This is a genomic window from Limnohabitans sp. 2KL-3 (assembly GCF_001269405.1).
GTDB lineage: Bacteria > Pseudomonadota > Gammaproteobacteria > Burkholderiales > Burkholderiaceae_C > Limnohabitans_A.
Window position 1 is genome coordinate 1 of record NZ_CXON01000024.1, and the last position, 55,088, is coordinate 55,088.

The 55,088-nt window shown below is 58.3% G+C and carries 36 protein-coding genes; 21 read left to right on the top strand and 15 right to left on the bottom strand.

The annotated features are described in order from the left end of the window. Positions 1-319: 319 nt before the first annotated feature. From AMM41_RS19290 to AMM41_RS19300, 3 genes are all read right to left on the bottom strand, one after another. Positions 320-1,684, bottom strand: a complete 1,365-nt coding sequence (locus tag AMM41_RS19290; protein ID WP_089963235.1) for a mechanosensitive ion channel family protein — start codon at positions 1,682-1,684, stop codon at positions 320-322. Positions 1,685-1,701: 17 nt separating this feature from the next. Beyond that, entirely contained in the window at positions 1,702-3,978 is a 2,277-nt protein-coding gene (locus AMM41_RS19295) for a patatin-like phospholipase family protein (RefSeq protein WP_194944880.1), read from the bottom strand. A gap of 142 nt (positions 3,979-4,120) precedes the next feature. After that, a complete protein-coding gene (locus AMM41_RS19300; protein ID WP_089963239.1) occupies positions 4,121-4,705 on the bottom strand; it encodes a porin family protein in 585 nt (194 codons plus the stop codon). A 273-nt stretch (positions 4,706-4,978) separates the two neighbouring features. Here AMM41_RS19300 and rpsU point away from each other — a divergent pair, with 273 nt between their 5' ends. Both rpsU and AMM41_RS19310 read left to right on the top strand, forming a co-directional pair. Beyond that, positions 4,979-5,191 carry a 30S ribosomal protein S21 gene (gene rpsU / locus AMM41_RS19305; protein ID WP_019428257.1) on the top strand — a complete coding sequence of 71 codons (213 nt, stop codon included), beginning with the start codon at positions 4,979-4,981 and terminating at the stop codon, positions 5,189-5,191. 117 nt (positions 5,192-5,308) lie between these two features. Then, the gene (locus AMM41_RS19310) at positions 5,309-5,755 is read left to right on the top strand and encodes a GatB/YqeY domain-containing protein (protein WP_089963241.1); all 447 of its coding nucleotides are present in this window, start codon (positions 5,309-5,311) and stop codon (positions 5,753-5,755) included. A gap of 7 nt (positions 5,756-5,762) precedes the next feature. On the opposite strand, the gene AMM41_RS19315 is transcribed toward AMM41_RS19310, so the two are convergent. After that, on the bottom strand, positions 5,763-6,728 hold the full coding sequence (locus AMM41_RS19315) for a LysR family transcriptional regulator (protein WP_089963243.1): 966 nt from the start codon (positions 6,726-6,728) through the stop codon (positions 5,763-5,765). Between the two features lie 111 nt (positions 6,729-6,839). Between AMM41_RS19315 and AMM41_RS19320 the strand changes: the two genes are divergently transcribed. Then, a complete protein-coding gene (locus AMM41_RS19320; protein ID WP_194944881.1) occupies positions 6,840-7,817 on the top strand; it encodes a Bug family tripartite tricarboxylate transporter substrate binding protein in 978 nt (325 codons plus the stop codon). Next, positions 7,818-9,434 carry a GMC family oxidoreductase gene (locus AMM41_RS19325; RefSeq protein ID WP_089963248.1) on the top strand — a complete coding sequence of 539 codons (1,617 nt, stop codon included), beginning with the start codon at positions 7,818-7,820 and terminating at the stop codon, positions 9,432-9,434. Here the strand turns inward: AMM41_RS19325 and AMM41_RS19330 are convergent. Beyond that, positions 9,431-10,003 carry a MarR family winged helix-turn-helix transcriptional regulator gene (locus tag AMM41_RS19330; protein WP_194944882.1) on the bottom strand — a complete coding sequence of 191 codons (573 nt, stop codon included), beginning with the start codon at positions 10,001-10,003 and terminating at the stop codon, positions 9,431-9,433. The genes AMM41_RS19325 and AMM41_RS19330 overlap by 4 nt on opposite strands. Before the next feature lie 80 nt (positions 10,004-10,083). On the opposite strand from AMM41_RS19330, the gene AMM41_RS19335 reads away from it, so the two are divergent. From AMM41_RS19335 to AMM41_RS19355, 5 genes are read left to right on the top strand one after another with little or no spacing between them, the layout of a single operon-like run. Further along, positions 10,084-11,469, top strand: a complete 1,386-nt coding sequence (locus AMM41_RS19335; RefSeq protein WP_089963295.1) for an aminotransferase class III-fold pyridoxal phosphate-dependent enzyme — start codon at positions 10,084-10,086, stop codon at positions 11,467-11,469. 31 nt (positions 11,470-11,500) lie between these two features. Continuing rightward, complete coding sequence (locus AMM41_RS19340; protein ID WP_089963251.1) at positions 11,501-12,457, top strand: Bug family tripartite tricarboxylate transporter substrate binding protein; 957 nt, start codon at positions 11,501-11,503, stop codon at positions 12,455-12,457. Beyond that, positions 12,454-12,942 (top strand): tripartite tricarboxylate transporter TctB family protein, encoded by a 489-nt coding sequence (locus tag AMM41_RS19345; RefSeq protein WP_089963253.1) that lies wholly within the window; start codon positions 12,454-12,456, stop codon positions 12,940-12,942. Before AMM41_RS19340 ends, AMM41_RS19345 begins: the two co-directional genes overlap by 4 nt. Before the next feature lie 2 nt (positions 12,943-12,944). After that, complete coding sequence (locus AMM41_RS19350; RefSeq protein ID WP_194944883.1) at positions 12,945-14,438, top strand: tripartite tricarboxylate transporter permease; 1,494 nt, start codon at positions 12,945-12,947, stop codon at positions 14,436-14,438. Between the two features lie 6 nt (positions 14,439-14,444). Further along, positions 14,445-15,569, top strand: a complete 1,125-nt coding sequence (locus tag AMM41_RS19355) for a class II histone deacetylase (protein WP_089963258.1) — start codon at positions 14,445-14,447, stop codon at positions 15,567-15,569. A 51-nt stretch (positions 15,570-15,620) separates the two neighbouring features. Here the strand turns inward: AMM41_RS19355 and AMM41_RS19360 are convergent, their stop codons facing one another. Together AMM41_RS19360 and pmbA are read right to left on the bottom strand one after the other, a co-directional pair. Beyond that, a complete protein-coding gene (locus tag AMM41_RS19360; RefSeq protein WP_089963260.1) occupies positions 15,621-16,511 on the bottom strand; it encodes a DMT family transporter in 891 nt (296 codons plus the stop codon). A gap of 13 nt (positions 16,512-16,524) precedes the next feature. After that, entirely contained in the window at positions 16,525-18,015 is a 1,491-nt protein-coding gene (pmbA, locus tag AMM41_RS19365; protein ID WP_089963262.1) for a metalloprotease PmbA, read from the bottom strand. 22 nt (positions 18,016-18,037) lie between these two features. On the opposite strand from pmbA, the gene yjgA reads away from it, so the two are divergent. The 6 genes from yjgA to AMM41_RS19395 all read left to right on the top strand — a co-directional run bounded on the left by yjgA (position 18,038) and on the right by AMM41_RS19395 (position 26,902). Then, a complete protein-coding gene (gene yjgA, locus AMM41_RS19370; RefSeq protein ID WP_089963264.1) occupies positions 18,038-18,697 on the top strand; it encodes a ribosome biogenesis factor YjgA in 660 nt (219 codons plus the stop codon). Then, complete coding sequence (gene mog, locus AMM41_RS19375; protein ID WP_089963267.1) at positions 18,690-19,298, top strand: molybdopterin adenylyltransferase; 609 nt, start codon at positions 18,690-18,692, stop codon at positions 19,296-19,298. Before yjgA ends, mog begins: the two co-directional genes overlap by 8 nt. 331 nt (positions 19,299-19,629) lie before the next feature. Further along, positions 19,630-22,116: an RNA polymerase sigma factor RpoD gene (rpoD, locus tag AMM41_RS19380; RefSeq protein ID WP_194944884.1), complete on the top strand. Its 2,487-nt coding sequence runs from the start codon at positions 19,630-19,632 to the stop codon at positions 22,114-22,116. A gap of 254 nt (positions 22,117-22,370) precedes the next feature. After that, complete coding sequence (locus tag AMM41_RS19385; RefSeq protein WP_089963269.1) at positions 22,371-23,030, top strand: Crp/Fnr family transcriptional regulator; 660 nt, start codon at positions 22,371-22,373, stop codon at positions 23,028-23,030. Between the two features lie 28 nt (positions 23,031-23,058). Next, positions 23,059-24,285, top strand: a complete 1,227-nt coding sequence (locus tag AMM41_RS19390; protein WP_228769366.1) for an ABC transporter substrate-binding protein — start codon at positions 23,059-23,061, stop codon at positions 24,283-24,285. A gap of 1 nt (position 24,286) precedes the next feature. Further along, positions 24,287-26,902 carry a putative bifunctional diguanylate cyclase/phosphodiesterase gene (locus tag AMM41_RS19395; RefSeq protein ID WP_089963272.1) on the top strand — a complete coding sequence of 872 codons (2,616 nt, stop codon included), beginning with the start codon at positions 24,287-24,289 and terminating at the stop codon, positions 26,900-26,902. Between the two features lie 9 nt (positions 26,903-26,911). Here AMM41_RS19395 and AMM41_RS19400 read toward each other — a convergent pair whose 3' ends face one another. From AMM41_RS19400 to AMM41_RS19425, 6 genes are all read right to left on the bottom strand, one after another. Then, the gene (locus AMM41_RS19400; RefSeq protein WP_019430691.1) at positions 26,912-27,316 is read right to left on the bottom strand and encodes a YkgJ family cysteine cluster protein; all 405 of its coding nucleotides are present in this window, start codon (positions 27,314-27,316) and stop codon (positions 26,912-26,914) included. A 27-nt stretch (positions 27,317-27,343) separates the two neighbouring features. Continuing rightward, on the bottom strand, positions 27,344-27,958 hold the full coding sequence (locus AMM41_RS19405; RefSeq protein ID WP_089963274.1) for a class I SAM-dependent methyltransferase: 615 nt from the start codon (positions 27,956-27,958) through the stop codon (positions 27,344-27,346). Positions 27,959-28,541: 583 nt separating this feature from the next. Beyond that, complete coding sequence (gene paaZ / locus AMM41_RS19410) at positions 28,542-30,587, bottom strand: phenylacetic acid degradation bifunctional protein PaaZ (RefSeq protein WP_089963277.1); 2,046 nt, start codon at positions 30,585-30,587, stop codon at positions 28,542-28,544. Positions 30,588-30,675: 88 nt separating this feature from the next. Beyond that, positions 30,676-31,983 (bottom strand): Y-family DNA polymerase, encoded by a 1,308-nt coding sequence (locus tag AMM41_RS19415; protein WP_089963279.1) that lies wholly within the window; start codon positions 31,981-31,983, stop codon positions 30,676-30,678. A gap of 57 nt (positions 31,984-32,040) precedes the next feature. Beyond that, the gene (locus tag AMM41_RS19420; protein WP_194944885.1) at positions 32,041-32,190 is read right to left on the bottom strand and encodes a hypothetical protein; all 150 of its coding nucleotides are present in this window, start codon (positions 32,188-32,190) and stop codon (positions 32,041-32,043) included. A gap of 52 nt (positions 32,191-32,242) precedes the next feature. Further along, the gene (locus AMM41_RS19425) at positions 32,243-32,545 is read right to left on the bottom strand and encodes a hypothetical protein (protein ID WP_089963283.1); all 303 of its coding nucleotides are present in this window, start codon (positions 32,543-32,545) and stop codon (positions 32,243-32,245) included. A 134-nt stretch (positions 32,546-32,679) separates the two neighbouring features. On the opposite strand from AMM41_RS19425, the gene AMM41_RS19430 reads away from it, so the two are divergent. The 6 genes from AMM41_RS19430 to AMM41_RS19455 all read left to right on the top strand — a co-directional run bounded on the left by AMM41_RS19430 (position 32,680) and on the right by AMM41_RS19455 (position 36,307). Further along, the gene (locus AMM41_RS19430; protein ID WP_089963285.1) at positions 32,680-33,126 is read left to right on the top strand and encodes a type II toxin-antitoxin system RelB family antitoxin; all 447 of its coding nucleotides are present in this window, start codon (positions 32,680-32,682) and stop codon (positions 33,124-33,126) included. Further along, a complete protein-coding gene (locus tag AMM41_RS19435; protein ID WP_089963287.1) occupies positions 33,123-33,425 on the top strand; it encodes a type II toxin-antitoxin system RelE/ParE family toxin in 303 nt (100 codons plus the stop codon). The genes AMM41_RS19430 and AMM41_RS19435 overlap by 4 nt, the downstream gene beginning before the upstream one ends. 186 nt (positions 33,426-33,611) lie before the next feature. Next, positions 33,612-34,676, top strand: a complete 1,065-nt coding sequence (locus AMM41_RS19440; protein WP_194944886.1) for a DUF533 domain-containing protein — start codon at positions 33,612-33,614, stop codon at positions 34,674-34,676. 167 nt (positions 34,677-34,843) lie between these two features. Continuing rightward, complete coding sequence (locus AMM41_RS19445) at positions 34,844-35,371, top strand: SOUL family heme-binding protein (RefSeq protein ID WP_158273319.1); 528 nt, start codon at positions 34,844-34,846, stop codon at positions 35,369-35,371. An 87-nt stretch (positions 35,372-35,458) separates the two neighbouring features. Next, a complete protein-coding gene (locus AMM41_RS19450) occupies positions 35,459-35,809 on the top strand; it encodes an HNH endonuclease signature motif containing protein (RefSeq protein WP_228769367.1) in 351 nt (116 codons plus the stop codon). Positions 35,810-35,824: 15 nt separating this feature from the next. Next, positions 35,825-36,307 (top strand): dihydroneopterin aldolase, encoded by a 483-nt coding sequence (locus AMM41_RS19455; RefSeq protein ID WP_089963304.1) that lies wholly within the window; start codon positions 35,825-35,827, stop codon positions 36,305-36,307. Here AMM41_RS19455 and AMM41_RS19460 read toward each other — a convergent pair. Together AMM41_RS19460 and AMM41_RS22315 are read right to left on the bottom strand one after the other, a co-directional pair. Then, on the bottom strand, positions 36,267-38,702 hold the full coding sequence (locus tag AMM41_RS19460) for an Ig-like domain-containing protein (protein ID WP_089963291.1): 2,436 nt from the start codon (positions 38,700-38,702) through the stop codon (positions 36,267-36,269). The two genes, AMM41_RS19455 and AMM41_RS19460, sit on opposite strands and share 41 nt — an antisense overlap. Before the next feature lie 1,472 nt (positions 38,703-40,174). Continuing rightward, entirely contained in the window at positions 40,175-55,051 is a 14,877-nt protein-coding gene (locus AMM41_RS22315; RefSeq protein ID WP_228769368.1) for a S8 family serine peptidase, read from the bottom strand. Positions 55,052-55,088: the final 37 nt, after the last annotated feature.

Sequence of the window (55,088 nt, forward strand, 5' to 3'; positions counted from 1 at the left end):
ATTCAAGGMAAACCGGCAGGGATTGTGATGAATTTGAGAATTTGAAACAGGCGCAGCTGGGCGCGTGATGAATCGGATTGGGTTTAATGAATTTGGTGATTTGAGGGGTGGGGGCCGTTCCCTGTCCCCTGTGGGAGCACCGCCCTCGGTGCGATGGGGGGTGGTGGTGTGCGGGGCTTGATCGCGGCGGGGGCGCCGCTCCTACAGGGGGGAGAGCAACGCGGCCTGGGCGATGGGGGGGGTGGTGTGCGGGGCTTTATCGCGGCGGGAGTGTTGGTCTTACGGGAATGACATCTGTGACAACTTCATTGGGTCACATTCATCGAAGCAGCCATTCAGTGCCAAGGGCCTTTGGGGTGAGGACTTTGGCAGACGCAAACGGCTCAGCCCCTTCGGAGGCCAGCAGCACACCTTCGCTGCGAAAGCGCATGCAAATGTCAAACATCAAATCAGAAATCAGGCCCTTGTGGCCGTTGTACAGGTCGTTGATCCAGAAGCTGGTCTCCAGCGTCACCTCACCAGCGGCGACTAAAGCGATGAGCACATCCCCAGCCGGATCGGGCAGTACGCGGGGCGCGTTTTTGAGCGATTGCAAAATCAATTCACGCGCCCGGGGATAGTCGGCCACATCGGCGATTTTCAGCAAAAAAGACACCCGAAAATCGTCGTTGCTCAGGGTGTGGTTTTGCAACACGCCCTTGATCACGCTGCTGTTGGGGATCAGGCTTTCGGTGCCCACCGCATCGCGCACCACCAGGGCGCGGCTGCTCATTTGCACCACACGCCCAGTGATCTTGTCGATGGTCACGTAATCGCCCACCTTGAGCGCCCGCTCCAGCAGCACGTACAGGCCACTGACATAGTTGACCACGAACTCCTGCAAACCAAAACCCAAGCCAATGCCCATGGCACCGGCAAAAGCGGCCAGGGTGGTCAGGTCAATGCCCGAGCTGACCAGTACACCCACCAAAGTCAACACAAAGATGCCCATGCTGAACAGGCGCGTCAAAATCAGGGCGTCGTTGCCCTGAATGGTTTCTTGCCGCGCATAGCGCTGCAGCAAGCGGTCCACCACGTCGGCAATTTGCCCGGCCACCGTCAGCGCCACCACGCCCATGAGCACCCCAGTGACGATGTTGGCGCCTTTGAACACCTGCTCGCCGATGGAAAACTCGATGGCCTGAATGTAGGCCGTGATGGGTTGGAACAGACCCAAAAACGTCAGCACCACAACGGCCACGGCTGCCCATTCAAACAGGTGCAAAAAAATCCGCAGAACCTCGTGAGGATGCAGCACATGCCTGAAAAACCAACCACCCGCCCGAATGGCCAAAACCCAGAGGGTCAAGGCCAGAACCTTCCACAGCACCATCAAGTCGTGAGCACTCAAGCCCAGTACCCGTCCTCCCCAAAACAGGGTGGACAAAAACAAGACGGTCACCACAGCCGCCCCCATGGTTTGGATGCCCGAACGAACATGCCGCAGCCAAGGGCCCTGCCAACGCAGACGGACAAGGGCCCAATGGCGCACCCCATAAGCAAGTGCAATGGAGGCCAGGCACAGTGCGCACTGCAACACAAAACTGCTGAGCGACAGTTGGCCATAGGCGTGGTAGGCCATGGATTGGTAAAAACCATCGCCGCTCATCACGACTTGATCGATGCGCATGAAGCTCAGACCCATGATTCGGACCTTTCCACTCAGAAACTGAAGCGCCGACCCAACTGAAGGAACAGGTTGTACGCCCGACCGGACCCTCTGGCCGCACCCAAATAAATGTCACCGATCTTGCTGTCCACAGCCACAAACAAAGTGCCGCTGTAACGGGCATGCAGGGTATCGCCAGCGTTCCAGACATCCCCGGCTTCAAGCACAGTGCCCACAAAGGTTTTTTGGTTCAACAAACCACCATCGGTCAATCGGTACATGTAGGTGGCATGCAAGTGAGCCAACTGGTCCCCCACCAACTGCCCCATGCGATACGCCCCCATGGACTGAAACCCTCCCAAGATCAACTGGGAAGGGCTTTTGCACTTGACACAATTCAAGGACACCTTGTCCTGCGCCCAGTTGAAGCCGAAGTTAAAAATATGCGGTCCCAGCGCAGTGGCCCACTTGGCGCTCAAACGCCCACCAAAATAATCCGCCCCTGAAATGCCCTGTTCGTAAATGGCATTCAGGTAAAAGCCCCGAGTGGGAAAGCTCAGCGAATCGAGTTGGTCAATCTGCACCTGTGCTCTCAGACCGTTGAAGCGCAGCGTGTCTGTTCGCGAGCCCGTGTCGGCCAACTCGGAAGCGGTGTCCAAGGTTTGCTGAATGCTGCTCGAAGTCACCCCCAGTTTGATGTTGGCCTTGCGCTCAAAGTCATAAACCACACGGGCATCCAGGCTTCGGGTGGTCTGGTTGTAATAGGCCAGTTTGATGTTGCTTCGGTCATCTTTGTCGATGACAGACTTGTACAGCGGCAAGTAGTTGCGATCCCATGAAAGCCCGGTTTCGGCACTCCACCCTGCGCCCAGCGGCTGGTAAAGCCGAGCAGCCAACTCAGACTGCGTGCCCACTCGGGCATCGAGTGAAAACTCCAAACCTGAAGGGGTCAACCAGGGTCGGCGGTAACCAAAACCCGCTGTGAATTGGGTCACGCCGCCCGATTCCGTCGAAAAACCCAGCGTGCTTTTCATGAAATGGGGGCTGTAAGGCTTCTCGCGTACATGGACCACCAATTTATATTGATCGCCCTGAACTTGCGCCAAGCTGTAGCTGACCAATTCAAAGTAACCGCTGGTGTAGAGCGCATCGATGTGGCGTTCAGCCTCTTTGGGCTTGAATTCCTGCCCCAACAACCCGGCCAAAGCCTCTTGAATGAACTGGGCTGAGACATCTTGATGGCCTTGCGCCTCAATGGCCACAATGCGTTTTTCCCTTTGGTCAAACGACAGCTCTGTCTTGCTCAGGCTTTCCACCCCGCCTGCATCGGCTTTCAATTGGGTCAAACGTGCCTGCACAGTGCCCAGGGCCATCTGGCCTCGCTGGACAATCTCTCGGGCGCGGTTGAAATCTGCAAAACCAATGTCAGCCAAGGCCGGTGCAACCAACACATCCTGGGGGCGCAGCAAAGCCAGATTTCTTTTCTCATTTTGGCGAATCAAAATGTCCAGCATGCGGTTGGCCACCACCAAGGCATGGTTGGGCGCATCGGATTTCGCTTCGTCGATGCCCCCAGCCAAATACGAAGCGACCACCACATCGGCACCCTCGCGCAAAGCCACCTCAATCGGCAAATTGGCCACCAACCCACCATCGACGTAGGTTTCACCATCGACCTCAACCGGTGCAAAAACAGCAGGTGCGGCCATGCTGGCCCGGATGGCCAAATGCAAGGCCCCCCGGTCAAACACCTTCATCTCGCCATCTCGGTAGCGGGTGGCCACCGCACGAAAAGGAATCTTCAAATCGTTGAAATCGACGTTCGGCGGAACATGGGCAGTCAAATCCTGCAGCAAAGCCAAAAACCGCTGACCATCGCTGACCCCGCGGGCAAAACTGGGACCGCCGTTTTTGATGCCAAACTCCAACTCCACCGGGTACTTTTGTTGGTAAGCCCGGGTGCGCGATGGCAACTCCAAACGGTTGAGTTGGTCCAGCGCCACTTTGGACGGGTCCAAGCCCCCGACCACGCGTTCAATGTCGTCGGTGGACAAGCCGCTGGCATACAAACCACCAATCACGGCCCCCATGCTGGTGCCCACAATCCGGGCAATCGGAATTCGGTCCTGTTCCAACTTGCGCAGCAAGGCCAGATGCGCAAAGCCTTTGGCCCCACCACCGGCCAACACCACCACGACCGAAGGGGCTGGGGCCCGAGCAGAGACAGATGCAGAGGCAGACCGATGGCCCACCTCTTGGGCTTGCAACAAGCCAGGAGCCCACAAATGCCCCGCCAGCATGGACACCAACAGACAATATTGAGCTTGCATTTGAATGGGTTTGGCGTTCAAACCAAGAAGTAAAAATAATTATTTTAACCAGCGCAGCTGTCACCAACACCCACGAAAAAGGCCCGCATCTTGCAATGCGGGCCCCCAGAACAAACAGGCCCCTGCAGGGCCTGCATCATGATCAGAAACGGTATCCAGCTGTCAGGGACACGCCCTGGACCTTGCTCTTGCCTTCGGTGTTGTAACGTGTAACGTCCAGGCCCACATAAGTGGTCTTGTTCAGGTTGTAATTCATGCCCAAACCATAAGAGAACGAATTGTCAATGGAACTGGTTTTTTCGCTCAAATTGCCCGCCGCCACGGTGGCACTCAACTTCATGCGGGCAAATCCGGCACGACCAAACACTTCGAGCTCGGGTGTCAGGAGGGTGTGCGCACGCAAATAAGCGCCCATGAAGTTGTTCACTTTCACCGTTGACTTGGCCGTGATGTTGTTGATGACCACCGACTTGGTGTCATCGCCCAAACCCATGCCCAACATGCCTTCAACCGACAAATTAGGATGGATTTTTTGACCGAGAATCACGCGCATGCCGTTCAGGTTGTAACCGGCTTTCGATTGAGCACCGTCATCCAGGTCCAGCTTGATTGGAGAAATGGCCAACTCGCCGTACAAACCCGAACCCTGGCCCTTTTGTTGAGCCTGAACAGAAGCGGCGGCGGCCAACACCAGGGTCAAACCGACGATTTTTGTGAATTTAGTCATTTTAAATATCTAATGAAGTTAAAAGAGATAATAATGTAAATTATTTGTTTCAAAAAATTGAACAAGTTACAAATTTTTGCAATTTCTCACCCAAGCAAGGCGTGGATGGCCGAAGGACAGAACCCTCCAAACTTAAGGCTATAATCTCAGGCTTTGCTGGCAAACCCCCGTCTGCCAAATACTAGTTCGTGACGGGGAACCGCCGTAACTGGGATTCAAGGGCCCGATCTCCCTTGGTTCTGCAGCCGGCACATTTTTGGAAACTTTGATTCAATGACCACCATCCGCGTGAAAGAAAACGAGCCGTTTGACGTTGCCCTGCGTCGCTTCAAGCGCACCATCGAAAAACTCGGCCTGCTGACCGATCTGCGTGCCCGCGAGTTCTACGAAAAGCCCACCACTGAGCGCAAGCGCAAGAAGTCGGCTGCCGTCAAGCGTCACTACAAACGCGTTCGCAGCATGCAATTGCCCAAGAAGATGTATTGATCTTCCTTTTTGTATGACCTGCAAAGGTCTGCAAAACAAGCCCGCTGGAGGACGCTCAGGCGGGCTTTGTTGTTTCTGACTACCCCCTTTTTTCAACACCTCACCCAGGAGCCTCTCATGAGCCTGAAAGAACAGATCACCGAAGACATGAAAACCGCGATGCGGGCCAAAGACAGTGAACGTCTGGGCACCATCCGCTTGCTGCTGTCCGCCATGAAACAAAAAGAGGTGGATGAGCGCATTGAACTGGATGATGTGGCCGTGGTGGCCATCGTGGACAAACTGATCAAGCAGCGCAAAGACTCCATTGCTGCCTTTGAACAAGCCGCCCGCCAGGATTTGGCCGACAAGGAAAAAGCCGAAATGGCCGTTTTGCTGGCTTACCTGCCCGCACGCATGTCGGCTGAAGAGGTCAGCGCTGCGGTGCAGGCCATCGTGACCGAACTGGGTGCCAAAGGTCCCGGCGACATGGGCAAAGTCATGGGCGCGGTCAAAGCCCAGTTGGCAGGCAAGGCCGACATGGGCCAGGTGTCTGCCGCGGTCAAGGCCGCTTTGGCCGGCTGACAAGGACTCAGGGGCCGTCAGCATTTTGTGGGTACGGCACCCGAAGTTGGCTTGCACTGTCCTTGAGGCAGCCCATGAAGATGCTTTGGGGCGTCTTCATGCGCTCTTGGCGCAGCCTGAAACAACACATGGGGCCTCGCAGCAGCTCCACAGGGGCCGCAATGGCCCGCACTTGGGCGGTGGACTCAAACTGCCTGGCTTGCTGGTGCGCGATGGCCCACAGCATCGGGGTTTGAGAGAGCAAGCGGAGTGCCAACAATGACGAGTCCGTTTGCACATCCGGCCCCAGACCCGAGCGCTGGCCACTGCGGTATACCGACAACATGCGGTCAATTTTGGGACGCAACGGGGTATTGACCGGGGGCAAGATCCAGGCTTCCTGAGCCAAGTCCGACCAGCTGGGTTTCTTTTTCTTGAGCAAACGATGCGAATGGCCCGCCAAAATGGTGCTGTGCTCCTCGTACAAGGGCGTCACCTCCACCAAATTCAGGTCGACCCTGAACTCAGCATGGGCCAGCATCAGGTCAATGCGCCCATCCAGCAATTGCTCATAAAGCACCTCCAGCGGCTGCATCTGTGTCGAGAGCAAGACCTCAGGCAGCAATTGACGCGACCTGGCCAAGGCCCCCGCCAGCACATCGGGTGAAAAAGCGGCCAGCACCCCCAAGCGCATCTCGGCACTGATTCCCGCAGACAGGCCCAACAACTCTTCTTGGGCCACATCGATCTCGGCCAATATTCGATTGGCATGCTGAATCAAGCTCAGGCCCGCCACTGTGGGCAAGATCTGCTTGGTGGTCCTTTGGAACAAGACCCGCTGCAACTGTGTCTCTAAATGGGCCAACGCCCTCGAAGCGGCGGGTTGCGAGGTATGCAACAACTCGGCACAGCGGCTCAGGTTGAGCGTTCGTCCCAGCAAACTGACCAACCGAAGTTGTTTGAGCGTCAGGTCACGTTGCAAATTCAAAGTCATGGTCCATCATATCAATTTGGATATGAATGAATCGAACTTTTTCATTTGTCAGGACCTTCACGGCTTTGAATAATGACCCCACACATTCACCCATTGAGGAGACCCATCACCATGTCCAAGTCATTTTTTTCGCGCCGTCGAACGCTGCCGGTGATGGCCAGTTTGCTGTTGCTGAGCTGGGTGGCAAGCGCACAAAATTACCCGAACAAAGCCATTCGAATGGTGGTGCCATGGCCTCCGGGCACACCCGCAGATGTGACCGGGCGCATCGTGGCAGAAAAGATGAGCGCCAGCCTGGGGCAAGCCATTGTGGTGGACAACAAACCCGGGGCGGCAGGCACGATCGGCATGGCAGACGCCCTGCGCCAACCGGCCGATGGTTACACCCTTTACCTGCTGTCATCGGCATCCTTGGTGGCCCCTTTGCTCTTTCCCGCGCAAACCATCCCCTTCAACCAATTGGAGTCGGTCGGGCACATGGCCTGGAGCTACAACGTGCTGGTCGCCCCCGTCACCAGCACCCTCAAGGGACCTGCCGACATTGTCCAAACGGCCAAGGCAAAACCCGGCAGTTTGAGTTTCGCCTCAGGCGGCAACGGCACACCGGCGCATCTGGCGGGCGAGCTGTTCAAACAACAAACCAACACGGTGACCACGCATGTGCCGTACAACCAATTTGGCTTGGCCATTGGCGACCTGATTGCCGACCGCACCCACTTCATGTTTTTGACCGCCTCGGCCGCCTTGCCGCAAATCAACGGCGGCAAACTCAAAGCCATGGCCGTGACCGGTGCCAAACGCTTGCCCGCCCTGAAAGACGTGCCCACCATGAGTGAGCAAGGTTTTGGTGATTTTGTCCTGCGTTCTTTTGACGGCATGATGGTCAAAACAGGCACCCCCAAAGAGGTCATTGAACGGCTCAACAGCGAACTGAACAAAGCCTTGAACATGCCCGATGTGCGAGAGCGTCTGGCCAACCTGGCCCTGGAGCCTGAGCCCATGGGCAGTGCGCAGTTTGGCTCGGTGATTGCCAGCGAAACCGACAAATGGCAAAAAATTGGCCGCGCAGCACAGATTCGGGCCGATTGAATGTCAGCACACCCCACTGAAACCGATGTCATCGTTGTCGGTGCCGGCTCGGCAGGCTGTACGCTGGCCGCCCGCTTGAGTGAAGACCCCCGGCTGCACGTCACCCTGATCGAAGCGGGCAACCCGCCACGCGACCCTTGGCTGAACATTCCGATCGGTTACTTCAAAACGGTGGGCAACCCGGCGCACGATTGGCAATTTGAAACCCAGCCCGAAGCCGCCATGGCCGACCGGCGTCTGCCATGGCCTCGCGGCAAGGGCCTGGGCGGCTCCAGCCTGATCAACGGAATGCTGTATTTGCGGGGCCACCGCCAGGATTACGAACGCTGGCAAGCACTGGGCAACCCGGGCTGGTCATGGGACGATGTGCTGCCCTACTTCCAAAAGGCCATGGGCAGCCAAAGCACGCAAGCCAACGACGGGCTTGATGGGCCTTTGTGGGTGTCTGACTTGCCACATGACCCTTTGTCAGATGCCTTCATTGCCGCTGCCGGGCAATGTGGCATTGCACCCACCAATGACTTCAATGGCGGAAACAACGCTGGCGCGGCTTACTTTCGCATGAACACCCGCCATGGCCAGCGCATGAGCACTGAGCGGGCCTACCTGCAACGCGCACTCACGCGCCCCAACCTCAAGGTCATCAGCGGTGCACAGGTCACCCGCGTGCTGATGAACAAGCAAAGGGCACATGGCGTGAGCTGGGTCCAAAATGGGCAACACCACAGCCTGCACGCACGGCATGAAGTGGTGCTGTGTGCCGGTGCCATCCAGTCGCCTCAACTGTTGCAGCTGTCAGGCATTGGGCCTGCCGATCTCCTGAAACAGCACCACATTGACCCGCTGATCGATTTGCCTGGCGTGGGAGAAAACCTGCAAGACCATTTGCAAGTGCGCCCCTCCTTTCGCTGCCAGGGCATAGAAACGCTCAACGATGTGGCCAACAGCCGTTGGCGCGGTGCGCGAGATTTTTTGCGCTACCAACTCACCCGAACAGGACCTTTGGCCACCGGGGTCTACCGAGCAGGCGCTTTTTTGTCACTCGACAATGAGGCGCAGCCTGATTGGCCCAATGTGCAGATCCACTTTGGGCTGGTCAGTTTTGACAGACCCCATCAGCCTCCACACCCTTTTCCGGGCATCACGCTGTCGGCCTGCATGCTGCGCCCTGAAAGCCGTGGCCGCGTGCACATTCAAAGCGCCGATCCCTTGACGCCCCCCCAAATTCAGGCGAACTACCTGAGCTGCGACAACGACCAACAACTGGCCGTCAAAATGGTGCGAAAAATGCGTGACATTGCCCGCCAAGCACCGCTGTCGAACTTCGTGGCGCAAGAGCACGAACCCAGCACACACATTCAAAGCGATGCCGACATCCTCGACTGGGTGCGCCGCCGGGCGGGCAGCATCTTTCACCCGGTCGGCACATGCGCCATGGGCCCAGCATCAAACGGCTTGGCGGTGGTCGATGCCAGGCTGCGTGTGCATGGTGCACAAGGCCTCAGGGTGGTGGATGGTTCGGTCATGCCTTTCATCGTGTCGGGCAACACCAACGCGCCCATCATCATGATGGCCGAAAAAGCCGCTGACCTGATCCGGGAAGACCTGGTGACTTAAGCACCCAAGGACGAGGCTTTCCAGATGGCACGACTGCCGCCTTGCCTGCGTCCCGCAGCGCCTTCGGGCTTGTGCTCTTGCGCCACGGCCAAGGCCCGTGCCTGTATGGCGCTCAAACTGTGCGCCAAGGCGTGCCGCTGGGCAGGCTCCAAATCCTGCAACACCTCATGGTGCACCTGCACGACACGCGGAAACAACTGCGCAAACAAGTTCGATCCGGCCTGAGACAACAACACCAAGGCCCGGCGGCCATCGCCGGGCACACGCTGACGCTCCACCAGCCCTTTACTCATCAGCCCACGCAAAGTCTTGGAGGCTTGTGAGCGGTCCACCGTGGTGCGCGCGGCCAAGTCCGAAGGCGACATGGCCTTCAGCTCGGCCAGCATGGCCACAAACTGCCACTCTTCGCGGGTGATGCCGTATTCGTTTTCGCAAATGCGGGTGACCAGCGAACCGCTGATGCCCAAAAGCTCTGACAAGCGGAAATTGAGCAGATCGAAAATCGATTGCGGCTTGTCAAACTGGGGCTGTTGGCTTTGCGCGGCCAGCGATGCTTTGGGAAAACCCATGGTGAAAGTGGCCTGTCTACGGGAAAGACCTGAGGATAATGGATTTTTTCCATCACATGCTTGCTGCCTATGCTTGGGGCATGAGCACAACAACCCTCGACATCTCAGCCAATACATCCATCGACATTCGCAGCGCCAACGCGCAGCACATGTACCACCCCATGATCGACCCCAAGGCTGTGCAAGCTGCGCCGCCCCTGATCATTGACCGGGGCGAAGGCGTTCACGTTTATGACATTGACGGCAAGCGCTACCTGGACACGGTCGCCTCCTTGTGGAACGTGAACGTCGGTCACAACCGGCCCGAGGTCATCAACGCCATCAAGGCGCAGCTGGACAAGCTGGCTTACTACTCCACCTTTCAAAACACCTCCAACCCGCCCGCCATCGAGCTGTCGGCACGGCTGATGCGCATGTTTGCGCCTGAGAAGATGAACAAGGTGTTCTTTTCTTCGGGCGGCTCGGACGCAGTAGAGACCGCGCTCAAGCTGGCGCGCCAATACTGGAAGCTCAATGGTCAGCCCGATCGCCACCAGTTCATCTCGCTCAAATGGGGCTACCACGGCGTGCATTTTGGTGGCGCATCCATCAACGGCAACCCGATGTTTCGCAGCGCCTACGAACCTCTGCTGCCCGGCTGCCACCTGGCCGAAACGCCCTACACCTACCGCAACCCCTGGAACGAAACCGACCCAGCCCAACTCGCGCAGCTGTGCCTGGACCAGTTGGCCCAGCTGATCGAGCAAGTCGGGGCGCACCACATCGCCGCATTGGTGGCCGAGCCGGTGCAAGGCGCAGGCGGCGTGATCGTGCCGCACGACAGCTACTGGCCGGGCCTGCGCCAACTGCTGGACCAGCACGGCATCTTGCTCATCAGCGACGAGATCGTGACCGGCTTTGGCCGCATCGGCGCCATGTGCGGTGCCCGCGCCTGGGGCGTGGCCCCCGACATCATGGCCATGGCCAAGGGCATCAATTCGGGCTATGTGCCTTTGGGGGCCACGCTCATCAACGAACGCGTGGCCAGCGCCTGGAACCAGCCCGGCGTGCCCGCTGCGCTGATGCACGGCTACACCTATTCGGGCCATGCGCTGGCCTGCGCTGCGGCCAACGCCAACCTGGACATCGTGGCCAGCGAAGACCTGCCGGGCAATGCCAGCCGCGTGGGGGCCTACATGCAGGGCAAGTTGCAAGAGCTGATGGCCTACGCCCATGTGGGTGAAGTGCGCGGCAAAGGCATGATGGCCGCCGTGGAACTGGTGACTGACAAAGCCAGCAAAGCCATGCTGCTGCCGCCTTCGGCCTACATCCAAACGCTGGTGGGCACGGCCCGAGACGCAGGGGCCATCATCCGCGTGCAAGGCAACCGACTGATACTGTCGCCACCCTTGGTCTTCACCCGTGAGAACGTGGACGAAGCGCTCAGGGTTTTGCACCTTGCGTTCACAGCCGCCGAAAAAGTTTAATCCCCCATCCCTGACTGACCTGGAGACAACCATGACCCCTCGCATCCGACTGATCACCCTCGCAGCTCTGGCCGCTGCTGCTGCCCTGCCCGCCATGGCGCAAGACAAGTGGCCCAGCAAGCCCATCGAAATCATCTACCCCTACCCACCGGGCAACGACATGGACGTGGTGACCCGCTTGCTGGCCGAAGGTATGAGCAAGCGCCTGGGCGTGCCGGTGCAGGTGATCAACAAGCCCGGCGGCGGCGGCGTGGTGGGCTTTGCCGAAATGACCCGCGCCAAACCCGATGGCTACACCATCGGCACCTGGACGCCTGGCCCTGGCATCTCGCAGATCGTGGCGGGCAACACGCCCTACAAAATCAGCGACTACCAGTCGGTGGGCGGCATGTTGATCAACGATTTCGTGCTGGCTGCGCGTGGCGACATTCCGGCCACCAACCTCAAGGAATTTGCCGCCTGGGCCAAGAAAAGCGGCAAGCCCGTGGTGATTGGCAGCTATGCGCCTGCCGCCGTGCCTGCGCTGATCGCCGCCAAGATTGCCAAAAAAGACGGCTGGGCCTACAAGGTTGTGGCCTTTCCCAACCCCAGCGCCAAAGAACTGGTGGCCGGTGATGCCGATGTGACCACCGCCGGAGCCGAGGGTGCCATGTCCTATGCCAAAGCAGGTCAAATCAAGGTCTTGTCCGCCTGGGGCCCCCAGCGCAATCCCGTGTTTCCCAATGCCGCAACACCTGCCGAAGAAGGCTACGGCGATTTGTACACCTGGGGCGGCATGGCCGCACCTGTGGGCGTGCCCAAGGACATCATCAACAAACTCTCGAGTGTGATGATGGAGTCGCTCAAAGACAAGGCCGTGCAGGACCAGTTCAAAAAAGCCGGCATCCCGGCCTTCCCCATGACCGCTGACCAGATGAGCAAACGCGTGACCGAAGACGCCAAGTGGATTGGCGATCTGATGACCGAACTGGGCATGACCAAGAAGTGAGCGCCAAGCCCAATCCGCGCGGCTGGTCGTGGGACCGGCAACTGCTGCTGGTCTTGGCCTTGATGGCGGGCAACTTGGTGATGGCCAGTCGCCAACTCATCGTGCCCTACCCCGAGGCGGCCCTTTGGTACGAGTCGGCGGCCTTTTTTCCACTGCTGGCACTCGGGCTGATGGCCCTGGCTGGCCTGGTGGAAGTGTTCCATCGCCGCCACGCCATCGAACTCAAAGACTCTGAAGAGCTCGATTCCAGCCAGGCCCGCATGGGTCTGGCCTGGGGCATGTTGGGCCTGTTGGTCCTGTACATGTTGGCCGTGCCCTGGATGGGTTATCTGAGCAGCACTTTGCTCTTTCTGGTGGTCAGCAGCCGTGTGTTGGGCTTTGCCTGGCGCACCACATGGGCGCTGAGCCTGCCGCTGGCCTTGGCCATGTGGTGGGTGTTTTTAAAACTTCTCAAAGTCCACTTCGGACACGGCTGGTTGATCTGAGCATGGAATTTTTTGAAAGCTTGTCGCAGGGTTTTGCGGCGCTGGGAACCTGGCAAATCGTGCTGTCCTTGTTGGTGGGCTCAGCCCTGGGCATTGTGGTGGGCGTGCTGCCCGGCGTGGGGCCGGGGGTGACGATTGCCGTGCTGCTGCCCTTCACGTACGGCATGGCCCCGCTGGCGGGTATTTCTTTGCTGCTGGGGGTGTACTGCGGTGCCTTTTACGGCGGCGCGGTCACGTCGATCCTGATTCGCACGCCGGGCGAGGCCTCGTCCATCATGACCATGTTCGACGGCTACCCCATGGCCCAGAAGGGTCAAGCGCAAAGGGCTTTGTCATTGGCCTTCATGTCGGCCTTCATTGGCGGCATCGTGAGCGCCTTGTTGCTGGGTCTGGCCGCCCGACCACTGGCCGGTTTTGCGGCCAAATTTGGCGCCCCGGAAAGCGTGATGGCCATCTTGCTGGCCAGCCTGTGTGTGGGCAAGGCCTATCAGCGCCAATTTGCCTCGGCCATGATGATGATGTGCCTGGGCTTTTTTCTGGCCACCGTGGGCATCGACCCCAACTCGAATGAACAGCGTTACACCCTGGGCCTGCAAGGCCTGCTCAGCGGCATTCCGCTGGTCCCTGTGGCGGTGGGCATGTTTGGCATGGCGCAGGCTTTGGTCATGGTCAGCTCGCCCGTGCCCACGTTTGACTCGTCCCTGATTGGCCGTGCCGGCGTGTCCTGGCGGGCCTTTTTGGAGCCCTTCAAATATCCCAAAACTTTGGGCAAAGGCTTGTTTCTGGGATCGGCCATCGGTGTCTTGCCCGCTGTGGGTGCGGCCCTGTCCACCTCGCTGGCTTACTTTTGGGCGCAACGCGGTGCCAAAGACCCCACGCCTTTTGGAGAGGGCAACCCCGAAGGCATTGTGGCCGCCGAGAGTGCCAACAACTCCAACTCGGGCGGCGCCATGATCACGGTGCTCACGCTGGGCATACCGGGCGACGCCATCACCGCCATCATCATGGGCGTGTTTGTGGTGCACGGCATCGTGCCCGGCCCCTCGCTGTTCATGGACCGTCCTGAAATCATCAACGGCGTGCTGTCGGCCTTGCTGGTCATCAACGTGCTCATCTTGGTTTTGCTGGTGCTGTGCGTCAAACCCCTGGCCCGCCTGGCCTATGTGAACCCGCGCATCCTGGGCTTGGCGATTTTGGCGCTGTGCTTTGTGGGTGCCTACTCGGCGGCCAATTCGATGTATTACGTGCTGATTGCCACGGTGTTTGGCGTCTTCGGGCTGGTCTGTGCACGGGCCAATATCCCCACCATTCCGCTCATTTTGGGCATGGTCATGGGCGACACGCTGGAGTCGGCCTTGCGGCAGGCGCTGGGCCGCAGCGACGGCTCGTTGATGCCCTTTGTTACCCGTCCCATCTCGGCCACGATCTTGGCCGTCATAGTCCTGATGCTGATCTGGCCTTGGCTGTCCCGACTTGTCTCTTCTCGCAAAGCCTGACCCCTCATGACCTCACCCACCGCCTACATCACCGATGAAATCTGTTTTTGGCACGACCCGGGCAACTACGCCCTGATGCTCAAGCCCGGCGGCTTTATTGAGCCCTACAACCGCCACATCGAAAACGCCGACCCCAAGCGGCGTCTGCACAACCTGATCCAGCAATCGGGCCTGATGCACAGCCTGCAGGTGATCCCGGCACGCGACGCGCAGGTGCACGAACTCACCCGCCTGCACAGCGCCAGCTATGTGGCCAAGGTCGAGCAGATCGCCCTGGCCGGTGGCGGCGACACAGGCATCGGTGCGCCCATCTCGTCCAACGGCTGGGCCGCCGCCCGCCGCTCTGCCGGTTGCGCCCTGACCGCCGTGGACGCCGTCATGCAGGGCCAAGCCCAAACAGCCTATGCCCTGACCCGGCCGCCCGGCCACCATGCCGAACCCGAGCAGGGCATGGGCTTTTGCGTGTTCGCCAATGCCGCACTGGCCGCCGCCCACGCCATTGAGGCGCATGGGCTGGAGCGCGTGGCCATCGTGGACTGGGACGTGCACTTTGGCAACGGCACCCAAAAGTGTTTTGAAGACCGCAGCGATGTGCTGACGATTTCGGTGCACCAGCAAGCGGGCTATCTGTTCGTCAAGGGCGAGGCCGACGAACTGGGCCAAGGCGCGGGTGCGGGTTACAACCTCAACGTGCCGCTGCCGCCCGGCTGCGGCTTTGGGGCTTACCGCGAGTCTTTTGAGAAAGTCATCCTGCCCGCCCTGGACGCCTACAAGCCCCAGCTGATCATCGTGGCTTGCGGCTACGACGCGGGGCGTTTTGACCCCCTGGGCCGCATGATGCTCGACGGCGTGGCCTTTCGCTGGATGACCGATGCGGTGCTGGACATGGCCCGCAAGCACGCCCAAGGCCGCGTGGTCATGACGCACGAAGGCGGCTATTGCCCGGTGTCGGTGCCGTTTTGGGGCATGTCGGTGCTGGAACAGATGAGCGGTTTGAAGACCGAGGTGGTTTGCCCCTTCACCGGGCAACACGACCAGATGCACGCGCAAAAACTGCAAACCGAACAGGCCCGCCTGGTGCAATCCTTGGCCGGGTATTTTGAGGACATCCGGCAAAAGCACTGGACTTGAAGGCAGGCCGGGTGCCGAGCCAATGCACCGCGGCCCCAGGCTGAGTCCTGTTCAGCGCTGCAATATCAAGGCCGCCCCGAGCACCGCCAAGACCGCCCCACCCCAGGCCCCCCAGGCCGGGCGGCGGCGGTACACCCCCCACAGCAGCGGCAGCAGCAAGATGGGGGTGAGCGACGAAAAAATACCCACCAAATTGGCTTGCCCGGTGTGCAGGGCCTGCAAAATCAAGGTCATGCCCAGCGCCATGGCCACGGCCGCACTGGCCCAGGTGTTGAACAGGGTTTTGGCGGTCAATGGGTTTTGCACCCGCGCCACCTGAGCCCCGGCCCACAGCAGCCCCAAATGCGCCAAAAAGCTGGCCGATGTGCGCACAGCAGACGCTGCCACCGCGTCCACGCCCGAAGCCATCAAGGGCTTGATCATCAAGGTGGCCACCGACTGACACACCGCCGCCAACAGGCCCAGCAAAACCCCTGTCATCAAAGTGCCGTGGGTGTTTTCCCAAGCGTGGGTTTCACTTTCGCGGCGGCCCCACACAATGGCCACCATCACACCCGAAACCAACAAACTGCCGCCCACCAAGGTCCAGCCCCAAAGGGTTTCACCCAAAAACAACCAGGCCAGCAAGGTGGAAAAAATGGCGTGTGTGGCAAACAGCACACCACTGCGGCGCGGCCCCAGCCGGTTCATGCAGGCAAACAGCGCGGTGTCGCCGATGAAGATGCCAATGAAGCCTGACAGGGCCAGCAAGGCGACATTTGAGCTGTCCAAGCTGCGCCACTGCCCAGTGAACAAGGCCAACGCCCACAGCAGGGTGAGCGCAAAAAACAAGCGCCAGCGGGTGAAAGCAAAGGCCCCCATCTGGCTGGAAGCCGCCGCCGAGAACAAACTGCCCACCGCCCACGACAAGGCGGCCAGCGCCGCCAAAAGTTCAGCCTGCACAGCGCAGCCGGCCTTAACTGCCCGCCAGTTTCATGCGGTTGACCAAAATCGAGCCGGTCGTTTTGGCCCCCATGTTGTAGGTGTCAGCGCCCACAGCTTCGATGCCCATGAGCATATCTTTGAGGTTGCCCGCGATGGTGATCTCGTGCACCGGGTAGGCGATCTGGCCGTTCTCCACCCAAAAGCCACTGGCCCCGCGTGAATAGTCACCCGTGACGTAGTTCACGCCTTGGCCCATCAACTCGATCACAAACAAGCCTGTGCCCAGCTTTTGCAGCATGGCGTCCAGGTCGTCGGTGGACTGCGTCAGGCGCGAAGTGAGTGTCAGGTTGTGCGAACCACCCGAGTTGCCGGTGGTCTTCATGCCCAGTTTGCGGGCTGAATAGCTGCTCAAAAAGTAACCCTCGACACGGCCGCCCTTGACCACCTTGCGGCGAACGGAGCGCACGCCCTCGTCGTCAAACGGCGAGCTGCCCTTGCCGCGCAGCAGGTGCGGGTCTTCTTCGATGTCGATGTGTTTGGGGAACACCTTCTTGCCCAGCGAATCCAGCAAGAAGCTGCTCTTGCGGTACAGCGCCCCGCCGCTCACGGCCTGCACAAAACCGCCCAGCAAACCAGCCGCCACGGGCGACTCGAACAGCACCGGGCACTCGGTCGTGGCGATTTTGCGGGCTCCCAGGCGCGACAAGGCACGTTCTGCAGCGTAGCGGCCTACCACTTCGGGCGAGGCCATTTCGTCGGCCGAGCGCATCGAGGTGTACCAGGCGTCGCGCTGCATTTCGGCGTTGCGCCCGGGCAGCTTGGCAATGGGGGCCACCGAAATGCTGTGGCGCGAGCTGGCATAACCGCCGCGAAAGCCGTGTGTGTGGGCGCTGAAAAAGTGACTCTGCTGGGCCGACACGGCCGCGCCGTCGCTGTTGGTGATGCGGCGACTGGTTTTGAGCGCAGCAGCCTCGCACTGCAAAGCCAGCTTGGCCGCTTCTTCGCTGTTGATGGCCCAGGGGTGGAACAAATCCAGATCGCGGTGGTTCGTTTCGATATCGGCTTCGTCGGGCAACCCTGCGGTGGGGTCTTCGGCGGTGAAGCGGGCAATGTCATAGGCGGCTTGCACGGTGCGCTCAATCGCCGCTTTGGAAAAGTCGGACGTGCTGGCATTGCCCCGGCGGTGGTCCACGTACACGGTCACGCCCAGTGACTTGTCGCGGTTGCGCTCCACATTTTCCAGCTCGCCCTTACGCACGCTGACCGACAGGCCACAACCTTCAGACGCCTCGGCCCCTGCATTGGTGGCGCCCAGCTTTTTGGCGTGGTGCAAGGCGATGTCGACCAGCTCTTCAAAATGGTCACGCGAGTAGCTAAAGCCGTCGTGGGCATGCGCATGGGAGGCGGTGGCGGGGGTGTTTTTTTTCACGGAACTTTTCACGGAAGTGTTCTCAAAAAAAATGGCGGGCGCTGGGCCCGCAGTGGCCGCTATGATACTTGCCACCCAGCCCCAGCGCTGCATCTGAAAACGAGTTCCCCCAGTCATGTCCCGTAAACCCAAAAAAGGCTATTTCGTCCGCGGTCAGTTTGTTGCCGAAGGCAGCGAGCTCGACCTGGAGTACAAGCGCGAGCTCAAAGGCGGCCTGGATGGCCCCAGCCGCACCGAACTCAAGCGCGAAAGCACCGAATTGCAAGACCTCGGCACAGAGTTGCTGACCCTGCGCCGCGACCTGATGGAGGGCCTGGCCCTGCCCGACAAATTGGTGGACGGCCTGGCCGAAGCCAAGCGCATCACCAACTTCGAAGGCAAGCGCCGCCAGATGCAGTTCATCGGCAAACAAATGCGCCTGCTCAGCCCCGAGACCCTGCAAGCCGTGCGCGAAGCCCTCGACATCCAGCGTCTGGGCAGCGCCAAAGACACCCAAGCCCTGCACCTGGCAGAAGCCTGGCGCGACCGCCTGATCGCCGACGATGCCGCCGTGGGCGAATGGATCGAACACCACCCGCAAACCGACATCCAGCAGCTGCGTGCCCTGGTGCGCCAGGCCCGCAAAGACGCGGTGCCTGTGACCAACGCCGCCGTCTCACAAGGCCTGGCCCCGCGCCAAGGCCGCGCTTACCGCGAGCTGTTCAAGCTGGTGCGCAGCGTGCTCACGGGCGGCCAGAGCGATGAGACCCCCGACGAGGAAGCCGAAGATGAGTGAACCCAACGCCACGATCCCTTTTGACCCGGTCAAGATCGGCATCGTGTCCATCAGCGACCGTGCCAGCACCGGCGTGTACGAAGACAAAGGCCTGCCTGCATTGCAAGACTGGTTGACCCGTGCGCTGCACAACCCCATCACTTTCGAGCCGCGCCTTATTCCCGACGAAAAAGACCGCATCAGCGCCACCCTGATCGAATTGGTCGATGCGGGTTGCAGCTTGGTGCTGACCACCGGCGGCACCGGCCCTGCCCTGCGCGACGTGACCCCCGAAGCCACGCTGGCTGTGGCCGACAAGGAAATGCCTGGCTTTGGCGAGCAAATGCGCCAAATCAGCCTGAAGTTTGTGCCCACCGCCATCCTGTCGCGGCAGGTGGCCGTGATCCGGGGGCAGAGCCTGATCATCAACCTGCCCGGCCAGCCCAAATCGATTGCCGAGACCCTCGAAGGCCTGAAAGACGCCGAGGGCAAAGCCGTCGTGCACGGCATTTTTGCGGCCGTGCCCTACTGCGTGGATTTGATTGGCGGGCCTTATATGGAAACCCGCGATGAAGTCTGCAAAGCTTTCCGACCCAAAACTGCCATACGACCTGCCCGCTGAGGCCTGCCCCTCAGGTCAAGGCTGAAGCCACCGACCTCAGGGGCACCCCAAACATGGCGCTGCCGTGGCATATTTGGGTATAATCCACGTTTTTCGGCAAGCGCGACAGCAGCACCTCCGGCCAGACCACCGCCATCCAAGCGACGCCCCCATGTGGGCAGGTCACCGTTCCGCAAGGACTGCACACCAAATGTTCGCCCACCCCCTTGCCATTGCAGATTTGAATCCCACTTGAGGATTTGATCTGTGCCTTAACCCACGCCCGCGCCGGGATGTATTAGGCGCTGACTGTGTCTGTTTCCTTGTCCCTTTTTGTGTTTCGAGGTTCGCCATGCCCGCTCAAAAGCCGAAGAATCCTGCCCAGGCCCCCGCCCAATCCACGTCCGTTGCCAAGACCTCTGCTGCTGTGAAAACCAAGGCATCAGTCAAAACGCCTGCCCAAGCACCTGACCCGGTGCCCGCCCCATCGTCTGCTCCCCTGCCCGCAAAAACTGCGGTCAAAGCAAGCGCCAAGGCAGCAGGAACACAAGTCCTGGCCGCGAGCGACCCTGCCCCATCTGCCAAGCCCGTCAAGAAAGCCGCATCTGTGCCTGCCAAGAAATCTGAAGTGACCGAAAAAAAATCCACCGCCAAAGCCAGCGAACCCGTGGCCGATGCCCAAGCCAAAAAAACCACCAAAGCGGCCAAAGCTGCTGCGCCCGCAGAAGACAAAAAACCTGCTGCCAAAAAAGTGGTGACCGGTGCCAAACGCGGCCCCAAAAAAAAAGGCAGCATTGCCGAGCCCAGCCTCGAAGACGAATTGGACATCGAAGCCGACCTCGAAGGCGAACCTGTTGTTGAATCCGGCTCTGACACGGCCGAGAAGGTCAAACCCCTTCGCATGAAAATCAGCAAGGCCAAAGAACGGGCCTTGATGAAGGAATTCGGCTTGGACGAAACCGTCCTGACCGAAGCCGAAATGAAGCAGCGCCGCGACCGTCTGAAAGCCCTGATCAAACTGGGCAAGACACGCGGCTACCTCACGAATGGCGAAATCAGCGACCACTTGCCCGACAAGCTGGTCGATGCTGAAACCCTGGAAGTGGTGATCGCCACCCTGAACGACCTGGGTGTGGCGGTGTACGAGCAAACGCCCGACGCCGAGAGCCTGATCATCACCGACAACGCGCCCACCGGTTCAACCGAAGAAGAAGCCGAAGAAGCCGCTGAAGCTGCCTTGTCTACCGTGGACAGCGAATTCGGCCGCACCACCGACCCCGTGCGCATGTACATGCGCGAAATGGGCACCGTGGAACTGCTGACCCGCGAAGGCGAAATCGAAATCGCCAAACGCATCGAAGGCGGCTTGATGGACATGATGGCCGCGATCAGCGCATCGCCCGCCACCATCGCCGAAATCCTGCGCATGGCCAACGAAATCCGTGAAGGCAAGGTCGTCATCTCCACCGTGGTCGACGGTTTTGCCAAGCTCAACGAAGCCGATGACTACGTGGCCGAAGAAGATTTCGACGAATTTGACGAAGCCGATGACGACGATGGCAAAGGCGGCTCCAAGGCCCTGACCAAGAAACTCGAAGAGCTGAAAAACCAGGCCCTGGAACGCTTTGACCGCATCACCGAGTACTTTGAAAAAGTGCACAAGGTGTACGACAAAGAAGGCTGGGGCACGCCCGCTTACAACAAGGTCCAGGCGGCCTTGTCTGAAGAGCTGATGAACATCCGCTTCACGGCCAAAACCATTGAAAAATTGTGCGACATGGTGCGCGGCCAAGTCGACGACGTGCGCAAAAAAGAGCGCGAACTGCGCCGCATCATTGTGGACAAATGCGGCTACCCGCAAGAGCAATTCATCGCCGACTTCAGTGGGCGTGACAAGAACGGCAAGCGTGTCGACTCTCAGCTGCTCAACCTCAAGTGGATTGAAAAGCAGGCGGCAGCGGGCAAGAACTGGAGCGCCGTCATGGGCCGCAACATCCCGCCCGTGCAAGACTTGCAGCAAAAGCTGATTGACCTGCAAACGCAAGTGGTCGTGCCACTCGATGAGCTCAAAGACATCAACAAGCGCATGAACGCAGGCGAACGCGCCAGCCGTGACGCCAAGAAAGAGATGATCGAGGCCAACTTGCGCTTGGTGATCTCGATCGCCAAAAAGTACACCAACCGCGGTCTGCAGTTCCTGGATTTGATCCAGGAAGGCAACATCGGCTTGATGAAGGCGGTGGACAAGTTCGAATACCGCCGGGGCTACAAATTCTCGACCTATGCCACTTGGTGGATCCGTCAGGCCATCACCCGCTCGATTGCGGACCAGGCCCGCACGATCCGCATCCCGGTGCACATGATCGAGACCATCAACAAGATGAACCGCATCTCGCGTCAGCACTTGCAAGAGTTTGGTTTTGAGCCCGACGCTTCCATCCTGGCCGAAAAGATGGAAATCCCGGAAGACAAGATCCGCAAGATCATGAAGATCGCCAAAGAGCCGATCTCCATGGAAACCCCCATCGGTGACGACGACGACAGCCACCTGGGCGACTTCATCGAAGACAGCACTCACACCGCGCCCATCGACGCGGCCTTGCAAGCGGGTCTGCGCGACGTGGTCAAGGACATCCTGGACAGCCTCACGCCCCGCGAAGCCAAAGTGCTGCGCATGCGTTTTGGCATCGAGATGTCCACTGACCACACGCTCGAAGAAGTGGGCAAGCAGTTTGACGTGACGCGCGAACGCATCCGCCAAATCGAAGCCAAGGCGCTGCGCAAGCTCAAGCACCCCAGCCGCAGCGACAAACTGCGCAGTTTCATCGACACGATGTAAACCACTCGGCCCTCAAAAGCGCAAAGCCTCCAGACTGCCCCGTCTGGAGGCTTTTTTTATTGCGCCCAAAAACCGGCGCACATCACCTGAGCTGACCCGACTTCACCCAAACGGGCCTCCATGCCAGCACAGCTTTCATCTGAAGAGCGCCATGCGTCCGGTGCCGCACATATAAACATTGATTTATAAATAAAATAATAAAAACAATCGAAACAATAAATAGTCAATCAATGCTCAATCCATCAAAAAATTTGATGCTCAAACATTTGATCCAGGAAAAATACCTGCGACTCCTGCCCCACTTTCAGCTGGTGTGTCTGGAAACTGACCAACTGATTTTCAGACCGCACGAAAACATCCAATTTGTATTTTTCCCCGTCAGCGCCATCATCGCCATGCAAATTGACATGGCCAACGGTGCCAGTGCAGACATCGTGTTGATTGGCAAAGAAGGCATGGTGGGCAGTGGTGTCATGGGGGGCAACCAAAATTTCAGCCGCGCCAAGGTGCGCTTTGCCGGGTTTGCCTACAAACTTCCCCTGGGCTTGTTCCAGTCAGAGCTGGGACAAAACAACGACTTTCTCAAAATCTGGATGGCCACCACACGGCAAATGATTTTGCAAATTGCCATGCCCACCGTGTGCAGCAGCAAGCACAGCAACGAACAACAAATTGTGCGCTGGATCATGAACACGCTGGACAAAACCGAAGGACAAAGTCTCCAAATCACCCACCAGGAAATCGCAGACATTCTGGGCATACGCCGCGAATCGGTGACATTGGCGGCCGGCAAATTGAGCCAAGAAGGTTTGATCGAAGTCACCCGAGGCCAGTTGCGGGTGCTCGATCGACCGCTGTTGCAATCGCGTGCGTGTGATTGCTACCGATTCATGAATCCGGCCAACGCGCATTGATGGGCAAGCCACCCGCGAGACGTCACTCATGAACCCATGCCCTGGACCTTTGCGCAAGTGGGCTCAAAAATGGCTGCCCCGCCTTGTGACCTTGGCTGCAGGTGCAGGGGCCTTGACAGTCTGGGCACAAAGCGGTGTCAACCCCCATCTCGCCCCCGTGTGGATCGGGTTTGACGATGCCTACAGCCTCAAGACCAACACCTCGGCCATGGCCATTGAATGGGGCATTCAGGCCGCCATGGAAGAAATCAACAGCGGTGGTGGCGTCTTGGGTGGACGCCCCCTGAAACTGATCAGCACCGACAACAAAGGCCTGTCTGCACGCGGCAAGGACAATTTCGTCACCTTGGCCAAAACCCGGAATTTGGTGGCCGTGCTGACCGGTAAATACAGCCCGATCAGCGTCGAAATGTTGCCCGAGGCCCATCGCTTGCAGGTGCCACTGATCAGTGTTTGGGGATCGGCCGACCCCATCACGGACCACGAATTCAAACCGTCCTATTCGTTTCGCGTCTCACTCAAGGACGCCTGGGGCGTCGAGGCCATGGTCAAGCGCTTAGCCACCCGATACGGCGCACAACGCGCCTGCGCCATCTTGCCCAACACCGCCTGGGGAAGATCGGCAGAAAAAGTGATTCAGAAAAAAACGGAGCACGACAAAGTCAGCTTCACCGTGATCCGCTGGTACAACTGGGGAGATCTCTCCCTCAAGACCCACTACCAAAACTGCCTGGATGCACAAACCCAGGGCTTGCTCTTTGTCGGTAACGAAAAAGAAGCTGCCATTTTGATCAAGGAAATGGCCACGCACCCCAGCGCCATGCGATTGCCCGTTGTCTCCCATTGGGGCGCCGTAGGAGGCACCTTGCACGACATGGTCAAAGACGAGCTGAACTTGGTGCAAGTCGATTTCATACAGACCTTCACTTTCCATCAGAACAAACGGCCCCGAGCTGTTTATCTGGCCAACTGGATCTTGAAAAACAAAGGCATCAAAAGCCCACACGACATCCCCAGCGCCGTGGGGGCCGCGCATGCCTACGACACCGTGCACCTGATTGCCAGCGCTGTGCAAATCGCTCAAACCACTTCGCCCCCCAAAATCAGACAAGCCCTGGAAACACTCCCCCCCTTCAGCGGCGCGGTCAAGCACTACGCCCAAGCCTTCACCCCGCAACGGCATGATGCCCTGGACAAATCGCAAGTCCTGTTTGTCAAACTGACCCCCACGGGCCAATTGACAGCGCTGGATTGACATGGGTGAAGCAGCATCCATCAAGGCCCAGATCAGCCGCGATGTTTTTGGCTTGTTTGGCACCTACCTCATTGGCGTCACCAGTCTGAGCATCTTGTTGGCCAGCTACGGCATTTATGCTTTTCAACGAGAGGACTTCAAACACTACAAAGCCTTGATGTCGACCCGGCTGTCGTTTGAATTCAATTCTGCGGTCAAACAATCTGCCGACCTGGCCCAGTCCACCCAAGTCTGGACAGGTTTGACCGACTCCAGCGGACGCGGCCAGTACCTGGTGCCCCTGTTGACCCAGGCCAATCAAAACCCTAACAGCCAATTTGAACTGCTCGATTACCTGGGCAGACCTTTCGTGCAAGGTCAACATGCAACGAGCTTGGCTCTGACATCACAGACCAACATTCAAAAAACCATTCAAGACAGCCAGACCCATCTGCAACTCATCCAGCTGGGGCAACAAGATCATTTGAGCGTCAGCAGGCCGATCACTGCAGATTTTTCGGACAGCCCCATCGGGCTTGTTTTGCTTGATCTGGATCTGGGCAACATCGTGTCGGTATTGAATTTTCCGGAAGACCTGAAAGTGAACTACCAACTCAGGCCTTTTGACAAAGCGCCGGAGCTCACCGAGCACACCGAAGCTTTCGTGTTTGAGTGGCGCGATGGGGCCAGAAATTTTGCCCTGCACATTCAACTGCAACAAACGTATTGGTCTGCCTTCAAGTTTGTCTTGGCTGGTTTGCTGCTCTCTTTGAGCAGTGCAGGTTTGCTGTTGCTCGGGCTCAAACGGTGGACAAGGCTGTTTTCTGAACGCACCACGCTGCGTTTGGAAAACCTGGTTCAACTGGCCTCGGACATTGTGCAAGGCCATGGCATCAAAAGCATTGATGCCCACTCAGGTGATGAAATTTCCAAAGTGTCCGGTGCCTTGCAAAACATGCTGCAAAAGCAACAATTGGCCACCCAAAAATTGCAGGTTTTTTCAAGAATTTTTGAGACCGCTGCCGAGGCGATTTTGATCACCAATCCGCAGGGTTTGATCATGGATGTCAACACCGCCTTGACCGACATGACCGGTTACAGCCGACAAGAGCTGATCAACCAACCTGCAGGACGGCTGTACATCCAGGATCACAAGGACCTGGATGCCAAGATCATTGCCGACACGGTCCGACGCCTGGGCGCCTGGCGAGGAGAAACCTATTTCTTGAGCAAGCAACAATCGCAGTTGCCAGTGCTGCTGTCTGTGTCCGCCTTGCTGGGTGAGCATGGCGAAAGCCAAGGCCATGTGTCTGTGTTTTCGGACATTCGCGCCATTCGTGATGCCGAGAAAAAACTCAAAAATCTGCTGTGCGAGGACGTCCTCACGGGTTTGCCCAACTACAGAGGATTTCTTGAATACATTCATCAAAAAAATGGCGATGATGGGTTTGTCTTGCTGTTCATTGACCTTGATCATTTCAAAAACATCAACGACACATTTGGCCATGAACAAGGCGACGAAGTGCTCAGGCAAACCGCACAACATCTGAAATCAACCCTGCCTGAGGGCAATTTTTTGTGTCGCAGATCCGGCGACGAATTCATCGCCGTCCTGGACGTCAAGACGCCATGGCCCGCGTTTCAAGACACCTTGAAACGGATTTTTGAACCCGCACTCTTGACCCTCAACCACCTTGGCGCAGTGCAAGTCACAGCCACCTTCAGCGCAGGCGCAGCCGTCTATCCTGACCATTCCAGCAGCATCCATGAACTGCTGGTTTTTGCAGACACCGCCCTGCTTTTTGCCAAGGCATCAGGCCGCAATCAAATTCAATGGCTCAACGCCCAAATGATGTCGGTCACCCTGCGCAAAGCCAAAGTGGACAGCAAATTGGCCGGGGCCATTCGCGAAGGCAAAATCACACCGCACTACCAGCCTGAAGTGGACATGCTGACCGGAGAAATCGTGGGATTTGAGGCCTTGGCCCGTTGGTATGATGAGGAGCTGGGCGCCATCAGTCCGGCTGAATTCATTGACCTGGCCGAACAATCGGGCCTGATTGACCCCTTGACCCAAAGCATGTTCCAACAGGTGGTGCATGACAGCCTGGCCATCCGCCTGAAATTTCCCAAAGCCGTGATTTCTTTCAACTCCTCGCCCCAATTGCTGGCAGGAAAACGGCTCTTCACCATCCTCTCAGCGCTGGCGGCGGATTTGGAAAATGGCCTGGACGCCTTTGTGCTTGAAATCACGGAGTCGGATTTTGGTTTAAGTCCCCAAGAGCTGTCCATTCAACTGCAGTCCATCATGGGCTTGGGGCTTCGCATTGCCATCGACGACTTTGGCAAGTCCTATTCATCGCTGTCCCGTCTGTCAACTCTGCCCATTCAGAAACTGAAAATCGACATGTCCTTCACGGCTGGGCTCGATCGAAAAGAAAACGAAAAAATTGTTCTGGGCATTTTGGCTTTGGCCAAGTCCATGGAGCTTGAAGTCACATCGGAAGGGGTTGAAACCCGTTTCCAACGTGACACCTTGCTGCGTTTGGGGTGCAGGCAAGCACAGGGCTTCTTTTACAGCAAACCCATGCCACTGGCTGCGCTATTGTTGTTGCCGAGTCACTTGCTCATCGCTTGAGCAACACCCTCAGCGCGACTGCGCTTTGTTGCCGTAAGGACAATGGTTGGGACGTGGCCCCACCTGCGGGTGCAAGCGGCAAGTGTTGGGCCGTTTGTCGTACACCGTGCAGCGGCGGGTTTTGGCATCCAGAAACTGGCAGTCGCCGCTGGCACGGCGTGCCAAGCTGAAGATGCTGTTCTTGAAGTTGAAATGCTCGATCAAGCCGGCTTTGGAGAGGCGCTTGGCAATTTGTTTGGGGTCTTCGTGCTCGGCCTCAAAGGGGTCCACCAGCTCCAGCCGCACCAGATCGGCCAACTTGACCTCGACCGGCATGGTGCAGCAGTTGGCCGCACAGGTGTCACACAAACCGTTTTTGTAACGGGTCCAGGTTTCGCAACGGTCAACGTCAACGACGGCAATAGGGGATCTCATGGGCGGGATTATCCCGGATGCGCCAACTCACGCCGCTTGCGCTTGGCCCCAGTAGTGAAATGTCATCGGGCGCGGACCCGCCAGGTAGCCCGACTGGATGCTGGATGCAAAGCCTATTTCTTCCAACAAAGCAGGTATGTCACGCCCCAGCTGGCAGCCCCCAGCCAGCGGACCCCACAGCGGTTGCAGGCGGTCCTGCCATCGGCGCACAGCTTCGTCAGGTGCCCGGCCGTGTTCGCAAAACAAGAGCTTGCCGCCCGGCACCAGCACCCTGCGCATCTCGCGCAGGGCTTGTGCCGCATCCGGGATGCTGCACAGGGTGTAGGTGCAGACCACGGTGTCAAAGCTGGCATTGGCCGTGGGCAATTGCTCGGCCGACAAGCCCATCAGTTCCACTTCAATGCCTGCTTCGCGGCTGCGCTTTTGGGCCAAGCGGTGCATCTGCATGGCCGGGTCCACACCCACCAGGCGAGTGATGCGGGTTCGGTCGTAAAACGGCAGGTTACGGCCAGTGCCCATGCCGATCTCCAGCACACGACCCTGCGCTTGGGGCACCAACTGGCGGCGCTGCGCCTGCACCATGGGCAGGCCGCAGGCGATGTCGATCAGGTAGGGCAAGACGTAGCGGTCATAAATAGTCATGGCAATGGCCTCAGGCCCTGTGAAGGTTAAAGTGAAAGGATTGTCGACATGGACATTACCCTGCATTTTGTGGGAGCCTCGGCCTCGGGGCGATTGTGGGTGGTCTGCGGGGGTGATCGCGACGAGGGCGTCGCTCCTACAAGGGCATTACCCTGCATTTTGTGGGAGGCTCGGCCTCGGGGCGATTCTTGGTGGTCTGCGGGGGGATCGCGACGGGCGCGTCGCTCCTACGGGGAGATTGCCCCGCATTTTGTGGGAGCCCCGCCCTCGGGGCGATTGTGGGTGGTCTGCGAGGGTGATCGCGACGGGGGCGTCGCTCCTACAAGGGCATTACCCTGCATTTTGTGGGAGCCTCGGCCTCGGGGCGATTCTTGGTGGTCTGCGGGGGGATCACGACGGGGGCGTCGCTCCTACGGGGAGATTGCCCTGCATTTTGTGGGAGCCCCGCCCTCGGGGCGATTCTTGGTGGTCTGCGGGGGTGATCGCGACGGGGGCGTCGCTCCTACAACAAAAAAACGTTCATGCAGACTTCATCGGGCCTCATCAATTAGACGCCTGAAAGCGCGGCCTGCATGACCCAGTTTCAGCCCTTCTTGGCCACCAGCGTCAAGATGTCGTAGCTGGCCACCAGCTCGCCCAACTGGTTGGTCACTTCCACGTCCCAGGCGACCACGCCTTGGCCCACGCCGTTGGCGTCTTTCTTGTTGCGGTCGATCTTGCGTTTGGCGGTCAAGCGCGCCTGGATGGTGTCGCCAATGCCCACGGGCTTGACGAAGCGCAGCGTGTCCAAGCCGTAGTTGGCCAGCACCGGGCCGGGCGCGGGCGAAACGAACAGGCCGGCGGCTGCAGACAACACGAAGTAGCCGTGCGCGATGCGCTTGCCAAACGGTGAATCCTTGGCAGCGATCTCGTCAAAGTGCATGTAGAAATAGTCGCCCGACAGGCCGCCAAAGGCCACGATGTCGGCTTCGCCCACGGTGCGGCGGTGGGTGAGCAAGCTCTCGCCAATCTGCAGGTCTTCAAAGTGGCGGCGGAAGGGGTGAACCTCGGTCTCGATCAGCTTGGCACCGCGCATGTACTCGCCCGTGACGGCGGCGATCATGGTGGGCGAGCCTTGCAAGGCGGTGCGCTGCATCAGGTGCTTGACAGCGCGGATGCCGCCGAGTTCTTCACCGCCGCCTGCGCGGCCGGGGCCACCGTGTTTGAGCGGAGGCAGCGGCGAGCCGTGGCCGGTGGATTCCACCGCAGATTCGCGGTCCAGGATGTGCAGGCGGCCATGCAAGGCGGCTGCCACCGGGATCACGCGGGCAGCAATTTGCGGGTCTTTGGTGACCAGCGTGCCCACCAGGCTGCCTTGGCCGCGAGCGGCCAGCTGCAGGGCTTCGTCAATGCCGTCGTAAGGCATGAGCGTGCTCACGGGGCCAAAGGCTTCCACGTCGTGCACGCTGTCGGTTTGCAAAGGTTTCTGGCACAGCAGCAACGTAGGCTGGAAGAAAGCACCGCCCTCGACGCCCTGCCCCACTGGGCTGAAACCAGCACCGCCGCCAAACACCAGCTCGGCGCTTTGGCGCAGCAGGGCCACACGCTCGGCCACGTCGGCTTGTTGCGAATGTGAGGCCAGGGCCCCCATCTTCACGCCCTCGACCGATGGGTCACCCACCACCACTTTGGCCAGACGGGCTTTAAGCTTTTCGGCGACAGCATCCAGGTGCTGGCGCGGCACGATGGCGCGGCGGATTGCGGTGCATTTTTGGCCCGCCTTGACGGTCATCTCGCGGGCGACTTCTTTCACGAACAAATCAAACTCTTCGTCGTCGGGCGTCACATCGGGCGCGAGGATGGCGCAGTTGAGCGAATCGGCTTCGGCGTTGAAAGGAATGCTGTGTTTGACCACATTGGGGTGCACACGCAGCATGGCGGCGGTGTCGGCTGAGCCGGTGAAGGTCACCACGTCCTGGCCATTCAGGCGGTCCAGCAGGTCGCCCGTGGAGCCGATCACCAACTGGAGCGAACCGGCAGGCAAGATGCCCGATTGCTCGACCAAGCGCACCATGGCTTCGGTCAGGTAACTGGTGGACGAAGCGGGTTTGCCAATGCAAGGCATGCCGGCCAAAAAGCTGGGCGCGAACTTTTCCAAGAGGCCCCAGATAGGGAAGTTGAAGGCGTTGATGTGCACCGCGATGCCGCCGCGTGGCACCAGAATGTGCGTGCCCGCAAAGCCGCCTTTTTTACCCAAAGGAAAAGCCGGGCCTTCGTGGATCAGGTTGCCGCTGGGCAGTTCGTTGCTGCCCATGCTGGAATAGGCAAACAAAGTGCCCGCGCCGCCTTCGATGTCCACCCAGCTGTCGGCGCGGGTGGCACCCGTGTGGGCCGAGATGGCGTAGAGCTGCTCTTTGTGCTCACCCAAGTACTTGGCCAAGGCCTTCAGGCGCTGGGCGCGCTCTTGAAAGTCCAGCTTGAGCAGGTTGGGCAGGCCCACAGTGCGGGCATGGTGCACCGCGTCGCCAAAGTCAATGGCTTCGGCATGGGTTTGGTAAACCGTCTGGCCATTGAGGGCGCTGCGCAGATTTTGTGCGCCTTGCTGGCCGATCCATTGGCCACCGATGAAACTTTGCAGGACTTGGGACATGGTTGAGAGCTTTCTGTGAGGTTGATGCCCAATTTGCCAAATTAACCAACCGGGCGGTCGGCGAATTCTAATCGCTTTGCTTCTGACCTCAAACGTCCATCTGCACCGTGCACAAGTTGGCCCAATCGGTGGTGTAACCCGGCGTTTTGAAGTTCTGTTTCATGTGCCAGAGTTTGGCGGTGTGCCCTGCCCCCGCACTGGCCAGCTTGAGCGTCCCTCGCCCATAACGCTGGTTCAGCTGGTCCATGGCCAGCATCAGGCGCACGCGGTTTTCGGGCATGGTCTCGTCAAAGTCCAGGGTCAGTTGTTCGCGGGTGGCCGGTTGCAGGTCCATCAGCATCACGCCTGCTTTGGCGTATTTGTAGCCGGGTTTGTACAGGCGTTTGACGATGGCGTTGGCCGCCTGGGTGATGTGGGCGCTGTCGCTTGTGGGGCTGGGCAGGGGGATGCTTGCGCTGCGGCTGTATTGCGGGTCTTGTTGCCGGAAGGGGCTGGTGCGGATGAAGGCCATGATTTGGCCCGTGTGGCTGCCTTGTTTGCGCAGTTTTTCTGCGGCGCGGCAGGCGAATTCGGTGATGGCTTCTTGCAGCTCGATCAGCTCGGTCACCGGGTGGCCAAAGCTGCGGGTGCAGGCGATTTGTTGTTTGGGCGGGGGTTCGTCTTCGAACTCGATGCAGGGGGTGCCGTTCAGTTCGCGCACGGTTTTTTCCAGCACGACCGACCAGCCCGCTTTGGCGGCGGCCGGGTTCATGCGTTGCAGGTCGAGCGCGGTGTGGATGCCGTTCTCGCGCAGTTGCGCCCCGATCTTGCGGCCCACGCCCCACACGTCGCCCACTTCGGTGGCCTGCAGCAGGGCCTGCAGTTCTTCGGGGGTGCACGCGCCAAGGTGGCAGATTTGGGCGTGTTGGGCCGGGTAGCTGCCGGGTTTGCGTTCGGCGCTTTTGGCGATGGCGTTGGCCAGTTTGGCCAGGGTTTTGGTGGGGCCGATGCCGATGCAGGTGGGGATGCCGATCCATTGGTGGATGCGTTTGCGGATGGTGCGGGCGCGGCGCACCAGGTCGCCACGGATGCCGCTGAGGTCGACAAAGCTTTCGTCGATGGAATAGACCTCTTGCTTGTGGCCCAGGCCTGCGGCCAGGCTCATCATGCGGTGGCTCATGTCGCCATAGAGGGCGAAGTTGGCCGAGAGGGCGATCAGGCCGGCGTCGCGCTCGAGCTCGCGCAGCTGGAAGTAAGGCGCGCCCATTTTGATGCCCAGGGCCTTGGCCTCGTCACTGCGGGCAATGGCGCAGCCGTCGTTGTTGGACAGCACAACCACCGGCCGGCCTTGCAGCCAGGGCTGGAAGACGCGTTCGCAGGAGACGTAGAAGTTGTTGCCGTCGATGAGGGCGAGCATGGGGGGTGCCGAATACTGTATGGATGAACAGTATAACGAGACCTTGAGCGGTGGGGATCAGGTGATCAGCAGCGCGACCGTGATCCCGACCGCGATCAATTCGAGCACCAGATACACGGCGGTGAAGTGTCCAGCCTTGGCGTCTTGGATGAGTTTGCGGATGAAGGGCATGTTGAAAAAAGGAGCCCCCGGCACGACGATGGACACTGGCGGGTATTCATGACGGGTGACACGGCTCGCCGTCACGGCGCTTCAAATTTTATGATTGTTCCGCATGGGCAGGATGATCGTTCGTCCGTCCATCCCCGCTACCGTACCCCGCCACGCCACAAACTCCCCCGCCCAACTTCCAAGCCGCCCGCCCCAGGTACGCCATCCCGAGCGCGCCCATCGACAGCGTCAGACACCACACCGCCCAAAGCACCGCGCCCACCAGCTGGGCGTCGTTCTCGTTCGCGCCTTGGCCAAGTGCCTGCGGTACCTGGTCAAACATCAGTCCGCCGCCCGTGACGATGACGTGAAAAGTGAGAAAGGCCAGCAAGGCTTTGGCGTGGAAGTTCATCGGTGTCCCTTGGCTGATTTGTCCCGGGGACTGCCCCCCGCATCACATGGTGACAGACCTCGCCAGATTGCACGGCTCCTTGAATACCTGCACAATCAACCTTGTTTTCAAACGCAACGGACAAGGAGCCCATCATGCAAAGCATCACCCTGGAGCAGCTGCGTGCTGCAAACGACGCCGGCGGTGTGTCGGGCGTGACCCTGAAGGGGCAAGGCGGGGCGTTTCTGGTTCAGATCGACACCCGCAGCGGCTCCGGCGCCCTGCTGTCAAAGGCCCGCAGCACCGAGCCGCGCCGCTTTGGCAATCCTCTGGCGGCGTTCAATGTGTTGCGAGAAATTGGCATCACAGTGGGCCAGTTCGACGCGACCGACTACGACCCGGCCGACAAAGAACCGACTGCGGGTAACCGAGGCAGGGCCAACGCCATGCGCGGTGCACACGAAGCCGCCGCCTATAACCAGTGGCTGGCCAGCGAAATCCAGGCATCGCTGGATGACCCGCGACCAAGCATTGCGCACGATGACGTCATGGCCGACATGGCCGCCGAGCTGGATGCCTTGAGTCAGAAAATACGAGCATGACGCAGCCGCTTTTTCGCGTCGCATGGCGTCCGATGGCCCGCGAAGACTTGCGCGCCATCGTGCGCTACATCGGCAAGGACAACCCCACGCGAGCCCAGAGCTTTGGCCAAGAATTGCGAGACAAGACGGGGAGGCTGGCACAGCACCCACAGCTTGGTCGGCAGGGCCGGCCAGGTTTGCCCGAATGGTTGCGCGAACTGGTGGTGCACCCGAACGACATCGTGTTTTACCGCGTGCTGACCGAGAGCCGAACCGTCGAAATCTTGCGTGTGAAACACGCAGCGCAACAAATACCTTGAGGGGCATACCCTCTTCTTTTTCACCGATCCCCATGAGGCGCGTCGTTGTCAAAAGCGCAGCGCCTGCGCAAAGCGTGTCAATTCCCTTTAGCCACAGGTCATTGCCCCTCGCCAACAGGTACCCTTTTGGCCCCATGTGCTTGAATCGGTTTTTGTCTTCAACCCCATTCAATTCCTGCAAGTCACATGATCAACGCCCCCACCCAGCAAGCGCTTTTGGCCATCATGGTTCACGCCGCCATGGCCGATGGAGAGAAGTCCCAAGCCGAGCGCGACTTTGTGCGTGACCTGTCTTTGCAGCTCGACGAGCAAGGTGGCGCCAGGCAACTCGCCCAGGCTGTGCAAGCCGCGCTGCTGGGACGTTTGTCGGCGCAACAAGCCGCAGCGCAGCTGCAAGAGCCGATGCACCGCCAACTGGCCTATGAGTGGGCCACCGCCGTGTGCCACGCCGACGGCCTGTGCAGCCCAGCCGAGACGGCGTTTTTGCAGCGCCTCAAAACCGATTTGCAGCTGGGCGGTGCGGAGCCCGAGACCACCGCGCATACCCACGCCTTGGCACAAGCCGCTTATGCCGAAGAAGCTGCCGCGCCGCTGCACGCTGTGGCGACGGCCACCGCTTTGTCAGGCGTCGCCCTGGCCGGCGCAGTGGGCGCCGCATCGGCCGGGCCCCTGGCACACATCACGCCCGCTGAGCCTGCAGTGCCCGCCTCGCCCGCCGCCCCCGCTGCGCCCGCCGTGGACAACGCTGCCATCGACCGCTCCATCCTCAACTACGCCATCTTGAACGGCGCGCTGGAGTTGCTGCCCCAGTCCTGGGCGTCCATGGCCATCATTCCGCTGCAAATCAAAATGGTCTACCGCGTGGGCCTGGCCCATGGCGTGTCGCTCGACCAAGGGCACATCAAGGAGTTCATTGCCGCTGCGGGTGTGGGCCTGACCTCGCAATACATCGAAGAGTTTGGCCGCAAGCTGCTGGGCGGTTTGCTGGGCAAGGCGGGGGGCAAGCTGCTGGGCGGTATTGGCAGCCAAGCCACGGGCATGGCGTTTTCATTTGCCAGCACTTACGCGCTCGGCCATTTGGCCAAACGTTATTACGCAGGCGGTCGTGTCATGTCAACCGACTTGCTGCGCCAAACCTACCAAGGCCTGTTGAGCAGCGGCAAAACCCTGCAACAGCAGCACTCGGGCGACATCCAGGCCCGGGCGTCCACCCTGGATGCGGGCGAGGTGATGCGCATGGTCAGGGGCTGATCAAGCGTCCGCAGGCGTGCGCCAGCGGACCGAGGTGCACGCCTGAATTTGCTGTCATGACCCTACTCGCCAAATGAAAGACTCCGATGCGCTGGCTTTTTTCCCTCTTATCGCCCTTCTTACCACCCCTCTTATTTCCCGTCTTGTTCCTTTTGAGTGGATCCGCCATGGCCGTTGAAGAACCGCGTTACACCGTGCTCGTTTCAGACCCACCGTTTGAGGTGCGCCGCTACGCCGCCTTCACGGTGGCGCAAACGCAAATCCAGGGCGACTTCGATGCCGCCAGCCGCAGCGGCTTTCGGCGCATCGCTTCTTACATTTTTGGCGACAACCTGCAAGCCGGGCTGGGTGCGCAGCGCAAAATTTCCATGACCGCGCCCGTGACCGTGGTGCCAGACGACCAGGGTTGGCGCGTGCATTTTGTGATGCCGTCGGCCGAGAGCGTGCAGACCCTGCCCCAGCCGCTCAACCCGCAAATCCAGCTGCGCCCCGTGCCCGAGCACGAAACGGTGGCGCTGCGCTTCAGCGGCTTCACCACACAAGCGAGCATTCAGGAGCAGACCGAGCGCCTGCGGGTTTGGGCGCAGGCTCGCCAACTCAAGCTCAGCCCCACCGCCCAAATCGCCCGCTACGACGACCCTTTCACCCTGCCTTGGAATCGGCGCAACGAGATCTTGATTGACCTGATGCCCTGAAAGCAAGCGGGATCAATCGCCCTGTGCGGCCTGTGCCGTTATCGGTCTGTTGTAGCCTTGGGCGATGGTTCAAACAGTCTTGTTGCCGTGACAGGGCGCATTCGCAAAAAACTCATTCAAGCCCAGCTTGAAGCCCTGCCCGCACCGCGCAGCGACGCCGTACTGTGTCCGCTGTGCGAGCGGCCCATTCCGCCCAGCCAACAAGACGCACACCATCTGGTGCCCAAGTCCCACGGGGGCGCACAGACCGTGGTGCTGCACCGCATTTGCCACCGGCAAATCCATGCGCTGTTCACCGAGACCGAATTGGCCCGCACCTACGCCACGGTCGAGGCCCTGAAGCAACCCGAAGAGATGGCCCGCTTCATCCGCTGGGTGCAAACCAAGCCCGACGCATTTTTTGAAAAAAGCCGCAAGAATCGCCGCTTGAAAAGTTAAATCTTGATGACCCCCATGCACTTGCCCACATCACCCACCGCCAGCCGGATCGAGCTGAAAGACTTTCACCTGGCCACCCGCATCGGCACCTACGCCCCCGGCGACACCGTGCCCGAGTACCACGCGCTGGACTTGACGCTGTGGATCGCCCCCGATCTGGTGCTGATTCCCGAAGACGGCATGGCGCATGTGTTCGACTACGACCCGCTGGTGATCGAGATCGAACGACTGGCCGCCGACGGGCTGTACGAGACCCAAGAGCGGTTGATGACGCGCATCGTGCAGGCTTGCGCGGCTTACCCGGTCATTGAGGCGCTGGACATCGCCTTGCGCAAATTTACAGTCCGTGCGGGCAGCGGTTCTTTGGGCGTGCGTTCAAGCGTGGATGGCATGCAACTGGAGCGCATGCGGCAGCCGCTCAACCCGGAAAGCCAGATGCCGCCTGTAACCTCGCGCATCACGCCGAAATCACGGCCACACCGCCAACCAATTGGTTGAACGCAGCCAAGGAGTCAAAGGTGGTTGTAGAGCCAAAGAGAGTGACCTCCATAAAGCCCCCAAAGTTGGTGTCAGAGAACTGAATCAAGGTAGGGGCTGTGCCTTGGTCCAGCACCGCCGCGAGCGTCAGATCATTTTGGGCACTCACGTTGTTGAACTGGTCGTCGATGTATACCAGATCCCCCAACGCAAAGTTGTTCAACGCCACTTTCAGGTCTCCCAGCGCAATGCCGTCGTAGCCGGTACTGCTGTTGCCTCCTGTGGCGTCGTAGTCCTTGGCCACCAGCGCGTAGTTGCCACCCGCCAAGTCCAGCGCCACAGCGCTGCCCGATGGGCTGCCAATTCCTTCAATGTCCAGCCAGTTTTGTCCTGCCACCATCGCTGCGTTGCTGTTCATGAACTGTGACGCCACCGCGTTGGCCAAGACACCGGTACCCGGCGTGACAGTGCTGAAGTTCAGACTGCTGCTGCCGTTGTAGGCCTCTGTGGCCTGCCCCGATGTTTGACCCACAAAGGCACCTGCGTCAATTTCAATGTGGTAGTTGCTCGCCAGGTCCAGATCAAACGTAGGGTTGAGCGTGACCTTACCGCCAACGACGCTCACCTGCGTGCTGTCAGTGACGGCGATCAGCTGGGTGTGATTGCTGCTCTCACCACGGAAACCCGCTCCACCGTCGTCAACAATGCGGATGTACTTGCCCGTCTGAGCAGTCACCGAATCGCTGTACCTCAACACGATGTCCGAGCTCACGTCCAGGTTGCTCACGTTGTCCAAAGCGCTGGCTTGCAGCCTTGGGCGAAGGCCCGGTGTGGTGGTGTTAAGGTCGTAGCCGGTAACGGTCTCGATGGCCGCGTTCAGGTTGGTGTTGAGCGCGAGCTTGGCGTTGTTGGAGAGCACCGCGCCGTCGGCAAATATCAGCTTGTCGTTGAGCGCACCGTTGCCACCAATCACCTTGACGCTTTCGGTCTGGCCGTTAACGAGGCGGCTGAATGTCAGGACGCTACCGGCCACGCTTTTGCTGTAGTCGCCCCAGTTGCCACGCAGGTAAATCAGGTCGCTGCTGGCACCCAGCAAGGTGGCGTCCACGGTGCTGCCGTCACTCACGTACACCGTGTCCACACCGACACTGCCCACGGCCGTAAGCTTCATGCCTTGTCCGACAGAAGCAAAGGTCTCGCCGCTGCTGTCCAAGGCAAACGCTTTGATCGTGGCGCTCAGAGTGCTGCCCGGTGCAGCTGCCCCAAGCGGTGCCTGAGTCGTTTCGCTGCCCAGGCTGGGCAATTGGGTGCCGCTCCTGAGCAGGTTAAAAAGGTCCCAAGTACTGACACTGCCATCAGCAAACACCAGCAGGTCGCTACTGACCAGGCTGGTACCTCTGACCACTCGCACCAGCTCTCGGCTGGCACCGCTGCCGCGGTACAGCGTCATCACGTTGCCCGTGAGCAAAACACCATAGCTGGCATAGGCTCCATCAAGATAGACCTTGTCAGCGCTTGCTCCGCTGTTGGTGAAGTCAATAGAAGAGCCAGCACGAACGTGGATGGTGTCCACCCCCGTGGTGCCCGCTTGGCTGATGTACTGGCCTTGCAGACTCAACGGGCTGGCCTTGAGCTGGTAGTCCACATGGTTGGCACCCGAGCCGGCCAGCAAGAAGTATTTGGAGGTCAGCGTGGGGATGTCGACCGAGGCATTGATCTTGACAGCAAACGTCTGGCTGGTCACCGCCAGCCCGTCACTGACCGTCACAGTGAAGCTCTCGCTGGCGTTGCTGTCCAGCGCCTGTATGGCCGCACCATCGGGTGTGTAGGTCCAAGCTCCGTTGGCCTTGTTCACCATCAATGTACCGTACAGACCACCCAGGCTGACGGAGGTGCCAAGACCATCGACAACCCCTTGAATGCCGAAGATCAGCGCGTCGTTCTCGGCATCGCTGGCCAAGAGTGTGCCGCTGCTGATGCTGAAGCTGTCATTGCCAGCCGTATCTGTATAAGCCGCAGCGAGCGGTGCTGTGAGCGAAGGGGCAGTGTTGTAGCGTGTGACGGTATCGGTCGCCGTACTGCTCACGCTCTCTGCCTTGCCAAGGCTGTCTGTGTAACTGGCCACCACCGTGATGGCTTTGCCCACATCACCCTGCTGCAGGGTGTAAGTGCTGCCAGTGGCACCGTTGATGTTCACCCCAGCGGACTGCCACTGGTAACCGATCACGCCAAGTCCATCTGAATCGGCCAGCGTGTTCGTGGCGGTCAAGGTCTGGCCCTCGGTGGCTGTGCCACTGATCGTGACGCTGCCCGTGGGAAGGTCGTTAACGTTGACCACGGCGCTGGTCGCCGCGCTGATCACACTCTCGGCCTTGCCGAAGCCGTCGGTATAGCTCGCCACAACGGTGATAGTCATACCAATCTCAGCTTGGGTCAGAGTCAAATTCTGTCCAACTTTGATCGGGACTCCAGAACCACTGGAATACCATGTGTAGGTGATGGGACCGAGTCCATCAGGATCGGACAGCGTATTTGTTGCCGTGAGGGTCTGCCCCTCGCGTGCCAATCCAGTTATGGCAACGCCCCCGGCGAGGGGCGCATTAAATTGAATGAATAAATCTCCAGACAATGCCGTCGAGTCGCCGAGCGATAAATTGGACGCAGCAGAGGTAAAGCTATAGGCAGCACCGTTGTTCGATATTCCGCCTTCAATCACCCAATCATTAGCAAAACCACTGACGTTTTTTGAAACAACCGTCCAACTTGAAGCACCGACGTCAACAGCTATCAACTGCTGAACACCAGTCTGCCCAACCAGATCTGGGGAATTGCTGAGTAAAACTGCTTTGGACCCATCTAGACTAACTCCAGCCAAGGTGGCTCCAGACACAATCTCCCCAACCCCTTCTGGTTGAACTCTAGAGATTGAACTGGCGATGCTTCGAAAGAAAACATCCGATGCATTGTTTGCGTCGCCGACGATCAAATTATCTGCCTGGCTATCAAAAAAAACACCCGCAGTCGTTACAAGCACTGACGACTCAGACACGAATCCAGAGGCCTTACCGTCGATCGCTTTTGAGACCAGTTCAATGGCTCCGGATCCCTGAAGGCCTTGAGGATCAAAACCTTGTGTCCAGACGTATCCATCCCGCTGCCCATCGGGCGTAGACGCTGATCCATTTGTATCGTTTGAAGAAAAAGCTCCTGTGGTGCTGAAAGCAACTTTGACTTGATTGCCCACCACAATCACGCTGCCCAATTGCACCGCAGCGAACACCTCCGCTCCGCCCACAAAACTGACGCGTTCAATTTTCGTGGTGAGTAAATCGATCAAATAAATGTCGCTGGTGCTATTGGTATCTGGAGAACCTTCTGCGGCTAGAACCGCACTATCGGTCTGTATGACCAAAAAGCGGCCATCTGCCGTGATCAAAGACTTTTCAATGGGTATCGACTCGGTCAGTCCCAGCACACTGGCGAGGAGGTTGGACTCCGTCAGGTTACCGCCGACCACCAACGCCAAACTCGATTGTGTCTGGTCGCCGCCCCGTGGCGCTGTCTCCAGCAAAATCAGGTCAGAACTGCCACTCCTCGCAAACGTTGCACTGAGTACCTCGAAAGTGCTTGCGGGCGCACTTGCGCCCGAGTAAACAGCATTCAAGCATTGGGTATAGCTCTGGGTTCCAAGGTCGTACACCCACATTGCATAGTGCAGCGTACCAGGCACAAGATCAGCTGAATCCGTGTAAGTGGCTCGCACCAATACGGATTGTCCGTCCTGGGAGAAACCATAGGACTCAACAAGCCACAATAGGCCTTCGCCTATTGAAACTTGGGACAGGTCAGGTGCATCAACACGAAGAAGCATGAAAGCACCTCAACAATTTAAACCACGACATACAGATCGGTGTGCGTCAATGTGGGCGCTTGAAGGCCTGGAAGGGACAAGAACACAACACTTGACAAGGCTCCTGACCCATCCGGATCAAATGAGAGCGTTCCCATCGCAGTGTCCAACAGGTAGTGATCATTGGGATCAAGGGGACGCACGCCCGCACCTTTGACAAATGAATCGGCAGACACCAATCCAGAGGATTCCAGCCCCAAGCCCACAACATCGATACCGAAAGATGTCAGATCAATGATCAGCAGGTCACTACCGCTGACAAAATCAGTCACGGTATCTGCGGCCATGCCTGGCCCGTTGTAAGCAATGATGAACTGGTCGTCTCCGGTGCCGCCGGTAAGCGTATCCACACCGCCCATACCATCCAGGATGTTATTGCCGATATTTCCCATCAATCGATTGTCTGCGCCATTTCCAATCGCAGCCACATCGGTAAACCCAACCAGTTCAATGTTTTCTATTCCTGCTGACAGGTAAACATCCAGCGTAGAACGAATCGTGTCACTACCACCAGTATCAATGATGCTGTCCAATGTATCGGTCAACACGTAAGTGTCGTCGCCAAGCCCACCTTCCAGAGTGTCACGCCCCATGCCACCGGCCAATACGTTGTTCCCGGAGTTTCCGATCAGGTGGTTGTTCAAGGAATTTCCCCCTGCCGAGTAGTCTCCCCCCTCCTCCAGAATGAGGGTCTCAATATTGGAGCCGATGGTGAAGCTGGAATAGGCTCTGACGGTATCCATACCTTCACCAGCCAGTTCAACCAGAATGTCAAACCGGGAGTCAACGATGTACAAATCGTTGCCTGCACCGCCCACCAATCGGTCAACACCTGTACCCCCATCCAGGGTGTCATTGCCTGCAGCACCGACAATAGTGTCGCGGCCCGCCCCACCGTTCAGCTGGTTGTCTTGGTCGTTACCAAAAAGGAAGTTATCCAGTGCATTGCCAGTGAGGTGCACGACGCCCGCAGCGATTGCGGCTGCTTGCAAATTTTCCACATTGGAGGGTGCGGTCATGCTGACTGAAGTGATGATCAAATCAACGCCGCCAGCACCACCAGAAATGACCTCCATGACCATGTCTGCGGCCGAATCCACAAAATATGTGTCGTTGCCTGGCCCGCCGTTTAAGGTGTCATTGCCTGTGCCACCATCCAGGTAGTCATTGCCGCTGGAGCCGTCCAGATAGTCCTTTCCACTGCCGCCGAACAAGGTGTCGTTGCCCAGTCCGCCCAGCAACCGATCGTCACCCGCATTGGCCACCAGCACATCATTGCCAGCCAACCCATACAGCGTATCGTTTGCAATACTGCCGTAAAGGGTGTCGTTTCCTTGTGTGCCACTATTGGAAACTGCATCGCCTTGAATTTCCAGGTTCAGACTCCAGTTCGTCGCCAGCCCTTGTGGGTCAATGGCCTGAATGGTGACAGCGCCCACGGGTCCATTGACGTTTTCGCTCAACGTGAAGCTGAGTCTTTGCAGTTGGTCCAATGTCAACACTTGATCCAGGCGCACTGGCTGCAAATCCAAGGTCACCAACCCCATCTCAGGCAGGCCGACAATCCGAACGGTGCTCAGGGTCGACTCGGGATCGCTGGGCACCAACATGTCCAAGGACACTGTCGACTGCTGAGGGTATTGGATGGTCAACTTGCCAGAGGGGGTTGCAAAGCGCGGCGCATCGTTGACCGGATCGACAAAAATGTGGACTGAAGACTGCGAGATCACCCCATCTGCGTCCACCGCCTGGTAACGCAAATAGCCGGCATCGCCGAAGGCATCTTGCCGGGTCTGGTAGTGGAGTTCGGTCAGCTCGTCTGCCGTCAACGTGGCACCAACAGCCAGTTGGTTGCCGTTTTTGTCCAGCACAGCACCCATCACTGGTATATCCAGCAGTGTGATCGTGACCACTTTACCTTCTGGGTCGTATGGTGCTGCTAACCCTATCAAAACCAAACCTGCGTCCTCGGTCAACACCAACTCCGACGATGCGGCCAACACCGGCGCCTGGTTGTCACCAAACTGCAGGGTCAGGATGTCCGATGTCGAATCACCGAACTCATCAATCGCCTTGACCAACAGGGCTATCTGACCCTGATAGTTTTCCGGTGGTACACCCGATAGGGTCTTGGTGACGGGATCAAAAATGAGCCAGTTTGGCAGCTCAGCCCCCGACGCGTCAGACACCTCGAACAGCAAAGCGGTGCCACTGGTACCGTCGGCATCGGTGAAGGCGTTGTCGGGGATGGCGTATTCAATACCTGCACCAGCCTTCATGAAAACCGGTGCGTCAAAGAAGGTGGTGTTGGCCACAGGCACCCGGTTGCCGACCATCGCACCCAGACTGATCTCGCCATCGCTGAAAACAATGCGTTCGATGCCTGTCAGGGTGTCGGAGCCGTCATTCCCATCGGTAATCTTGTTGTCCACAACAACAATGGTGCATGTCGTTGGGTCCCATGAAACGTTGTATTCGGCCAACGCCCCTGTGTAGTAAGCCACGTCAGAGCCGGCACCGCCAATGACCGTGTCATTGCCTGCACCCCCTGTCAGGGTGTCGTTGCCCTCCATGCCGTTGAGACGGTTATCCTGGTCGTTGCCATCCAGTCGGTCATGCCCGCTACCTGTGATAGCGTGTTCGATCACGGTCCAGTCGGCAATGCCGTAGGTCACCCCTTTGGAGGCGACCAAGCCAAGGTCAAGGTTCACATACATGTCATGCCACATGGGCGATGCATTGATGGTGTCCACACCCGCCTCATCGGTCAAAACACGTGTTCCCGCGCCTTCGAAGCCTTCTTCAGTGAAGATGTAGGTATCGTTACCCACGTCACGCTCGCCGTAGACACGCAACGACAAGCTGTGCAACAAGCCGGTTTCCTCTGCACGAACGTCTTTGATGGTGACTGTCCAGGTACCAGAGGCCTCCTCACCCCAAAACTGCACGCTCGAGAAGTCCCACAGTAAATGGGTCGGCACACCACTGTCAGCGCCATAGAGACCGAAAGGTTGCTCGGCATTCACGGTTGGGCGGTTCATCAGGGTTGATACCGTGCCGTTGGGCGAGGTCAACTCGATGACCATGTCACCCAACCGGGTGTGGCGCAGATCCACACCCAATTCCACGTGCTCAACTTTGATGGCACCATCGATGGTGAAGGTCTTGGTGTAGACCGAACCGGTGCCATCTGGAATCGCCTGCATCATGCCGAACTGGCGAGCCGACGCACTCACCTCGTTGACCGATGTGCTGACATCGGTCCAGGTGGATGCCAGGCGCACAGCCGTGTAGGCATCCACCAAGCCAAAGCCGGCCTTGTCGTTGTAACGCAAGCCACCCAGGTTGTAGTTGGATGCACCGTTGGTTTTCCAGTCCTGGTTATCCGGGTGGGTGGCGGAATAAACCAGAATTTCTTGCACGTCCCGGTAGCCCAAACCGGGGTTGGCTTCCAGCATCAGGGCCACAATGCCCGACACCATGGGCGCTGAGGCAGATGTACCCGAAAAATCGGCGTAGTTGCCAAATTTATTCGCACCCCAGCCTGGTTGATGTCGGTCGGTGGTGATCATGCCCACCCCATAGGAGCTGACCAGCACACTGGCACCCGGCGTAGAAAAGCCAGCCATGCTGCCATCGGCATTGGCAGCACCCACGGTGACCACTTCGCGTGCGTTCTGGAAGTTGTGGTAATTGGTGTCTTCACCATAGGCAGCACTGTTGCCCGCCGCGAACACGAACACCGTCCCCAAACCATTACGCCCATCTTCTACACCGGTTCGCAACGCTTGCCAGGCAAACGTCAAGGCGGTGCTATTGAAGTTGTCGCTGAAGGGGGTGGTGGCACCCCAGCTGTTGTTGCTGACGTCAAACTGCCACTGCAGCCCTAGGGCTTGCGTGATCTGATCCCAAGACCATTTAACGCGTGTCGACACCAACTCTGCGTCGGGTGCAACACCAACTATCCCTGTCTCGTTGTTGGCCTGGGCTGCGATGATGCCAGCCACAAGCGTGCCATGGTCGTCCGGGGGCAGTCCAATCAACATCGGATACTTGGGAGTTCCGTCAATTGTGTCGAACTGGGTGTCATAGGCCAGGGAGAAATCAAGCTGGTTTTGCAAGTCGGGGTGCGATGTATCGATGCCTTCGTCCACCACCCCCACCTTGATGCCTGCACCTGTGATTTGGCCATTGAGCTTGTCAATGCCCGCTGCGGAGAGGTACCACTGTGCGGCTCGCAAAGGGTCTGCCTCGCCACTGTAGAGTTCTCGCACTCGCACGGTGTAACTGCCCATTTCACCGCCATTGCTGCCCACATCCAGGTAATAGTCGCCCATGGCCGTTGCGCTGAATTGCAAGTGCGCATCCAACGCGGCTCCGCTGTTATCGTCAACAGCCAAAACAAGACCTTGCGCGTCCAACAGGCGCAGCGTGGCATCTTTCAACGTGCCACCGGCCCCGTTGCCTGCGGCCAGCACATCCAGCACATAGACCTTGCCCGCTTCCAGAACCACCTTGATCCAGTCATGATCGCTGGGGTCGTTGATGGTGCCGGTTGCTGGCTGGCCAGGAGCAGCAGTGACCCCCGAACGGGTGTCGGCACTGATGTCATCGACGAAAGACACCTCGCCCCGCAGGCGTGTGTCCAGACTGTAGGTCCCCACATTACCCGGCAAATCAGCGCCACTCACCTGCAAGTAATAGCGACCATCGGAAAACACTGACACAGACAGATCCGTTCTGCCCGTCACGGCATTCAGCGTTCCCACGGTGACCAATTGACCATTGCTGTCGAGCAGACGCAATTCGGCCTGCGCCAAAGTACCCAGACTATCGGCAAAGCTCTTGACCGAGAAGTCATAGACGTTGCCCGCAGTCAGGTTGATGGCAAACAGGTCTTTTTCGCCTTCGCTGTCTATGCGCCCTTGAATATTCTCATTGGCGGCCAAAACGCCATGCAGCCCATCCACATAGTTGCCAACCACATCGGGGCGGTCATCGGGCAAGGCCACACCGAGATCAATGACCCGCACCTTGTACTGACCCGTGTGGGTGCTGTCCAATGGCGAAACGTTCAGGGTGAGTGTTCCGCTGCTGACCGCGCTGAACAGCGTGCTGTCGTAGAAAGAGGGCATGCCAGTTGCTTTGTCAACCATGACCATCTCTGCGGCACCACCACCCTGCGGTTGCCAGTTCAGTGCCAGTTGCGCTGAAGCCAAGGGCGCATGCGTCCCATCACGCACAGGCAGCGTCTCGATGCGGTATTTGTGACCCTCCTGCAAGGTCACGGTAAATGTGTCGTTGTCCCCCGCCAAGCCGATTCGGGCAGTGGTTTCTGCACGCACGATCGCCCCCAAAGTGGAGAAATCCAAGGCCACCGCCCCTGATGCATCTTCGTCAGACAAATCGCCAGCGGCCAAAGTGATCCGATAAGCACCCGTGGCACCCGCACCATCGATCACCCTCGCGTAGTAAGTGCCCGCGGTGGCGGCCTTGAAGCTGGCGACAGCCAGACCGTTGTTGGTTTCCAAGCCATCGCCAATAGCCATGCTGCGACCCTGGCTGTCGACCACTTCGACCATGGGGCGGCTCAAGGCCGAGCCGGGTGCGATGTCGACCTTGACCGACAAAACCTGGTCTGCCAGTGCATCGAACTTGAACCAGTCTTCATCGATGTCGGTTGCCAAGCCCACGGAGTCGTAGGCACGCACGCCGAAGGCACCGTCGGACCATTGGATGGCCCCCTCCAGGGTCGTGTTCAGCGCAAGCGCCTTAGCATCCACTTTGGTATTGGAATAGTCGTCCGGCGCACGGGTCACCAGCTTGTAAGTGCCCGTATCGGTCTGCCCGTCGGCCGCCTTCACCACCAGGTAATAAGTGCCATTGGCAGTAGGTGTGAAGACTGTGGCCGGCTCATTACCGATCAGCATGTTGTCCACGCTCTTGAGCAGCGTGCCATCGGCGGCACGAATTTCCAGCAGCGGATCATTCAGCGAACCGTTGCCACTGTGCGAGGCCTGAAGACGGAACACATAGTCCTTGCCTACAGTGAGATTGATGCCAAACCAGTCCTGGTCGTTCTGGGTGAGCAGATGGCCGCTGAAGCTGTCACCCGGGTTCAACATCACCTGGGTGCTGAGGTTGTTGGGTACATCGTCCACAGGCAGGTCGCGCTGGGCCACCAAGACGTTGTAGGTGCCCATGCCCCTGTCGAGGTTGCTAGAAGCCTCAATGTAGTAAACGCCGCTGCTGGCGGGCGCAAAGTACATGCTCGCGTCATTGCCCGCGCCGCCATTGTTGTTGAAGTCAACCAGGCGCCCAGCGCTGTCAAAGATGCGCAGATACGGGTCGACCAATGTACCGGCATTCCCTGCCATGCCGTTGACGCTCAGCTCATAAACACGGCCCGTCTCCAGCGTAACTTTGAACACATCCCGGTCACCCGGAATGCCGATTGCGCCAGCCTGCGCCGACCCCAGAGTCAAAGAAGCGGCCGAGGCATCCATCGAGGACGCAAAATCATCGGCGGGCGCTTGCGAGACACTCAGCTTCCACGCGCCAATGTCGTACTTGAACGCACTCTTGGCTTCCAGGAAATACAGGCCGTTCTCTTTCGGGGTGAAGTAGGCCCTGGCATTCAGGCTTCCGCCAAAATCGTCATAACGGGCGATGAAGTTGCCGTTGGCGTCGCGTATGGTCAGCAAGGGGTCAAGCAGCGGGTCCAATTGGGCGTTGTCGCTCATGTCGCCGACCAGGTCAATCACGTAGGTCACGCCTTTGGACAGGCCCACCTTCACCCAGTCGGTGTCACCGATGTAAGACACCAAGCCTTGCAGCGGGGTTCCGGGCTGGACCAAACCTGTGGTGAACACGTCGTTGGAGAAGTCGTCGGCCAGCGTAGCGCCCTTGAGGATGTAGGTGCCTTTGCTGGCGTTTCCAGAAGCGCCGGCATCCAGGTAATACCAGCCAGAGTCAGGTGCAGAAAAAACCAGCTTGGCGTCTGTTGCGCCGCCACTGTTGTCGTCTTGCGCCAGCAAAATACCCGTGGCAGATCGAAGAGAAATCTGAGGATCGGCCAGCGTACCGCCGTTGGAAGCGCCCAGAGCACGGAAGTTATAGGTAATCCCCTTGTCCAGCCAAACCTTGAACCAATCGTGGTCGGTGAGCACGTTGATCTCGCTGTTGACCGTGAAGGTGTTGCCCCCCGACCAATCAATGCGCTCTGTGGTGGACAGGTTGCCAGCAATGGTGTCCAGGCTTTGCTGTGTCAAGGTCCAAGACCCTTTGTTCTGCCCAGCCACATCGCTCACGGCCAGGTAATAGCTGCCCGACACCGATGGTCGGAAAATCAGCACATCGTCATTTCCTGTGGCGTTGCTGACCAGATCAATGCCTGACTCAATGGGCCTGCCCGCCGAATCCCGGAGTTGCAATTTGGGGTCTACCAAGGACCCACCGCCCGATGAAAGTCCGGTGAGATTAAACTCATATTTGGTGCCTGCGATCAGGTCGGTGCGGATCCAGTCGGCGTCGTTGATGTCACCCACATAACCCTTGATCACCCCTGTCTGTGCGTTCATCTGCCCAAGGGTGTCCACCGAACCTGCATAATCGTCCAGGTACTTCAAGGTGAAAGCATAGTCCTGAATGCCACCACCAATGTTGGCACTGATGACAACATTGCCGCCCTCGTAAGCCTTGCCATTGAGCATAGGCAACCACTTAGCTTCAGCGGACATCCCGTTGTAAAACGCGCCGGATTCCCAGCCATACACCATGCTTTTGAATGAAAGCTGACCGCCGGTTTTGGCATCATAAAAAACGTATGTCCACGAACTGGCATTCAATGTGGATGCTTCAATGGCCAAAGGCGAATTGGGCGCTAAGGTGGAGGAAAAAACGTCAACATCGCTGTCGTAGTCCTTTTTGGCCGACATGCGTTTGTCGTATTCTGCAACGATCAATCCACTTGAATTGTCGCCCATAACGACATTGCTGAAGTGGCCGTAAAAGTCCGGGTGATCGTCGATTCTGATGGTGGTGTCTGCAAACTGCAGGTTCATCACACCTTGCAAGTTGTCCTTTCCGTCGCTCAAAGATCCGCGAGACTGTTGAATAATCAAGCTAGCCCCGTCACGGCGATAGTCATAGTCCACACTGTTGCCCGTAAACACTGCAGTATTGACATAGTTGATGTAATCATCGCCTTTACCGCCCTGGAAGGCACCGGTGCCAGACCCGATGTAAACGTCGTTCCCGGATGTGCCCACGATGGCATTGCCCACCTTGGTGTACTTGGCACCTGAACCATCAAAGCTAAGACTGTCCAACTGAGCTTGCGTCACCACCAGAGTTGACGAACCATGCAGAATGGTCTCGAAGTTGGTGATGGTAGAGTTACTCAGATCAAGGAAACCTGCACCACTCAAGTCCAACGTATCGTTCCCGGTGCCACCATCCAGGGTTGCCGCTAGCGAACCATAAACGTTGAGCTTTATTTTGTCGTCACCTGCACCGGCGTTAACATAAAAGCTGGTGTCACCCGAGATAACCAAACCATCATTGCCATCACTTAGTTTGATTTCATCAAAAGATGAAACCTTGATACCATTAAAGTCAGCTGTTGCATGCCAATTGCTACCCCAGGTTTGTGGCCCTGTCGAGAAAGTGCTTGCATCAATCTTTAGGAACGTGCCTTTCAAAACAATTTCTCGTAAATTGGAATCGGCGGCAATGCTGGCAAGGCTAAGATCTTCTCGATTCCCCAAAATACCCAAGCTTGCGTAGCGAGCACGGGGGTCACCGAAGTAGGGATCATCGTAACGTGCAACTACACTGGAAAATCCTTTGAATGTCGAGGCATCCATGGCCACCAACACACCCTCGCGTATGAAATTAAACTGGAAATTTTCAACATTGACTGCCAAACCTGCATTGAGAACAAAAGCGGCGTAACCGCTAGTTCCAAAATCAACCTTCAGAGTGTCGTTACCGGCACCACCATCCATGGCATCAGCGTAAATGACGCGGTCACCACCACCGAAGTATTCAGAATTTCCTTGCGAACCCGTTACCAAAATGCTTTGGGATGACGCGCTGCTGAACTCGTTCGCTTCAACAAGAAACCGATCATCCCCTGTATCGCCCACCAAGCGATCAAAACCGCTGCCGCCAATGAGGGTGTCATTGCCAGCCCCGCCACTCAACCTGTCGTTTCCGCGGCCACCCATGAGCAGATCACCTTGGCTGCCACCGATGAGGGTGTCGTCGCCCTTGCTGCCGATGACTGCGCCGCTTACCGCAGCAAGCAAGGGGTCTGCCGACGGCAGCAAAATGGCCGCGCCGACACCCAGCTTGGTACTGCCCATGGTCCATTGTGTGGCGGTTCCGCTGATCTGGACTGCGACGCCCTGAATTTCTGAGAAAGCGGCAAGCTGATCGGCCGTCATGGTGACCGTACCGCTGCCTTTGAGCAATTCGACGCCAGAAATGTTCGCGGCAGTGAAGTTTTGCCCATCCAACACCACCATCGTGTCAACGCCTGCACCACCGCTGAACTGATCGCGAACCATGGTTTTGCCAGTGACCACCAAGGTGTCGTTGCCCTCGCCGCCGTCCAGCGTGTCAACGCCTGCACCGGTCACCAAGCGGTCATTGCCTGCGTTGCCGGTCAAGACGTCATTGCCGGCACCTCCTACCAGGATGTTGTCAAGATCGTTACCGACCAACACGTCGTTGCCCGACGAACCGGTCAGACCCACGTAGGGTGCATCTGCCGCCAAACTGCTGATGCCCGGCGTGGTGACGGACAAAATAAAACTGGTATTGGCACCGCCAACACGACTGACCAAACCACCCAGGGCCTGCCACTGGGCTTCCGTCATGGACAAGGACTGCGCAGTGACTTTGATGGCCTCAATGTTAGAGAGAGTCGCCTCAGACAAGTCAACATCAATTCCGCGAACGGTCAGGATGTCGGTACCAGCCCCACCATCGATCACATCACTAACAAGCGACTTGCTGTCAATCACGATTTCATCGTTGCCATCCCCTAGGTTCAAGGTGATCTTGCCAGCGCTCACGGTGACCGAGTCAGCCAAACCGGTGCCCGTCAGCGTGTAGTCGGCGCCATCGCCAACACGCCAAACGTTGATGCCGATCTCAGCCAGATGCACGAGATCGATCAGGCCTCCGCCAACGATTGAAACCGCGCCTAAGCCCACAGTAGAACTCAGCGAAGCCAACTGCTGCGCGGACAGGATAAGCTCGCTAGGGAAAGCCCAAAATCGATTGGAATTGGTGCCTGTTACTTCCAACTCTTCAATATTGCTCAGTTTGAGTTGAGAGAGGTCTAAATTCCATGGAGGGCTTGCCGGCTGGTCCCATGTGTTACCCCAAGGGTGGTACCAATAACTCTCATTGAAATCCAATAGAAGCTTGTCATTCCCCAAGCCTCCATCGAAATCGCCAAGAAGCTTGTATGTGCGAGACGACGAATCAACACTACTGAAAAATTGACTGCTTTGTTGAGACTGTTTGGTGCGCCATATGATCCTGTCATCCCCACCTCCGGCCAGCACCTTGTCAACAGCGACTCCTGGTCCTGTGTTTTCATCCGACTGCAAGTAAATGAAGTTGTTACCAGCGTTGCCTACGAGTGTGTCACTCTGATTGGTGCCTCGCAGGTTGATTGAACCAGAAAGGGCGCTGACATCAAGCGTCCCACCAGCGTCTAATGTCGGGTTCAGGCGGAAGGTGATGTTTTGCGCCGTGGTGAAGCCCATGGCGATCACCTGATCGGGTGTCAGACTGGTGCGGCCGTTGCTTGCGTCCAGCACCTCCACACCGTTCACGGTAAGGCCCGACCAGTTGGTGTCGCCGGTGACCTTCAACGTGTCCGTGCCGCTGCCACCTTTGACGTTGGCTTTGGGCGTTGAGCTGGCAGAGACATCAATCAGATCGTCTCCATCGCCACCGTCCAAAACATTGCTGCCCGATGCGTCGACAAGCCGATCATTGCCGGCACCGCCCAACAAGGTGTCATCACCAGCACCGCCAACAATTTCCTCATCCAGCGAACTGCCCGTTACCACATCGTTGCCGTCACGGGCATCAATGTAGCCGGCGAGTCCGTCACCAAGCAAGGTGTCAGATCCTGTGGTGCCGTACAACACACGGTCTACACGTATCGAATAACCGGTCAGGTCACCCAGTGTTGAGCCATACGCGTTTCCCGACACCACAACGTCGGCTCGCTGCGCCATTCCCAAAAATTCTGAATTATTGCCCCAGTACTGGGGGTTGACGATCCAGCTGCTGGATGAGCCCGGACCAAAAGAGGCACTGAACTGATTGATAGCGCTGTTGTTGCCGAGGTCTTTGAAGGTCAGGACATCGGAAGTGCCTTGGGCGAAGAACTGCACATACAGATTACCCCATGTATAAGTGCTGTTCGCTGTGCCTTGAATGCTGATGCGCAAGGCCGTGCTGGTGGAGATGTCAGACGTGAATTTTTGCTGAAAGTAGTCTACGTCTGACCCAATATTGGTGGCAGGCAAGGAGCCCACCATGGCCTGACCAAGAGACACGGCACCAATGGAGGTGGGCACGTTCGATTCAGCATCCAGCACCACATCACCATCGGCAAACCGCAGAATCTGCACGTTGCTCAGGTTGTCGATGCCGTCGCGACCGGCAACGTTGTCCGCCAGGCGCATACCCAAATTGCCACCCGTCCAAGTCACCGTGTAGTCGGCCTTGTTGCCGCTGAAGATGGCTGTGTTGGATATGCCCGAGCCGCCATCAATCTCATCATTGCCCTTGCCACCCGTCAGCAGGTCGTTGCCATCGCCACCGAGAAGCACATCGAGACGGTCCGACCCAGTCAGTGTGTCGTCTCCCATGCCGCCAATCAGGCGTTCGTAGTCGGCACCGGCCACCAGTTGATCGGCATTGTCGGTACCCGTCAGCTCGCGGCGCAGGATGAAACTGTAACCCCTAGAGGCCATGGGACTAGAGGGGGAAATATCTCCTGTCCAAAAGTGAACATCGCTGGTGCCCGTGGTCTCCCACGTCAAGGTGTAATTGCCGTTCCCCTGTATGTAACTGGTATCGCCTTGGAGGCTGCCACCGTTACCAAACTGGTCCGTTAAATAACCCCCTGTTGTGCCATTGGCCCCAGACAAGACAACCCTTTGTCCCGCCACTGTGTTGAGCTTGAACCAGTCCTCATCACCATAGTAGTTGGCACGGCCGTTCATCCATACGCCGTATTGGATTTGGAAATTACCGGAATCTGCCGCGTTGCCGTGATCGTCCAGCTGAAAAGTGGACTCGATCGTGCCATCCGGACGCATGTACTCAATGGCCTGGATGTTACGCAAGGTGTCAACACCTTCATCGCTGCCATCAATGGGGTCTTGCGGATCAACCACCGCATCGGTCAGCTTGATTTGCCCTTGGGTATTTACCGACCAGAAAAACGCGTCTGCACTGCCCGTGACGCGGTAGGTGTTGTAACCCGCCCCCCCATCGACCGTGTCGTTTCCAGCCCCGCCGATCAAGACTTGATCGCCAACTCCACCAAACAGAATGTTTGCACCATTAAGCTTGGTTTGGCTGCCTACTTGAACATACTGAATTTTGTCGGTCACTTGGACCGTAATCCCATCAAGGGTATCGAAACCATCAAGTTGAGCTTGGGTCATCGAGACCGTACCGCTGCCTTTGAGGACCTCAAGACCAGACAGTGTTGCAGCACTGAGGTTCTGACCATCGGAGACCATCAGCGTGTCAACACCAGCACCGCCACTGAACTGATCGCGCACCGTGGTTTTGCCAGTGACCACCAAGGTGTCGTTGCCCTCGCCGCCGTCCAGCGTGTCAAGGCCAGCACCGGTCACCAAACGGTCATTGCCGGCGTTGCCGGTCAAGACATCATTCCCCTCGCCTCCGACCAGGATGTTGTCACCTGCATTGCCAACCAGCACATCATCGCCTGTAGAGCCCGTCAGACCAACATACAGAGCGTCCTCCGTAATTGAACTGGTGCCCGGTGTAGTCACCGACAAAATGTACCGCGTGTTGGCACCCGTCACTCGGGTGACCATAGCACCCAAGGCCTGCCACTGCTCCTGCGTCATGGACAATGACTGAGCTGAAACCTGAATGGCTTCTATGTTGGAAAGTAAGGCACCTGACAGATCAACGTCGCTGCCTCGAATGGTCAGAGTGTCTGTACCAGAACCACCATCAATCTTGTCCATGACCAGGGACTTGCTGTCAATCACGATCTCATCGTTGCCACCCCCCAAATTGAGGGTGATGACACCAGCGCTCACGGTGACCGAGTCAGCCAAACCAGTACCCGTCAGCGTGTAGTCGGCTACATCGCCAATTCGCCAGGCTTTGATACCAATAGCAGCCAGATGGGCGAGATCGATCAGGCCACCGCCAACGATGGCTACTGCAGTCAAGCCACTGGTGTTGGATAGGCCTGCAATCTGGGTTGAGTTCAGCACGACTTCTTTGGGGTACCCATTGCCTTGTGTGTCTCCAAGCAGGGCCAAGCTCTCGATGCCGGCCAGAGTGAGGCCAGAGAGGTCCAGCATCCAACTGGATTGGTAGAAGTAACCACCCCAAGCGTGGTAAACGTAATGGATGTCATAGAAATTCAGCTCGAGCTTGTCGCTGCCAGTTCCGCCATCGAAGTTGCCTCTGATGGAATACGTGCGATTTGAAACATCGACATCCGTAAAGAACTGAGACCAATTACGATAACTTTGTGTCTGAAGAACTATCTTGTCATCACCTGCACCGGCAATGACGGTATCAACCCCAACACCTGCACCAACATTCTCATCAGAGGCCAGATAGATGGTGTTGTTGCCCAAATTGCCGATCAGTGAGTCACTCTGGTTGGTGCCTCGCAGGTTGATGGCACCCGACAGAGGGCTGACATCGAGCGTGCCACCAGCGGCCAGGCTTGGGTTCAGGCGGAAGGTGATGTTTTGCGCCGTGGTGAAGCCCATGGCGATCACCTGCTCTGCTGTCAGACTGGTGCGGCCGTTGCTTGCGTCCAGCACTTCTACCCCGGTGACCGTCAAGCCCGCCCAGTTGGTGTCGCTGGCAATCTTCAGGATATCCACACCCTCGCCACCATTGATGGTGGCGGTGGGCGCTGCGCTGCCTGACACGTCGATGAGGTCATCACCCACGCCACCATTGAGCACGTTCACGCCCTGCCAATCGATCAGGCGGTCATTGCCACCGCCGCCAGACAGGGTATCGTTGCCAAGTCCGCCCACAATCTCTTCGTCAGCTGCACTGCCAGTGACCGAATCGTTGCCGTCACGGGCATCAATGTAGCCGGCGAGTCCGTCACCAAGCAAGGTGTCAGATCCTGTGGTGCCGTACAACACACGGTCTACACGTATCGAATAACCGGTCAGGTCACCCAGTGTTGAGCCATACGCGTTTCCCGACACCACAACGTCGGCTCGCTGCGCCATTCCCAAAAATTCTGAATTATTGCCCCAGTACTGGGGGTTGACGATCCAGCTGCTGGATGAGCCCGGACCAAAAGAGGCACTGAACTGATTGATAGCGCTGTTGTTGCCGAGGTCTTTGAAGGTCAGGACATCAGATGTGCCTTGGGCGAAGAACTGCACATACAGATTACCCCATGTATAAGTGCTGTTCGCTGTGCCTTGAATGCTGATGCGCAAGGCCGTGCTGGTGGAGATGTCAGACGTGAATTTTTGCTGAAAGTAGTCTACGTCTGACCCAATATTGGTGGCAGGCAAGGAGCCCACCATGGCCTGACCAAGAGACACGGCACCAATGGAGGTGGGCACGTTCGATTCAGCATCCAGCACCACATCACCATCGGCA

Coding starts and splice junctions, on each gene's coding strand:
- AMM41_RS19290 (WP_089963235.1), bottom strand. CDS start 1,684: ATGGGTCTGAGCTTCATGCGCATCGATCAAGTCGTGATGAGCGGCGAT.
- AMM41_RS19295 (WP_194944880.1), bottom strand. CDS start 3,978: ATGCAAGCTCAATATTGTCTGTTGGTGTCCATGCTGGCGGGGCATTTG.
- AMM41_RS19300 (WP_089963239.1), bottom strand. CDS start 4,705: ATGACTAAATTCACAAAAATCGTCGGTTTGACCCTGGTGTTGGCCGCC.
- rpsU (WP_019428257.1), top strand. CDS start 4,979: ATGACCACCATCCGCGTGAAAGAAAACGAGCCGTTTGACGTTGCCCTG.
- AMM41_RS19310 (WP_089963241.1), top strand. CDS start 5,309: ATGAGCCTGAAAGAACAGATCACCGAAGACATGAAAACCGCGATGCGG.
- AMM41_RS19315 (WP_089963243.1), bottom strand. CDS start 6,728: ATGACTTTGAATTTGCAACGTGACCTGACGCTCAAACAACTTCGGTTG.
- AMM41_RS19320 (WP_194944881.1), top strand. CDS start 6,840: ATGTCCAAGTCATTTTTTTCGCGCCGTCGAACGCTGCCGGTGATGGCC.
- AMM41_RS19325 (WP_089963248.1), top strand. CDS start 7,818: ATGTCAGCACACCCCACTGAAACCGATGTCATCGTTGTCGGTGCCGGC.
- AMM41_RS19330 (WP_194944882.1), bottom strand. CDS start 10,003: ATGGGTTTTCCCAAAGCATCGCTGGCCGCGCAAAGCCAACAGCCCCAG.
- AMM41_RS19335 (WP_089963295.1), top strand. CDS start 10,084: ATGAGCACAACAACCCTCGACATCTCAGCCAATACATCCATCGACATT.
- AMM41_RS19340 (WP_089963251.1), top strand. CDS start 11,501: ATGACCCCTCGCATCCGACTGATCACCCTCGCAGCTCTGGCCGCTGCT.
- AMM41_RS19350 (WP_194944883.1), top strand. CDS start 12,945: ATGGAATTTTTTGAAAGCTTGTCGCAGGGTTTTGCGGCGCTGGGAACC.
- AMM41_RS19355 (WP_089963258.1), top strand. CDS start 14,445: ATGACCTCACCCACCGCCTACATCACCGATGAAATCTGTTTTTGGCAC.
- pmbA (WP_089963262.1), bottom strand. CDS start 18,015: ATGCAGCGCTGGGGCTGGGTGGCAAGTATCATAGCGGCCACTGCGGGC.
- yjgA (WP_089963264.1), top strand. CDS start 18,038: ATGTCCCGTAAACCCAAAAAAGGCTATTTCGTCCGCGGTCAGTTTGTT.
- mog (WP_089963267.1), top strand. CDS start 18,690: ATGAGTGAACCCAACGCCACGATCCCTTTTGACCCGGTCAAGATCGGC.
- rpoD (WP_194944884.1), top strand. CDS start 19,630: ATGCCCGCTCAAAAGCCGAAGAATCCTGCCCAGGCCCCCGCCCAATCC.
- AMM41_RS19385 (WP_089963269.1), top strand. CDS start 22,371: ATGCTCAAACATTTGATCCAGGAAAAATACCTGCGACTCCTGCCCCAC.
- AMM41_RS19390 (WP_228769366.1), top strand. CDS start 23,059: ATGAACCCATGCCCTGGACCTTTGCGCAAGTGGGCTCAAAAATGGCTG.
- AMM41_RS19395 (WP_089963272.1), top strand. CDS start 24,287: ATGGGTGAAGCAGCATCCATCAAGGCCCAGATCAGCCGCGATGTTTTT.
- AMM41_RS19400 (WP_019430691.1), bottom strand. CDS start 27,316: ATGAGATCCCCTATTGCCGTCGTTGACGTTGACCGTTGCGAAACCTGG.
- AMM41_RS19405 (WP_089963274.1), bottom strand. CDS start 27,958: ATGACTATTTATGACCGCTACGTCTTGCCCTACCTGATCGACATCGCC.
- paaZ (WP_089963277.1), bottom strand. CDS start 30,587: ATGTCCCAAGTCCTGCAAAGTTTCATCGGTGGCCAATGGATCGGCCAG.
- AMM41_RS19415 (WP_089963279.1), bottom strand. CDS start 31,983: ATGCTCGCCCTCATCGACGGCAACAACTTCTACGTCTCCTGCGAACGC.
- AMM41_RS19425 (WP_089963283.1), bottom strand. CDS start 32,545: ATGAACTTCCACGCCAAAGCCTTGCTGGCCTTTCTCACTTTTCACGTC.
- AMM41_RS19430 (WP_089963285.1), top strand. CDS start 32,680: ATGCAAAGCATCACCCTGGAGCAGCTGCGTGCTGCAAACGACGCCGGC.
- AMM41_RS19435 (WP_089963287.1), top strand. CDS start 33,123: ATGACGCAGCCGCTTTTTCGCGTCGCATGGCGTCCGATGGCCCGCGAA.
- AMM41_RS19440 (WP_194944886.1), top strand. CDS start 33,612: ATGATCAACGCCCCCACCCAGCAAGCGCTTTTGGCCATCATGGTTCAC.
- AMM41_RS19445 (WP_158273319.1), top strand. CDS start 34,844: ATGGCCGTTGAAGAACCGCGTTACACCGTGCTCGTTTCAGACCCACCG.
- AMM41_RS19455 (WP_089963304.1), top strand. CDS start 35,825: ATGCACTTGCCCACATCACCCACCGCCAGCCGGATCGAGCTGAAAGAC.
- AMM41_RS19460 (WP_089963291.1), bottom strand. CDS start 38,702: ATGACTATCACCGTTGTGGCGAGCTATACCGACGGCTTCGGCAAGGCC.